53 protein-coding genes and 4 tRNA genes (2 of these 57 cut by a window edge) are annotated in these 57671 nt (G+C 46.6%); 20 read left to right on the top strand and 37 right to left on the bottom strand.

Features of this window, described 5'->3' with window-relative positions:
• Together rplQ and F905_RS09855 are read left to right on the top strand one after the other, a co-directional pair.
• Positions 1–186: the 3' portion of a 50S ribosomal protein L17 gene (rplQ, locus tag F905_RS09860; RefSeq protein WP_004754212.1), read on the top strand. It extends 180 nt beyond the left edge of the window; only the last 186 of its 366 coding nucleotides appear in the window; its start codon lies off the left edge, out of view; the stop codon is at positions 184–186.
• Between the two features lie 198 nt (positions 187–384).
• Positions 385–1875, top strand: a complete 1491-nt coding sequence (locus F905_RS09855) for a flavin-containing monooxygenase (protein WP_005180241.1) — start codon at positions 385–387, stop codon at positions 1873–1875.
• 87 nt (positions 1876–1962) lie between these two features.
• Here F905_RS09855 and F905_RS09850 read toward each other — a convergent pair whose 3' ends face one another.
• Entirely contained in the window at positions 1963–3135 is a 1173-nt protein-coding gene (locus tag F905_RS09850) for an acyl-CoA dehydrogenase family protein (RefSeq protein WP_005180239.1), read from the bottom strand.
• A gap of 183 nt (positions 3136–3318) precedes the next feature.
• Here F905_RS09850 and F905_RS09845 point away from each other — a divergent pair, with 183 nt between their 5' ends.
• Together F905_RS09845 and F905_RS09840 are read left to right on the top strand one after the other, a co-directional pair.
• Positions 3319–3576: an FAD assembly factor SdhE gene (locus tag F905_RS09845; RefSeq protein WP_005180238.1), complete on the top strand. Its 258-nt coding sequence runs from the start codon at positions 3319–3321 to the stop codon at positions 3574–3576.
• On the top strand, positions 3563–3955 hold the full coding sequence (locus F905_RS09840) for a hypothetical protein (protein WP_005180237.1): 393 nt from the start codon (positions 3563–3565) through the stop codon (positions 3953–3955). The genes F905_RS09845 and F905_RS09840 overlap by 14 nt, the downstream gene beginning before the upstream one ends.
• Before the next feature lie 147 nt (positions 3956–4102).
• Here F905_RS09840 and F905_RS15190 read toward each other — a convergent pair whose 3' ends face one another.
• Complete coding sequence (locus F905_RS15190; protein ID WP_081401166.1) at positions 4103–4348, bottom strand: hypothetical protein; 246 nt, start codon at positions 4346–4348, stop codon at positions 4103–4105.
• A gap of 124 nt (positions 4349–4472) precedes the next feature.
• Between F905_RS15190 and F905_RS09835 the strand changes: the two genes are divergently transcribed.
• From F905_RS09835 to F905_RS09825, 3 genes are all read left to right on the top strand, one after another.
• A complete protein-coding gene (locus tag F905_RS09835) occupies positions 4473–5546 on the top strand; it encodes a hypothetical protein (RefSeq protein WP_005180236.1) in 1074 nt (357 codons plus the stop codon).
• A gap of 55 nt (positions 5547–5601) precedes the next feature.
• Positions 5602–6174 (top strand): rhombosortase, encoded by a 573-nt coding sequence (gene rrtA / locus F905_RS09830; protein WP_005180235.1) that lies wholly within the window; start codon positions 5602–5604, stop codon positions 6172–6174.
• 180 nt (positions 6175–6354) lie between these two features.
• Complete coding sequence (locus F905_RS09825) at positions 6355–8631, top strand: TRAP transporter large permease subunit (protein WP_005180233.1); 2277 nt, start codon at positions 6355–6357, stop codon at positions 8629–8631.
• Positions 8632–8692: 61 nt separating this feature from the next.
• Here the strand turns inward: F905_RS09825 and F905_RS09820 are convergent, their stop codons facing one another.
• From F905_RS09820 to rnr, 6 genes are all read right to left on the bottom strand, one after another.
• The gene (locus tag F905_RS09820) at positions 8693–9580 is read right to left on the bottom strand and encodes a DMT family transporter (protein ID WP_005180232.1); all 888 of its coding nucleotides are present in this window, start codon (positions 9578–9580) and stop codon (positions 8693–8695) included.
• Positions 9581–9640: 60 nt separating this feature from the next.
• On the bottom strand, positions 9641–10057 hold the full coding sequence (locus tag F905_RS09815) for a hypothetical protein (protein WP_005180231.1): 417 nt from the start codon (positions 10055–10057) through the stop codon (positions 9641–9643).
• 22 nt (positions 10058–10079) lie between these two features.
• Positions 10080–10289, bottom strand: a complete 210-nt coding sequence (locus F905_RS09810; protein WP_171065117.1) for a YheV family putative zinc ribbon protein — start codon at positions 10287–10289, stop codon at positions 10080–10082.
• A 40-nt stretch (positions 10290–10329) separates the two neighbouring features.
• Positions 10330–12369, bottom strand: coding sequence for a M3 family metallopeptidase (locus F905_RS09805; RefSeq protein WP_005180226.1), 2040 nt, complete (start codon positions 12367–12369; stop codon positions 10330–10332).
• Between the two features lie 74 nt (positions 12370–12443).
• Positions 12444–13031 (bottom strand): hypothetical protein, encoded by a 588-nt coding sequence (locus F905_RS09800; RefSeq protein ID WP_005180225.1) that lies wholly within the window; start codon positions 13029–13031, stop codon positions 12444–12446.
• A 78-nt stretch (positions 13032–13109) separates the two neighbouring features.
• Positions 13110–15542: a ribonuclease R gene (gene rnr / locus F905_RS09795; RefSeq protein ID WP_005180224.1), complete on the bottom strand. Its 2433-nt coding sequence runs from the start codon at positions 15540–15542 to the stop codon at positions 13110–13112.
• Between the two features lie 265 nt (positions 15543–15807).
• Here rnr and F905_RS09790 point away from each other — a divergent pair.
• From F905_RS09790 to F905_RS09775, 4 genes are all read left to right on the top strand, one after another.
• A tRNA-Ser gene (locus F905_RS09790) sits at positions 15808–15897 on the top strand.
• 13 nt (positions 15898–15910) lie between these two features.
• Positions 15911–15987, top strand: a tRNA-Arg gene (locus tag F905_RS09785).
• Positions 15988–16036: 49 nt separating this feature from the next.
• Positions 16037–16113: transfer RNA gene (locus F905_RS09780), tRNA-Arg, on the top strand.
• A gap of 242 nt (positions 16114–16355) precedes the next feature.
• Positions 16356–16432 (top strand) — tRNA-Arg (locus tag F905_RS09775).
• A 66-nt stretch (positions 16433–16498) separates the two neighbouring features.
• On the opposite strand, the gene F905_RS09770 is transcribed toward F905_RS09775, so the two are convergent.
• Positions 16499–17797: an SRPBCC family protein gene (locus tag F905_RS09770; protein ID WP_005180222.1), complete on the bottom strand. Its 1299-nt coding sequence runs from the start codon at positions 17795–17797 to the stop codon at positions 16499–16501.
• 169 nt (positions 17798–17966) lie between these two features.
• On the opposite strand from F905_RS09770, the gene F905_RS09765 reads away from it, so the two are divergent.
• Both F905_RS09765 and F905_RS09760 read left to right on the top strand, forming a co-directional pair.
• Positions 17967–18464: a YcxB family protein gene (locus F905_RS09765; RefSeq protein ID WP_005180217.1), complete on the top strand. Its 498-nt coding sequence runs from the start codon at positions 17967–17969 to the stop codon at positions 18462–18464.
• A gap of 36 nt (positions 18465–18500) precedes the next feature.
• Positions 18501–19142 carry a fumarylacetoacetate hydrolase family protein gene (locus tag F905_RS09760; RefSeq protein ID WP_005180214.1) on the top strand — a complete coding sequence of 214 codons (642 nt, stop codon included), beginning with the start codon at positions 18501–18503 and terminating at the stop codon, positions 19140–19142.
• 69 nt (positions 19143–19211) lie between these two features.
• Here the strand turns inward: F905_RS09760 and msrA are convergent, their stop codons facing one another.
• The 9 genes from msrA to lgt form a co-directional block, all read right to left on the bottom strand.
• On the bottom strand, positions 19212–19733 hold the full coding sequence (msrA, locus tag F905_RS09755; RefSeq protein ID WP_005180210.1) for a peptide-methionine (S)-S-oxide reductase MsrA: 522 nt from the start codon (positions 19731–19733) through the stop codon (positions 19212–19214).
• A 65-nt stretch (positions 19734–19798) separates the two neighbouring features.
• Positions 19799–20260: an META domain-containing protein gene (locus tag F905_RS09750; RefSeq protein WP_005180208.1), complete on the bottom strand. Its 462-nt coding sequence runs from the start codon at positions 20258–20260 to the stop codon at positions 19799–19801.
• 75 nt (positions 20261–20335) lie between these two features.
• On the bottom strand, positions 20336–21406 hold the full coding sequence (locus F905_RS09745; RefSeq protein WP_005180207.1) for an Lnb N-terminal periplasmic domain-containing protein: 1071 nt from the start codon (positions 21404–21406) through the stop codon (positions 20336–20338).
• A gap of 29 nt (positions 21407–21435) precedes the next feature.
• A complete protein-coding gene (locus F905_RS09740; protein ID WP_005180205.1) occupies positions 21436–21948 on the bottom strand; it encodes a dihydrofolate reductase in 513 nt (170 codons plus the stop codon).
• A gap of 100 nt (positions 21949–22048) precedes the next feature.
• Entirely contained in the window at positions 22049–22891 is an 843-nt protein-coding gene (gene thyA, locus F905_RS09735; RefSeq protein WP_005180203.1) for a thymidylate synthase, read from the bottom strand.
• A 201-nt stretch (positions 22892–23092) separates the two neighbouring features.
• The gene (locus tag F905_RS09730; protein WP_005180198.1) at positions 23093–23584 is read right to left on the bottom strand and encodes a lipocalin family protein; all 492 of its coding nucleotides are present in this window, start codon (positions 23582–23584) and stop codon (positions 23093–23095) included.
• A 184-nt stretch (positions 23585–23768) separates the two neighbouring features.
• Entirely contained in the window at positions 23769–24143 is a 375-nt protein-coding gene (locus F905_RS09725) for a hypothetical protein (RefSeq protein ID WP_005180197.1), read from the bottom strand.
• On the bottom strand, positions 24144–24521 hold the full coding sequence (locus F905_RS09720; RefSeq protein ID WP_005180195.1) for a hypothetical protein: 378 nt from the start codon (positions 24519–24521) through the stop codon (positions 24144–24146). It lies immediately after the preceding gene.
• An 83-nt stretch (positions 24522–24604) separates the two neighbouring features.
• Positions 24605–25414 (bottom strand): prolipoprotein diacylglyceryl transferase, encoded by an 810-nt coding sequence (gene lgt / locus F905_RS09715; RefSeq protein ID WP_005180193.1) that lies wholly within the window; start codon positions 25412–25414, stop codon positions 24605–24607.
• 94 nt (positions 25415–25508) lie between these two features.
• Here lgt and F905_RS09710 point away from each other — a divergent pair, with 94 nt between their 5' ends.
• Positions 25509–26291 (top strand): NRDE family protein, encoded by a 783-nt coding sequence (locus F905_RS09710; RefSeq protein WP_034598231.1) that lies wholly within the window; start codon positions 25509–25511, stop codon positions 26289–26291.
• A gap of 57 nt (positions 26292–26348) precedes the next feature.
• Here F905_RS09710 and F905_RS09705 read toward each other — a convergent pair whose 3' ends face one another.
• The 4 genes from F905_RS09705 to tatA form a co-directional block, all read right to left on the bottom strand.
• A complete protein-coding gene (locus tag F905_RS09705) occupies positions 26349–28595 on the bottom strand; it encodes a PhoX family protein (protein WP_005180190.1) in 2247 nt (748 codons plus the stop codon).
• Positions 28596–28775: 180 nt separating this feature from the next.
• Positions 28776–29558 (bottom strand): twin-arginine translocase subunit TatC, encoded by a 783-nt coding sequence (gene tatC, locus F905_RS09700; RefSeq protein WP_005180188.1) that lies wholly within the window; start codon positions 29556–29558, stop codon positions 28776–28778.
• On the bottom strand, positions 29555–30001 hold the full coding sequence (tatB, locus tag F905_RS09695; RefSeq protein WP_005180187.1) for a Sec-independent protein translocase protein TatB: 447 nt from the start codon (positions 29999–30001) through the stop codon (positions 29555–29557). Before tatB ends, tatC begins: the two co-directional genes overlap by 4 nt.
• A 19-nt stretch (positions 30002–30020) precedes the next feature.
• Positions 30021–30245 carry a Sec-independent protein translocase subunit TatA gene (tatA, locus tag F905_RS09690; RefSeq protein ID WP_005180185.1) on the bottom strand — a complete coding sequence of 75 codons (225 nt, stop codon included), beginning with the start codon at positions 30243–30245 and terminating at the stop codon, positions 30021–30023.
• A 161-nt stretch (positions 30246–30406) separates the two neighbouring features.
• Between tatA and F905_RS09685 the strand changes: the two genes are divergently transcribed.
• Positions 30407–31288, top strand: coding sequence for an AEC family transporter (locus F905_RS09685; protein ID WP_005180183.1), 882 nt, complete (start codon positions 30407–30409; stop codon positions 31286–31288).
• Between the two features lie 195 nt (positions 31289–31483).
• On the opposite strand, the gene rdgB is transcribed toward F905_RS09685, so the two are convergent.
• The 9 genes from rdgB to F905_RS09640 form a co-directional block, all read right to left on the bottom strand.
• Positions 31484–32110 (bottom strand): RdgB/HAM1 family non-canonical purine NTP pyrophosphatase, encoded by a 627-nt coding sequence (gene rdgB / locus F905_RS09680; protein WP_005180181.1) that lies wholly within the window; start codon positions 32108–32110, stop codon positions 31484–31486.
• Between the two features lie 105 nt (positions 32111–32215).
• Entirely contained in the window at positions 32216–32806 is a 591-nt protein-coding gene (locus tag F905_RS09675; RefSeq protein ID WP_005180179.1) for a tetratricopeptide repeat protein, read from the bottom strand.
• Positions 32803–33396, bottom strand: coding sequence for a methionine biosynthesis protein MetW (gene metW, locus F905_RS09670; protein WP_005180178.1), 594 nt, complete (start codon positions 33394–33396; stop codon positions 32803–32805). The genes F905_RS09675 and metW overlap by 4 nt, the downstream gene beginning before the upstream one ends.
• Positions 33396–34556, bottom strand: a complete 1161-nt coding sequence (gene metX, locus F905_RS09665; RefSeq protein WP_005180176.1) for a homoserine O-succinyltransferase MetX — start codon at positions 34554–34556, stop codon at positions 33396–33398. The genes metW and metX overlap by 1 nt, the downstream gene beginning before the upstream one ends.
• An 84-nt stretch (positions 34557–34640) precedes the next feature.
• On the bottom strand, positions 34641–36338 hold the full coding sequence (leuA, locus tag F905_RS09660; protein ID WP_005180175.1) for a 2-isopropylmalate synthase: 1698 nt from the start codon (positions 36336–36338) through the stop codon (positions 34641–34643).
• A 255-nt stretch (positions 36339–36593) separates the two neighbouring features.
• Positions 36594–37706 carry an alpha-hydroxy acid oxidase gene (locus F905_RS09655; RefSeq protein WP_005180173.1) on the bottom strand — a complete coding sequence of 371 codons (1113 nt, stop codon included), beginning with the start codon at positions 37704–37706 and terminating at the stop codon, positions 36594–36596.
• Complete coding sequence (locus tag F905_RS09650; RefSeq protein WP_005180172.1) at positions 37703–38386, bottom strand: Fe2+-dependent dioxygenase; 684 nt, start codon at positions 38384–38386, stop codon at positions 37703–37705. The genes F905_RS09655 and F905_RS09650 overlap by 4 nt, the downstream gene beginning before the upstream one ends.
• Before the next feature lie 107 nt (positions 38387–38493).
• Positions 38494–40728, bottom strand: a complete 2235-nt coding sequence (locus F905_RS09645; RefSeq protein ID WP_005180169.1) for a catecholate siderophore receptor Fiu — start codon at positions 40726–40728, stop codon at positions 38494–38496.
• Positions 40729–41049: 321 nt separating this feature from the next.
• The gene (locus tag F905_RS09640; protein ID WP_005180166.1) at positions 41050–43302 is read right to left on the bottom strand and encodes a TonB-dependent receptor domain-containing protein; all 2253 of its coding nucleotides are present in this window, start codon (positions 43300–43302) and stop codon (positions 41050–41052) included.
• A gap of 245 nt (positions 43303–43547) precedes the next feature.
• On the opposite strand from F905_RS09640, the gene tig reads away from it, so the two are divergent.
• The 4 genes from tig to F905_RS09620 all read left to right on the top strand — a co-directional run bounded on the left by tig (position 43548) and on the right by F905_RS09620 (position 47897).
• Complete coding sequence (gene tig, locus F905_RS09635; RefSeq protein ID WP_005180164.1) at positions 43548–44879, top strand: trigger factor; 1332 nt, start codon at positions 43548–43550, stop codon at positions 44877–44879.
• Positions 44880–45070: 191 nt separating this feature from the next.
• The gene (gene clpP / locus F905_RS09630) at positions 45071–45676 is read left to right on the top strand and encodes an ATP-dependent Clp endopeptidase proteolytic subunit ClpP (protein ID WP_005180162.1); all 606 of its coding nucleotides are present in this window, start codon (positions 45071–45073) and stop codon (positions 45674–45676) included.
• A 27-nt stretch (positions 45677–45703) separates the two neighbouring features.
• A complete protein-coding gene (gene clpX, locus F905_RS09625; RefSeq protein ID WP_005180160.1) occupies positions 45704–47014 on the top strand; it encodes an ATP-dependent protease ATP-binding subunit ClpX in 1311 nt (436 codons plus the stop codon).
• A 169-nt stretch (positions 47015–47183) separates the two neighbouring features.
• The gene (locus tag F905_RS09620) at positions 47184–47897 is read left to right on the top strand and encodes a DUF2846 domain-containing protein (protein WP_005180158.1); all 714 of its coding nucleotides are present in this window, start codon (positions 47184–47186) and stop codon (positions 47895–47897) included.
• Between the two features lie 72 nt (positions 47898–47969).
• Here the strand turns inward: F905_RS09620 and F905_RS09615 are convergent, their stop codons facing one another.
• The 6 genes from F905_RS09615 to F905_RS09590 form a co-directional block, all read right to left on the bottom strand.
• A complete protein-coding gene (locus F905_RS09615; RefSeq protein WP_005180157.1) occupies positions 47970–49496 on the bottom strand; it encodes a fumarate hydratase in 1527 nt (508 codons plus the stop codon).
• A 573-nt stretch (positions 49497–50069) separates the two neighbouring features.
• The gene (locus F905_RS09610) at positions 50070–50651 is read right to left on the bottom strand and encodes a hypothetical protein (RefSeq protein ID WP_005180155.1); all 582 of its coding nucleotides are present in this window, start codon (positions 50649–50651) and stop codon (positions 50070–50072) included.
• 118 nt (positions 50652–50769) lie between these two features.
• Positions 50770–52908 (bottom strand): phosphate acetyltransferase, encoded by a 2139-nt coding sequence (pta, locus tag F905_RS09605; RefSeq protein WP_005180153.1) that lies wholly within the window; start codon positions 52906–52908, stop codon positions 50770–50772.
• A 50-nt stretch (positions 52909–52958) separates the two neighbouring features.
• Complete coding sequence (locus F905_RS09600; protein WP_005180151.1) at positions 52959–54179, bottom strand: acetate/propionate family kinase; 1221 nt, start codon at positions 54177–54179, stop codon at positions 52959–52961.
• A gap of 314 nt (positions 54180–54493) precedes the next feature.
• Positions 54494–54898: a hypothetical protein gene (locus tag F905_RS09595; RefSeq protein WP_005180148.1), complete on the bottom strand. Its 405-nt coding sequence runs from the start codon at positions 54896–54898 to the stop codon at positions 54494–54496.
• A gap of 115 nt (positions 54899–55013) precedes the next feature.
• Positions 55014–56279, bottom strand: coding sequence for a glutamate-5-semialdehyde dehydrogenase (locus F905_RS09590; protein WP_005180146.1), 1266 nt, complete (start codon positions 56277–56279; stop codon positions 55014–55016).
• Between the two features lie 307 nt (positions 56280–56586).
• Here F905_RS09590 and F905_RS09585 point away from each other — a divergent pair, with 307 nt between their 5' ends.
• Positions 56587–57671, top strand: the 5' portion of a protein-coding gene (locus F905_RS09585; RefSeq protein WP_005180145.1) for an alpha/beta fold hydrolase. It continues 238 nt past the right edge of the window; 1085 of the gene's 1323 nt are visible here — the first part of the coding sequence; the start codon lies at positions 56587–56589; its stop codon lies beyond the right edge, outside the window.

Genomic DNA, 57671 nt, shown 5'->3' with positions numbered 1-57671 from the left:
GCAAACCGTCGTTTGGCGTTTGCTCGTACTCGTAATGCAGCAACTGTTGGTAAATTATTTACCGTTCTTGGCCCTCGTTACAAAGAACGTAACGGCGGTTATCTACGTGTTCTTAAAGCGGGCTTCCGTGCAGGTGATGCTGCACCGATGGCTTACGTTGAACTTGTAGATCGCGAAGTTAAATAATTTCGCAAGAGCAGTTCAGTTGTTCTAAAAAAGGTCGGTTTTTTAAACCGGCCTTTTTTTTATGGCCAGTTGTCAGACAATTTTTCTGTTGTGTCCCGAATTGATATAAATTTTATCGCTTTTTATTAAACTTGACATTGAGTATTGTCAAATTTGTGCTTTAATAAAAATAGAACGTTGAACAGGTATAAAAACAAAATGGACAAGCATGTTGATATTCTGATTGTGGGTGCGGGCATCTCTGGTATTGGTCTGGCCGCGCATCTTTCCAAACACTGCCCGCAGCGCACCTTTGAAATTATCGAGCGTCGTGAGAGCTTTGGGGGCACTTGGGATTTATTTAAATATCCGGGTATTCGTTCCGATTCGGATATGTCGACCTTTGGCTTTAATTTTAAGCCCTGGACGCAAGACAGCATTCTGGCTGATGGCGCTTCAATTAAGAACTATCTGTCAGAAGTGATTGCAGAGTATCAACTGAAATCCAAAATTCATTTCCAGCATCGGGTGCTGTCTGCCAATTATGATAGCCAGACCCAGAAATGGTCTGTCGTGATTGAAAATGCACAGGGCAAAAAACAGACCTGGATCGCCAATTTTGTTCTGGGGTGTACCGGTTATTACAATTATGATCAGGGCTTCCAGCCGGATTTCCCGAATCAGTCGGCATTTAAAGGTACTTTTATTCATCCACAGCATTGGCCGGAAAACTTCGATTATTCTGGTAAAAAAGTGGTGATTATTGGTAGCGGCGCTACTGCTATTACTTTGGTGCCTGCAATGGTCAAAGGCGGTGCAGCGCATGTCACCATGCTGCAGCGCTCACCGACCTATATTGCTTCCATTCCATCGGTAGATTTTATCTATAACAACATGCGCAAGGTGTTGCCGGAGGAGCTGGCTTATAAGCTGACGCGGGCACGAAATATTGGTATGCAACGCGGTGTGTATGCGCTGGCACAGAAACAGCCGAAGCTGCTGCGTAAATTTTTATTAAAGTCAATTGAGATGCAGCTGAAAGGCAAAGTGGATATGAAACACTTTAGCCCGAGCTATAATCCATGGGATCAGCGTCTGTGTGTGGTGCCAGATGGAGATTTGTTTAAAGTGCTGCGTGAAGGGCAGGCCAGTGTTGAAACCGATCAGATTGAAGCCTTTACCGAACAGGGCATCCAGTTAAAATCTGGCAAACATCTCGACGCAGATGTGATTGTGTCGGCTACCGGTCTGCAAATTCAGATTTTAGGCGGGGTTAAAGCCACCATTGATCATCAGCCTTTGGATACCTCGAAACATATGCTGTATCAGGGTGTGATGGTCAGCGATGTGCCGAATATGGCCATGATTATTGGCTATATCAATGCCTCCTGGACTTTAAAAGTTGATATTGCTGCGGATTATATCTGCCGTCTGATTAATCATATGGATCAGCAAGGCTATACCGAAGTGATTGCGGAAGGTGATCCTTCAGAGTTGATGGAAGACACTGTGATGGGTAGTTTAACTTCGGGTTATATTGCCCGTGCCGCGAATGTGATGCCAAAGCAGGGTAAACATGCGCCTTGGCGGGTGAGCAATAATTACCTGAAAGACCGTAAGGATTTAAAACAGGCTTCATTTGCTGATCCGGTGCTGAAGTTCCGTAAAGCAGTCAGTGAGTCTGCACGTAAACCTAAACTGGTGTCTTAAGCACACATCATCATGATCGTGCAATGAACAAAGGAAGCTCAATTGAGCTTCCTTGTTGTTTATATCGGGTTCTACGCTTGTAATGCGTTATAGGGAGCGGGAAATCAGCTCTTTCATAATTTCATTGGTACCGGCATAAATCCGGTTGGCGCGATTGTCTAAATACGCACGGGCAATCGGATATTCCAGCATATAGCCATAGCCGCCATGCAATTGCAGACATTCATCCACCACTTTGGAAAACAGCTCCGAGATTTTGTATTTGGCCGCCGCTGCTGCATCAACACTTAGCTGATCTTCGAGCTGCAGTTCCATACACCGGTCCAGATAGGCGCGGCAGAAATCAATTTCAGTGCGCATTTCCGCCAGTTTAAAGCGGGTATTCTGAAAGGCGCCAATCGGTTTGCCAAAGGCTTTACGTTCTTTGGTGTATTGCAGGGTATGCGCAAAGGCTGCTTCGGCACCAGCCTGGCAGATAATCGCCACAATCATGCGTTCCCAGGCCAGCTCTTTCATCAGCATGATAAAGCCCATGCCTTCCATGCCGAGCAGGTTTTCTTTGGGCACTCGCACATTGTCAAAAAACAGCTCGCAGGTGTCCTGACCTTTCATGCCAATTTTATTCAGCGGTTTACCTTTGCTAAAACCGGCACGATCTGCCTCGACCATAATCAGCGACAGGTTGGCAGAACCTTTGTCACTATTGCCAGTTTTACACACCACAATCGCCATATCGCATAAATAGCCATTGGTAATAAAAATTTTAGAGCCGTTAATGACGTATTCATCGCCCTCTAAAACTGCCGTGGTGCGTACTGCCTGTAAATCTGAGCCTGTGCCCGGTTCGGTCATGGCAATCGCGGTGACCACTTCACCTGTCGCCATTTTCGGCAACCAGTGCTGTTTTTGCTGTTCGTTGCCAAAATTATGAATATAGTTGGCGACAATATCGGAATGCAGCGAGAAGCCGGTGGCCGAGTCGCCGGCATAGGCCTGTTCTTCAATCAGGATCATGCTGTAGAGGCGATCTACTCCAGAGCCACCATACTGCTCTGGCATGGTGGTACACAGCAGTCCCAGTTCACCGGCCTTGTTCCATAAATCGCGGTCTACATGCTGTTGCTGTTCATATTTTTCCGTATTCGGCAAAACTTCCTTTTCATAAAACTTGCGCACTGTATCACGGAATGCCTCATGCTCACTCTGAAATAATTTTCGTGGCAACATGTTGTTGAGTGGGCGAATTGCAGCAGATTGCATGGTTAGAGTTCCTTCACTTATTTTTATGCCTTGAAACTAAAGCAAACAGAGCCGGCAGTACAATGTGCAGAAACATCATTTCTGGCTTTTTGCTGGCGGTTTTGGTCAGTCCGATAAATTCATCGAAACTTTTTCTGGGCTGGGTTAAACTAATTGCGATATCAATATGATGTGGACCAAACCATGAGTGAAGACATTAGCTTAGAAGAGCGTAAAGTGATTTATCGTGCCCGTCGCGGTTTAAAGGAAATTGATGTCTACTTTGATCCTTATGTGAAAAACTATTATTTAACCGCTGATCCGGAAGAAAAAGCCACGTTTGCGGCGCTGGTTGAACAGGAAGATCCGGATTTACTGGACTGGTTTATGGAAGTGTCTGAACCGCCACGCCCGGAAATGCGCGAGCTGATCCGTAAATTAAAACACTATGTCCACGGCTAAGCGCGACTTTCAGCTGAAACCGAGCCGTCTGGCGCTGCTGTTTCAGCTGAGCCTGCTGATTCTATTTTCGGTTTTAAGTTTTCAATTATTACATCCGCTGCTTTGGCTGCTAGGTCTGCTCCTGGCGGCTGTCAGTTATTACGGGTTTCAGCGACGCTCCCAATTAACCGCCTTGGCGCATTTAGATGGGGCAGAGTGGAGTCTGCAGTTTAATTCTGGCTCCAAGATTCAACGCGGTCTGCTCGAGCATATTCTGGATCATCAGCTGTATCTGGTGCTGTATTTTCATCATGCACCGGTCAAATCTGCAGTCATCTGGCGTGACCAAGTTTCGTTTGCAGAGTGGAAAGCCTTAAAAACATTGGCAAAAACCATCTAATTGTCAGACAGTTGTATATTTTAATATAAAAATAAGATATTGATTTTAAATAAATTTATAAAGTCTATCATTTTGTTTGTCCTACACAGTCACGGTAAATTGGCAAAAAATACCGATTGTTGGACAAAAGCCTCTTGTGTTTGAAAATTATCCAGATATATTAAAGCCATCAACAGCAAACGGGGAAATCACCAAGGTGATCGCCACGTAGAGGTTTCTAGTCATCGCAATTGTTTTCAATTGTGGCTGGATGATGAGGAAGCTTGCTGAAGGAACGAATTGCACCAATAAAATGCCCGTAATTGGGTTCCAGTTAATAAGTAGCATGTGCTGAACCGTCGCAATGCTACTTTTTTTTTGCCTAAAATTTGGCTTTCCTGCAAATTCAGTCAATTTTCTTGCCCGCTTTTCATGTCAAAGTACAGCTCTCGGATTAGAGTAAATGCTCTTTTATTCAGATAATGCATCTGATATGTTTGTTGCCATGGACATAAACACAATTATAGAGGACAGGAAAATGTCGCAAGTCCAAAAAATCTGCCAGGGTGTGGCGGTTATTGCATTCACAACAACACTTCTTTCCGGCTGTTCACAAGTGGTGAAAACCGGTGCCAATGTGGCTTTAGGTTTTACAGAAAAACATATTGTTCCTCCCATTCTGGCCATGGATGATGCCGAAATGGTCTGTAGCAGTGGTAATTCCCTGACTCCTGCAATTATGGCCACCAAAGATATGGGTGCAGACCCGACCCGGGTTGCGGTGCTAATGTATTCAGCCGCCGGTATCTGTGCGGAAAACCGTGCCCTGGATGCCGAGCTGCGTTATTTGCGTGCTTCAAAAGCCGGACAGGTCAGTGAAGCGCAAGATGCCCGGATTGAACAGAAACGCTGGGCGGCTATTGCGGCACAGCGCCAATATACCGGTTATCAGTTATTCCAGAATCGCTGGGAAAAGAAATACAGAAAACCACTGGGTGAAGGCTGCCCGAAAATGAATAGCGATATTGATCAGACCGTATATTTGCTTGGCATGATCAGCGGTTTGCAGGCCATGACCAATGACATTAACTCGGGCGGTGCGGTGCATGTGCCCAAAGATATTGCTGCCGTGGTCGAGCGTGGCATGACCTGTCTGAACAACGAAAAGTTCTGGGGTGCACCACAAGCCACCCGTGCCGTGATCTGGACCTTGTTGCCAGGTGCGGGAGATGGCAAACCGGAGCCGTATCAGACCCTGAAACAGTCGATGCAAATTGGTGAGCAGAAAGGTGTGCGCCTGTCGCATGCCCTGTATGCAGTGGCCGCGCAGGCCAGCGGCGATGATGCCAAGATTCGTGATGCGCTAAAATCATTTGCGGCTGCACGCACCGAAGAAAAACCAATTAACCCGCAATTCAAGCTAATTGACAGCATGGCTGCCACCATGGTGCAGGGGATTTCAGACCGTTACTGGACTGAAAATACCGGGGTACGTACTGCCGATGATGGCATGAGCCGTTTCTGGGATGAGCAGGACAATGCGTCTGAACTGGATGATTTATTTGGTGAAGATACAAGCGCTGATCCAGATACGGAACTCAACAATCTGTAAATAGTCGCTACGAGGAGGACGCTTTATACTTAAAAGATTCAACAGGGACAACGACATGACACTTCATTTTTTCAGTAAGAAAATTATTTTTATTGCCGTGTTTATGTCGCTGGCGGCCTGTTTGCAGGTGTTTGCGGATCATTTTATTTATTGGCGTCCTGCTCTGTTACAAGAATTCTGGCGCTTGTGGACAGCGCATTGGGTGCATGTGGGCTGGGTGCATTATCTGCTGAATATTCTGGCCTTTGCCTGTTTGCCTTTTATTTTTCCGCGGGTCAAAACCTGGCATTTTGTCAGCCTGTTATTGCTGTTACCTCCGGCTATCAGTTTCAGTTTCTATTTCCTGTTTCCACATATTGAAGCCTATGCCGGCCTGTCTGGGGTGCTGCATGGAGCGTATATGGCAGTGGCGGTGGTGCATCTGCTTGATGCTCAAGAACGCCGGTTTGCCGCGCTGGTATTGCTGCTGATTCTGGCCAAACTGCTGTGGGAAAATACCTTTGGCAGTAAGGAAACGGCCGAGCTGATTGGCAGCCCGGTACTGGTCGAGGCGCATTTGCTGGGCGTGATCTGGGGTGCGGGATTGGCGATTGTCTATCTGATCTATACCTACAGCTTGAAAAAGTGATCCGGTTGACCATTTCTACCAAAAAGAAAATGAATATTGTCATTTTAAATGAATGTACTTTGATGCACATTCGAAAAGAATGACAACAAGATTTGAATAGCAGCAGGATGGCTGCTTGCTACAGGATGCGCGAAATACGGCCCTGTTGCCGTTTCCGAAAATAAAAAAACAGGAAAAAATATGTCAAATCAAGGACAACGCAGATCCGGACTGGATCTGCTCAGATATATATGGACAGAATGGATTTCTGCCTTTGTGATTCTGGTGTTGCTGCTGCTGACGCTGATCATTGGAACTGGTGAGATGATTCACGGCCAGCTGTTGCGTATGGGCGAACGTCTATACGGTGATCCTGCCACCGGTATGCAGTATTCATTCTTGCGCGCTGAACCAAGTGCCCCTGACTGTGACCGCAACCCGGATATTGACGGCCAGGTGCAGGCACAAATGAAAGCCAATGCGGCCGATGAATTTGCTGATATTTTTGGAACCCCGTCTGAATCGGATGTGCGTGCCTCAATTATGGCTGCGCAGCAGGTCTGTGAAGAAAAATATGTGTTTTATGATCAGGCTGTGCAGCATATGCAGGCGCATCCAAGTTTACGCACCTATCGCAGTGTAGAAACCACCTTCTTTGGCATCTTTAAATTTGGTACTGAAAACCGTGCCTTGCTGCTGGTGTTGATGGTGGTGTTTGCCGCGATTAGTGCCACTTTAAAAACCCATCATATTGGTTTGCGTGGGCCTGCCACACGAATTGATTATCGGATATATACCACCTGCATGACCGTGGCCAATGCCTTTCTGGCGTTCTCGGCCTATAGCCAGTATCGTTCGGTGCTAAATTCCGGGGTGCCGATGACCGGTGAAATGCAGATCATTTACTGGTTGTGGATGATCCTGTTCAGTGCGCTGACCCTCATCAGTTTATGGCAGTTTATTCGCCCGCCTGCACCAACGCGAGAAGGGGGCAGTCTAGGTCTGGCTTTCCTGAGTGTACCGCTGTATGCCTATATGGCCATTATTACCGGTATTGCCTTTACCTTCTTCATGGATTATCCAATGGGGCAGGGGATTTACCTGGGCCAGCTGGTGGAATTCTCCAGCATCTTCCTGAATCTGGCGCTGTTTATCTGGGCCGGTATGCTGCTGAAACAGACCCGTGTGGTGGATAAATTCCTGAACATCATGCGGCCATGGAATCTGGCACCAGAAACCCTGACCTGGTTAATCCTGATTGGTGCAGCATTACCGACAGCCTATACCGGTGCCTCGGGGATTTTCGTGATCGCGGCCGGTGCCATCATTTATAAAGAAGTCTGGAATGCTGGCGGTCGCCGTCAGTTTGCTCTGGCAGCAACGGCACTGTCCGGTTCGATGGGGGTGGTATTACGTCCATGTCTGCTGATTGTGGTCGTTGCCTCTTTAAACAAGGAAGTCACCACCGATGTGCTGTACCACTATGGCGTGTATGTATTCCTGCTGACTACAACAATTTTCCTGGTGGTATCGCTGTTCTTTGCTGAAAGTAAGTTCCGGATTGCTTCACCAGCTGTGGCTGCACCACGATCTTTACGTGCCATGGGTGCGGTGGTGCCGTATGTGATTATTTTCGTGCTGATCTGGATGTTCTACAAATATGCGCTGGACACCAACCTGAACGAATTTACCGCGCCGGTGATGATGCCTGTGATTCTGCTGTTAATTGTCCTGTTTGATAAATTGCGGCATGAACCGGCGCCAATTCCACCAGTAGGTCATTGGGATGAAAGCCTGACAGCAAAATATACCGATTCATCGCAACCGGCGCTGGCGACCGCCAGTGCAGTCAGTGGTGTGGAATACCGCGATGGCGTACATACTGCAACTGAGGATACTGGCATGTCGGCGGATCATAGCGTGGCGGTGTCCGAGCCGGAGCGTGAGGTTGGCTTCTGGAAGTCGATGCACATTTCCATTAGTGAAACCGTGGGGCATATTGGCGCGCTGGTGATTCTGATGGCCTTATCGGTCAGTGTCGGCGGCTTCCTGGAACGGATTGAAATCATGGAGTCTTTCCCGACCGATATCAGTAGTACCTTTATTGTGATTAGCCTGATTGTACTGGTGATGGTACTGGTCGGCATGATTATGGACCCGTTTGGTGCGGTCATCCTGATTTCTGCCACGGTGGCACCGGTGGCCTACCAGTATGGGATTGAACCGGTGCATTTCTGGATGATTACCCTGATTGGCTTTGAAATGGGCTATATCACCCCGCCGGTCGCGCTGAACCACTTGCTGGCGAGGCAGTCGATTGGCGATGAAGAAGTGGCGGCGGCAGATGCCGAAGTGCGCCACAAATCCTTCTACTATCGTTTTGAGCGCTGGATTCTGCCGATTCTGGTGATGCTGCCAGCGATGCTGATCATTGCCTATGTACCATACTTCTTTAAACTGTTTGGCTGGTATCAGTAAGCCAGCCGTTCAACCGTGATGATGACCATACCCTGATCTTTTGCGAAAGGTCAGGGTATTTTTATGGCACCTGTGTAGGTTCGGCTTTTTTAAACAGCGGGCTGCACAGTAAAATCGCGATGAAAATCAGACCAAAGCCGAGCAGGCTGGACAGATCGGGCAATTCCTGCCAGAACAAAAAGCCCCAGATGCCGGCAAAAATAATCGCAATATAATTCACCGGCCCAATTTGACCAGCGGGCGCCAGACTATAGGCCCGCGACATAAAAATCTGGCTGATATTGGCCAGCACCCCCGCACTGATCAGTAGGCCCAGTTCACTCCATTGATAGCTTCGCCATAGCCAGAACATCGGGATCACTGAAATCAGGGTGCCAATCAGGCAGAAATAAAACACAATCCGTTCTGGTGGTTCGGTTTGCGTCAGGGCGCGCACAGTGACAAAGGCCATTGCGGCCAGAAAACTGGCGCCCAGACCAATGATCGACAGATGATTGAACAGGCCGGCATCCGGTTTAGCCACACAGAGTACGCCCATTAGACCAAACAGGGCGGCGATCAGCATGGCTGCACTGACTTTTTCTTTCAGGAATAACCAGGCAATGAGCGGAATAAAGATCGGGGAAGAATAGGTAAACACCATCGCATTGGACAGTTTAAGCTGGGCAATGGCATAGAAAAAGCCATACATCGCCAGCAGACCGACCACACTACGCCAGGTATGCATCCACAGACGCCGGGTTTTAAAAAAGCCGAGGCCTTTATTGAACAGCAGCGGCAGAAAAATAAACAGGCCAATAAAATTACGGAAGAACACAATAGTGGCATTGTCGACCGTATGCGAGGCGTAGCGGATACACACGCCCATGAGCGAAAACAGAAAAGCAGAGAGGGTGAGTAAGCCAATGGCTTTGATCAGATCATGCTGAGGCGTGGAGGCAGTCATCATCAACCCGGGCGAGGAATAAGGATGTATTCTAGCTGATTTAACGCAGACTGCCGGTCATAATTATTGCTGTTTGAGCTGGGCTTCGAGCAGCTGAATCTGTTCTTCTTTCAGGCGAATCAATTCGTCGGCATCGGCGTGCTGGGCATTGAGCAGTGCGGCCTGATCATCTAGCTGTGCCTGCAGGTCTTCCAGTTTGGCCATTTCTTCTTTGGCCAGGGTCGCGTTGGTAGCAACCGGCTGTTTCAGAATATCTTCACTCACCAGTTGCTGTGGTACTTTTTCCAGCTGCACCGCTGGTTCTGCTTTGGCTTTAGCCGCAGGTGCGGCCGGCTGACTTAGCAGCTCGGCTTCAGGTGTTACCTCTGCACTCTGGTTTTGGCTCATCCATTGATAAGACAGCATCACAAGTACGATTACGATCAGGCCCCCAATAATGGCCCATAATAGTTTTGAGCTATTTCTCTGATCAAGCGTCATGAATAAATGAACCTTAATTTTTTTACTTAGGATGACGTGGTTTAAATTGAATCACACCCACTTCATCAGGCGCTGCCGGTGGCTGAGGTTCATCGACATGGGTCGGGCGATTTTCGCTATAGCCACAGTCGATACATTCAATCCATTCATCATCACCTGAGGTCAGCATGACCACCCGATCCATAGCCTGGCATTTTGGACATTTTGCGCCTGCAATGAAACGACGTTTGATGGTCATCATACTGATCCTGTGTTCAAATTAAGGCCCTAGTTTAAGCGTTTTTAATTGGCTTCGTCCAACCTTGATGACGCAATAATGCATCTATTTTTGGCTCGCGTCCGCGGAAATTGATAAACGCGTCAAGTGCTGAATCTTTTCCGCCAACTGCTAGAATAAACTGCCTGAACTGCTTTCCGGTGTCGGTGTTAAATACCCCTTCATTTTCGAAGCGATCGAAGGCATCGCTGGCCAAAACTTCGGCCCATTTATAGGAGTAATAACCGGCCGCATAGCCCCCCGCGAAGATGTGACTGAAGCTATGCTGGAAGCGGTTATAATCGGTGGTCGGCACCACCGCATATTTATGCCGGATCTCATTCAGCACATCCTGAATCTGGCTGGCGGTCAAGGCTGGGGTCATGCGGTGAATATTCAGGTCAAACAGGGCAAATTCCAGCTGGCGTAAGGTCTGCATGCCGGACTGGAAGAAGCGCGCATTCAGCAGCGCCTGAAGTAAATCATCCGGCAGGGTGGCCTGTGTGTCGATATGCTGACTGAGTACATCCAGGCTTTCTTTGTCCCAAGCCCAGAATTCCATAAACTGGCTTGGCAGTTCCACCGCATCCCAGGCTACGCCGTGAGTGCCGGCCACCGCAATGTTGTCGACTTCCGTCAGCATATGATGCAGGCCATGCCCAAATTCATGGAATAAGGTCAGTACTTCATCATGGGTCAGTAAGGCCGGCTGATCCCCCACGGGCGGGGTGAAGTTACAGACCATATAGCAAATTGGCTGTTGCAGGCCCTGGCTTTGCTGCATGCGCGAACGGAAACCGCTCATCCAGGCGCCGCCGCGTTTGCCCTGACGGGCATACAGGTCAAAATAGAAACCGCCAATTACCTGACCCTGATCTTGCAGTTCAAAATAACGGGCGTCTGGATGCCAGACTGGTGCTTCACGCTCGATAATATCGACATCGTATAGACGTTTAACGATGCTAAATAAACCCTCAACCACTTTCGGCGCCGGGAAATACGGTTTCAGTGCTTCCTGAGACAGATTGAACTGGGCCAGTTTCAGCTTTTCTGAATAGAAACTGGTATCCCACGGTTGCAGCTGCTGAATGTCATCTGCTGCGGCAATGGCTTTCAGTTCGGCAATCTCCTGTTCAGCCGGCTGACGGGCATGTTCGGCCAGCTCAACCAGGAACTGCTCAACTGCTTCGACACTTGGTGCCATTTTGCTGGCTAATGACAGTTCGGCATAGTTGTTAAAGCCGAGCAGCTGGGCCATTTCCTGACGCAGGCTTAAAATTTCTTCCATCACCGCGGTATTGTCAAAGGCCTGATCGGCAGACTGGTCGGAAGCACGGGTGGTGTAGGCTTTATATAATTCTTCACGCAGGCTGCGATCTTCAGCATAGGTCATAATGGCCAGATAGGACGGGAAATCCAGCGTCGCAACCGGCTGCTCCAGCTCACGTTGCTGGCCATACTGCTTGAGCAATTCCAAACTGCTGGCAGGTAGGCCGGCCAGTTGCGCTTCGGTGAGCGGTTTAGAGTAAGCCTGTGTCGCATCCAGCACATGGTTAGAAAAGTCAGAAGATAACTGTGACAGGCGTGCTGAAATTTCTGCATAGCGTTTTTTCGCTTCGCCTTCCAAGGCCACACCTGACAATTTAAAGTCACGCAGCGCCAGTTTAATTGCGCTTTGTTGCGCTGCAGGCAAGTCATTAAACATCGCTGCATCATGAACCTGCTGATAGGTCTGATACAGCACCGTGTGCTGACCGAGCTGGGTATAGTATTCGCTCAGGCCGGGTAACAGCGCTTGATAGACTTCACGGGTTTCGGCATTGTTCATCACCGCATTCAGGTGCGAGAGTACGCCCCAGCTTTCGCTCATCTGGTTTTCCAGATGATCGACCTGCGCCAGAACCTGCAACTGTGCATCGCTACTGGCCGGAATGTCTTGGAGTTGCTGTAAAAAGGCCTGCCCTTGGGTGATGGTCTGTTCAACCTGTTGTTTTAATTGGGGCAGCGTAATCTGGTCAAACTGGGGTACTGGCAGGGTTGCCTGTTCTAATGTCATGTCGGTCTGCCGATTTATTTCCTGTGTTATTTGTAGAAGTAAGGCTTCTAGAAGGATAAATCAAGCCTTGGGTGCTATTTATTCTGTGTTGCTTTGACAATTTGGATGGATTCGATCTTTTTGATGTAAGTCCCAAATTGCCCTTGGATGACGGACAGCTTTATCTGTAAAACCTGATTTTTATAGTGTTCATATTCATTTGAACTGAGTCGAAAAATACCAGATCCATCATACGCTGTATCCAAAAAATAGCTGACGCCATGTTTATATGTCTGCTCTTTCACTGCACTTGTCTCAACGGTCACGACACTAGGTGTACCAAAAACAAGGGTATGCAGTAGAGGGGGATAAAACACCAGATTCAAATAACAAATCAAAATTGCAAAAAGAGGCAGTAGCAGTAAGAAATAGAATTTCGGTTTTTTCTTTGCATTTTTCCATGTGCGGGGAATGACCCATTCACCCTGTCGATGGAGCATATAAAAGTAGATCAAAATCACCAAATACATAACGATTGCTAAAATGAAAGCACATATTTTGACGTGATCCGTTGGGGTGAAATCTAAGCTAAAGATGGCAAAAAGCGCTGAGATCGTCAGCAAGAAAAATGCGAACAAGACATAGTTGTGATAATAATATTTCGAGATCTTTTGCGGATTCATTGTTTTTAAGTAGCTTATTTTTATATGGATATATTAAAACAAAAAGAGCGCCGTAGCGCTCTTTTTATTTAGCAAAAATCATTCACCCTTTGCTTTGGCATTGGATTTTTTCTTTTTCGCTTTGGCTTTTTTCTTGACCTTGTCTTTGCTTTCAGCCTTGGCGGTGACTTTTTTCGCCGGCTTTTTGCCATAAGAACTCGGCTTGGATTTGGCCTTTTTCTTCTTCAACGGCTGTTCGCCATCTTCACTCACGGCAAGCTTGACTGGACGATCATGAAAGATTTCTTCGGTGGCTTCAGCACGCGGCGCGGTTTTGGCCACGCGTGGTGCACGGCTGCGGATCGCACGACCGGCATGGGTCAATTGTTTGACCAGCTCGAAATCAATCTTGCGTTCTTCCAGGTTGACTCCGGCCACCTTGACTTTGACTTCATCGCCCAGACTAAAGGTCTGACCGCGTGACTGACCGACCAGTGACTGGCTGGCCTGATCAAACATAAAGAAGTCATCGCCCAGCTGGCTGACGTGAATCATGCCATCGACATACAGATCTTTCAGCGTGACAAACAGACCAAATTCGGTCACGGCAGAAATCACCCCGACAAATTCTTCGCCTAAATGCTGCTGCATATAATGACATTTCAGCCACATGGTCACAGAGCGGGAAGCTTCATCGGCACGACGTTCGGTTTGCGAGAAATGCTCACCGGCATCATCCAGCGCGGCACCCGAAATCGGATACGGTTTCTGGGCCAGATGCGCCTTAATGGCACGGTGCAAGAGCAGATCTGGATAACGACGAATTGGTGAGGTGAAGTGGGTATAGGCTTCATAGGCCAGACCATAGTGGCCGGCATTGGCCGCGCCGTAATAGGCCTGCATCATCGAGCGTAACAGCACCGCATGAATACTTGGCGCATCAATGCGGTCTTTGGTGGCATCAATCACGGCCTGATAATCGGCCTGGGTTGGCTGTTCCGGGAAATTCAGTCCCAGCAGTTTTACAAATTCACGAACTTTCTGAATCCGTGAAAACTCAGGTGGCTCATGCACACGGTACAGCATTGGAATATCATTTTTGAGCGCAAACTCTGCTGCTGCCACGTTGGCCAGTAACATGCACTCTTCAATCAGTTTATGCGCATCATTACGGGTTCGTGGCAGGATTTCCTGAATCCCGCCGAGTTCGTCGAAGGTCATATAGGTTTCGACGGTTTCAAATTCCATGGCATGACGCTGGGCACGTAAACCTTTGAGTACCTGATACAGTTGGAACAGGGTATTCAGTGATTTGCGTACATCCCGGTCTTCCGGAATGGCAGCGCTGTCGCCGTCAAAATATTGCGCCACCTGGGTATAGGTCAGACGGGCTTTGGAATGCATTACCGCGGGATAGAATTCGAATTTGGTCACCCGGCCGGCACGGGACAGGTTCAGGTCACAGACCATACACAGACGATCTACCTGCGGATTCAGCGAACATAAGCCATTCGATAAGGCTTCAGGCAACATCGGTAAGACAAAATGCGGGAAATAGACCGAAGTGCCGCGTTCCTGGGCTTCATCATCCAGCGGTTTGCCCGTGCGGACATAGTGGCTGACATCGGCAATCGCAACCACTACGCGGTAGCCGCCCCCTGGACGTTTTTCTGCATACACCGCATCATCAAAGTCGCGGGCATCTTCACCGTCAATGGTGACCAGAGCTAAATCACGTAAATCGACCCGGCCTTCACGGTCTTTGGCTGACGGTTCTTTAAAACTGTCGGCATCTTTTAAGACATTGTCCGGAAATTCATACGGCAAACCAAACTCTAAAATGGTTTGGGGAATGATGATTTCGGTGTCGGCTTTATCGGCCATCGACTGCACCACATGGCCGGTGGCAAATTCTTCACGGCTTGGATAGTCATCAATGGCAACGCGAACTGAATCGCCCAGATTCAGTTTGGCGTGTTCAACCAGCTCTTTTTCTAAAGTCACCGGCTGATGGCTGTTCGGATTGCCCGGCTGAATAAAATATTCACCGTCATACATCGACAGTTTGCCAATGATCTGTTTCACACGGCGCTGCTGGACTTCGGTAATAAAGCCCCAGGCTTTGCCTTTGCGATCGACCGAGGTCTGGCGTACTTTAACGCGGTCGCCATTAAACACCAGACGTAATTCACGCTCGGGTAGCAGGATGTCATTTTGTCCGTCAATATGGGCAGAACCGAGACCCTTGCTATTAATGTAGACCGTGGCTTCATGGGTAGGCTGCTCGGCGGCAAGCTGGAACTTGAATCCGTCTTTCATGAGCTGGCCATCACGTACCATGGCAATTAAGCGGTGGCTCAGGGCATCAATACTTTTCTGATCGGCAATTTCAAAATATTCAACCAAGTCGGCATGCGACTGGGCCTGTTGCAGTTTTTCAATACTTTCAAGAATCAGTGTGCGACTTGGAATCGGATTATCGTAACGTTCGGCTTCAGCTTTTGCTTCAGGATCGACCCAGTTTTTCATCATGTCTTTGGCTTCAAGTCAGAAGATAGGTTTAGCATAAGTCATGCAGCGTCAGACTGCACGTAAATGATTGCAATAATGTGTTTTAAGTCTTTATTTTAAGATGATTGCGAGTAGATAAAATCACATTCCCCATAAATTTGCAGAAAATGCCAGGCTAGAAGCAATAAATTGTTTAAAAAATATTTAATTGAGCAAAAAACTGCAAAAAATAGAGTGACTGCGCTTGCAGTGCTACAGTTAAATTTGTATTATGGCGGCACGTTACGGTGAGATGGGTGAGTGGCTGAAACCACGTCCCTGCTAAGGACGCATACGGGCAACTGTATCGAGGGTTCGAATCCCTCTCTCACCGCCACTTTACTTATGTCGCGCTCATAGCTCAGCTGGATAGAGCACTTGGCTACGAACTAAGGGGTCGGGAGTTCGAATCTCTCTGAGCGCACCAATAAGTAAACCGGGAAATAACGCAGTCTAATATAGACGACACAAGTGACGCGCTCATAGCTCAGCTGGATAGAGCACTTGGCTACGAACTAAGGGGTCGGGAGTTCGAATCTCTCTGAGCGCACCAATCTTGATAAAGAATTCTGAAAAAACCGCACATGTTGCGGTTTTTTTGTGCCTGCAATTTGGCTAATCAGCTGCATCCGCCGGCTTCCTTATTTGTTACAATTTCAACTGCAATTTAAAATTTGTATAAAATCAGCGCACAAATACATGATTTGTCCAATATCTATCCATTTGGTTGCATTTTTATGAAATAAGACTTAACAAATACCGAAAAGCCCGTATAATGCACCCCATCAAGACGTCGCGCTCATAGCTCAGCTGGATAGAGCACTTGGCTACGAACTAAGGGGTCGGGAGTTCGAATCTCTCTGAGCGCACCAACTTGAACAATTAACCGCACATGTTGCGGTTTTTTTGTGTCTATAATTTACTAAAACATTCCCGCATTATTTGATCTTCTGTTGAATCTTTAAGGTCAGCACAGTATTGCCACCCAATGCCGGCAGCAGCTCGTGATACGGCATACTGCGCATGGCGCGTAATAAAAACGGTGCCTGCGCATCAATGTTCATGGCGCTGGTCACATTCAGTAAACTGCCCTCGGCTTGCGGCAAAATCTGTATGCCGCCTTGCACATAGCGTAAATCTCCACCCACCGCCTGAAACTGCTGCTCCAGAGCGCCTTGTGCCTGAAAACGCAGTTTAAAATCAAACGGAATCTGAATCACGCCCAGTCCGACCGAAATTTTATAGTCGGCATCCAGCTGCCGGGCAGAGGGCTGCTGAATATGAACTTTTTTAATTTGCCGTGGAAACAGGTGCTGGTAAGCCTGCGGTTCAAGCCAGGGTTTTAGCTTGCTGGCCGGCTGGGCATAGTACTGATAGCTGCTGCTAAAACGCATGATTTCCTGCTTTGCACCATAGGACACCTGATAGGCCGGTAAAATAAAGGATACGGGTTCTTGTGATTTCTGGCTGATCTGCCGGATTTTGTTCATCTGGCTGACACTTAATTCAGGGGCTGGTACGTCGCCGGCGGGTAAGGCTCGGGGTGTTGTGCTTTTAAATTTACGTTGCAGTGCTTCCAGAATAAAGGCATTGGTGCCGGCCGGCAGGCCCAGTTTGGCATCGGGCAGGGCATTCAGGATGGTACGAAATAAAAAGCCTTTGGGCTGCGCCAAATCTCCCCAGTGCGTGACCGTGACCAGCGTCTGATGGGCCGACAAGGCAAACCATTCTATTTTTCCGGCGCCATACGAAATGGGTGCGTCAATCACCAGGGTTTCAATACTGTTGTCGGTGCGCTGATGTTGCAGGATCACATCCTCTTTAAAGTTCAGCACCGGAATGGGCGTGGGAATATGAATCCGGTATTTGACCTGACTGATGTGCTGGCGCTGCTCCAGCATCTTGGCGCTTTTGAAGGTCGGAAACAGCTGGGCATAGCCTGAATAGTCACTCAGCAGTGCCGCAACTTTGTGACTGGGCACTGGCAGCACCACCGCAGCACTATAAAATTTACCGCGTTTTGTGGATGCGAAAGTTGGCAGCTGAATCGGTTGCGCGGCATGCGCATAAATCAGAATTCCATCTCCGGTCAGCGCGGCCAGCTGCTCGGCACTGCTGCCATAGCCTTGTAAACTGCCTGGCATTTTTCCTGTCCAGCGAACTAAACTGGCCCAGGCAGACACTGGCAGCAGCAGAGTGCAAAGCAGGGCGATCAATCGGGTGTGCGTCTGTGGCATAAAACATCCTGTTTTTGCTGTGGAGATGAGCGAATCATCCCGTTTTGAATCGGGTTATTTTTTGAATGGTGTGTGCAGCATCATGACAGCACTGGCGAGAAAAAGAATAAGGAAATCACCTATTCTGGTGTAATATTTAGCGTAATTTAACTGATTTGATGATGAGCCGATGTCGGAACTCAAGCCTGCCTTGTCGCTACGTTATTTTTTAAATCTGGAAGAATCTCAGGATGGCTTTGCTCTGGCCACCTTTGGTAAAAAACAGTTTACCCGTTTTATTACCCCGTTAATTAGTGTCGGGATTATTGCCTGGGGCATTTATTTGGGCCTCGATGGTGTAGGTCGTTACTATCTGGCGCTGGGGGTATTTTTTCTGGTGCTACAGATGCTGATGCGCTACTGGTTCCTGCCGATGATGTTTAAGCGTCAGTTTGTCAAATACCAGTTTGGAAAAAGCGAACAGGGCATTGCGCTGTATCAGGATTATGCCGAGATTTCTGCCAATGGCCGTGACAAAGTGGTGCATTATAACGAAGTGCAGAATTTTGCTTCAGGCAAGCTGACCTATATGATTGAGCTGAAAAACCGCATGGTGATTATTGTGCCAAAACGCGTGTTTGAAAGCACAGCCGATCAGACCCTGTTTGAAAATACCTTTAAAAAATAAGCCTGTTAAAACCATCACATCATAAGAGGGAAGATCATGAATACACGTCCATCGAAAATTGTCTGTGTGGGTCGCAGTTATGCGGATCATGCCAAAGAACTGGGCAATGCGGTTCCTGATCGTCCGGTGCTGTTTATCAAACCGCCGAGCAGCCTGCGTCCGTTATCTGCCGGGATTGCCTGGAATCCGGCCTGGGGCAGCTGTCATTATGAATGTGAACTCAGCCTGCGTATTGACCAACCCTTAAAGGCAGAAACCGATCCGCAAAAAGCCTTGCAGGCCGTGGGGGCGGTGACTTTGGGGCTGGACCTCACCTTGCGTGACTTGCAGGATGAACTGAAACAGAAAGGCCATCCATGGGAACGAGCCAAAGCCTTTGATGGGGCTTGTGTATTGGCAGACTGGGTCGATGTTGCAGAAGTTAACGACTGGAAAGATGTGCACTATACGCTGCATATTAATGACGAACTGCGTCAGCAGGGGCATACCGCGCTGCTGATTTTTGAAATTGGTGCGCTACTGGCTGAAATTAGCCACAGTTTTAGTTTGGAGCCGGGCGATGTGGTCATGACCGGTACTCCGGCCGGGGTGGGTGCCTTAAAGGCCAATGACCAGTTAAGCATGCGTTTGCAGGGTAAAACCCGGGAATTTGTCTGGAGCACTTTTGTTCAAGCTTAACTGCTTCTCCAGACGACAAGGACTGCAATTGCAGTCCTTTTTTATTGAGCTTTTCGAGCCTTCCTGGTTTCAGTCTTTGAGTAAATCCTGAAACTTGCTATGCAGCTTCATCAGTTTGGGTGGAATTACAAAGTTGCAATAGCCCTGAGTCGGGTTATTGGCAAAGAAGTTCTGATGATAGGCCTCTGCCGGATAAAAACGCGGTGCAGCGGTCACTTCGGTGACCACAGGGATGCCTTCTGCCTTGAGCTGCTGGATCATCTGTTCGGCCTGTTGCTGCTGCTCCGGATTTAAATAATAAATCACCGAACGATACTGGCTGCCGACATCATTGCCCTGACGGTTAAGCGTGGTCGGGTCATGGGTGGCAAAGAACACATTTAACAGCTGGGTATAGCTGATTTGACTGTCATCGAAATCAATCAGAATGACTTCAGCATGGCCGGTATCACCATTGCACACCGCTTCATAATTCGGATTGTCCATCTGGCCGCCGGCATAGCCACTCACCACTTTGGCCACACCGCGCAGTTGGAGAAATACCGCTTCGGTACACCAGAAACATCCACCACCAAAAATTGCCTGTTGCATAAGGTTAGCCTTCTGTTGTCAATCGTTCATAAAAAAGGTCTGCAAAGGTGCAGGCCGGTGCAGTATTAACGCGGTTGTACGGCACTTTCCAGCTGAATCAGCAAATTACCATAACGATCCAGCAGTTTCAGGGTTTTACCAAAGACCTGATAATGGGTTACTTTGGCCAGTGCTTCATTGAATTTCTGATCAATGCCATTGCTGTTGAGGCAGGCCATACGGGTGCCAGCCATTTGGCTTAGCGTTAGCGTATCACGGCCGGCGCTGTAGCTGCCCATAATCCGGTTACAGCCATCGGCACCGCTAACGCGTTGGGTGGCGCTATCAAATTGCAGGCTTGGAATATTGTGGGCAGTCGGTTCGGTGCGAACCGCAGTATTGCCAATCTGGGTCACAATCCAGGTGCGGTTTTGTAGCTGGACAAGATTGGCAGTTTCAACGGTAGCACCCGGGGTTGGTAAAGTTTCACAGCCGCTAAAAACTAGGGCTGAACCTAAAAGGGCAACGGCAGCAAGATGTTTAAGCATATGGATTTCTCTTTATTTTAAAGCTGATGGATGTATCTAAACCAATTTTAAATTTGATCGCCAGTTAAAATTGTATCATTGATTTGACGGAGCGCCAGGAGCGGATGGCGCGGGCAAACCCTGCCGGATTAGTGCTGAAAATTGTGCACTATCCAGCTGGCCCGGCTGTTCCACACGCGGATTGATATAAGCGTGCTGATACCAGCTTTCAATGCTCAAGCTCTGATCAAGCGCCTGTAAATCATACAAATAATTGGGTAAATAACCCGAAGCTAGCAGGCGATAATCGGTGGGCAAGGTCTGGTTGGATACTGCCTGCACCATGTCAAAGACCAGGGTGGTGCAGTTACTGATCAGGGTGTTATACCATTTGGGCTGTTGTGCCAGTTCATCGGCTTTGGCCAGATATTCTAGAAACAGGGCTTTTTGCATGTCCCGTGGCATCTTCAGCGGGAAAAAATAGACCTGTTCGCCGCGAATATTACTGCGGGTATAGATAATATCTTTTTCATCCGCTGCCACCAGACTCAGTTCATATTTGCGGAAGAATCCGCCCAGCGAAGAAAATTCTTCATGGCGTTCTTTGCGGATTTCAATCGAAAAAGTCAGCGGTGCGGCATTGGCAAAATCGAAACTGACCAGGGTGTGGGCAATTTGTGGTCCCATCCAGTAGGAAGTGATGATGTTGACGCCCCGAATTTGGTTCAGGTCATAATGGCGACTTTCCCAGCGCTGCTCGTAGGAACCATCGCTGTGCCAGTTAAAGTTACGCACATTGTGCAGAATGACCTGATCGCCGTGACGCTCGGAATGTAACAGCTGCGCCACTTCGGGATTCCAGTCGCGGTCCTGGCGAGGTGGCAGGCCAAAATACCAGAGCTGGCTGCACAGAAACACCAGCAGATAAATCAGCACATCCAGTTTACGGCTAATCAGATGCCGGCTGATATAGATGCCCAGAATGCTCATGGCAAAGGAAATCCACAGGCCAATCAGGATCCGGCTAAACAGCAGTCCAAACGGCTGCTGAAACCACAGGATCAGCACCAGCCAGATCGAGCTGCCAATTACAAACAGGCTAAACAGGCCATGCAAACTGCCTTGAATCAAACGCTGTGCCAGTTCGGGCTGTTGGGGTGTCTGCATGCTGATGAATTCATTCAGAAAAATAAGCTTTATTTTCGGTAGCTGGCAAACTCAAATGCAATGCCAGTTTTGTCATCCAAATGTTGCTCGGCACTGACTTTCTGGAACGCTGCCGGAATTTCCGGATAATGTGCATCGCCCTGCACATCCAGCTCGACATGGGTCAGTTCCAGACGGTCGGCAATATCCATGGTCTGTTTAAAGATTTCACCACCGCCAATAATAAAAATACTGTCCGGCTTTTCTGAAGCCTGCACATCAGCCATGGCCTGAGTTAAAGCTTCTTCAATTGAATAGGCGACTTTGGTGCCCTCAAAGGCCCAATTTGGATCTCGGGTAATCACCCAATTGACACGTTTCGGTAAGGCACGACCCATTGATTCCAGGGTTTTACGGCCCATCACTACCACGCCGCCCTGGGTAATTTCCTTAAAATGTTTTAAGTCGGCAGAAATATGCCATGGCAAATCATTGGCTTTTCCAATACAGCGCTGCTGATCCATGGCCACCACGTGTACAACTTCTAAACCTTGAAATGCCATGCTGTTTCATCCATATCTCATGCGAAAAATTAACCCTATTAAAATGTAAAATCCCCCTCGATGAAAGGGGGATGGAGCATTTGTCCGGAATTAATTGGCTTTAAACCGCTACCGGGGCCTTAATTGCCGGATGTGACTCATAACCGACAATTTCAATATCTTCAAATTTAAACGCGAACAGATCTTTGACGTCCGGGTTCAGTTTCAGCTGGCACAGCCCCAGCGGTTCACGACTGAGTTGCAGTTGTGCTTGTTCAAAATGGTTGGCATATAAATGGGTATCGCCGCCGGTCCAGACAAAATCACCAACCTCTAGATCACATACCTGGGCAATCATATGGGTCAGCAGCGCATAGCTAGCAATATTGAATGGTACACCCAGGAAGACATCGGCACTACGCTGATACAGCTGGCAAGAGAGTTTGCCGTTATGAACAAAAAACTGGAACAGGGTATGACAAGGTGGTAATGCCACCTGACCGGCTTCCTGCGGATTCCAGCCCGATACAATTAAACGGCGTGAATTCGGGTTGGTTTTAATCTCATTGATTAGCCAGGAAATCTGGTCAAAACCATCCTGATTATAGCTGTTATCGGCATTTTTGCTGGCGCCAAAGTTACGCCACTGATGGCCATATACCGGACCAAGCTCGCCTTCAGGACGGCCGAAACGCGCCGTCTGTTCTGCCGTTGACCATTCATCCCAAATCGTAACTTTGTTGTCCTGCAGATACTGAACGTTGGTATCACCTTTCAGGAACCATAACAGTTCAATCACAATTGAACGGAAATGCACTTTTTTGGTGGTTAACAGCGGAAAACCCTGAGACAGATCAAAGCGCATCTGATGACCGAATACAGAACGGGTTCCCGTGCCGGTACGGTCGCCTTTGTCGCCGCCGTGGTCAAGGATATGTTGTAACAGGTCAAGATATTGGCGCATGAAATTCTCTCAATCAAATAGTGATGTGGCTCCTGTGTCGACCTTCATTGCAGCGCAAAAGGCTGGCTGTGTTGAAGATCTTGGCTTTAAATGAGCACATAAAAGTGCAGCCATCATAACATTGATGCCGGGCCGAGATGAATATTCATCATCATTAAAAAAGGCATCTTAAAAAAGATGCCTCAGCAAAATAGTGGCAGCTTATGCGGTTGGCCGGCCGGTGTGCGGGGTGTAAATCAGATCACTCAGGTCATAACCCAGACTTTTGGCCTGCGCCAGATATTCATTTTGTGTGGCTTCATCCAGCTGTGGATGACGATGCAGCAACCATAAGTATTTGCGGCTCGGGTCACCGACCAGTGCGGTCTGATACTCCGGATCAAGTTTTAAAATCCAGTAATCACCTTTGGTAAACGGAATCCAGCGCAGGCCTTCTGGCAAGAAGCTGACTTCCAGCTTGCCATGTTCAGCATCGACCGGGGTGGCTTCACCAATCGATTCATCTAGTTGACCCTGACCATCCAGACGGCGGTTTTGCACACGCACTTTGCTATCTTCATTCAGGCTGTAGGTGGCGGAAATATCGGTACTGTCTTCGGGTTCATGGCGCATTGGCAAACGGGCAATTTCGTACCAGGTGCCCAAATAACGTTGCAGGTTAAAACCGGAAATGGTGTTCAGTTCTGAATTCATAAACAACTTCCTGAATTATTTTCATAAAGACTGCAGTTATTCTAAGCAGGCTGAACGGGATTCGGGTTATTGTTGTTAGCGCTCCTGTTTCGGCATGTATGCAGTGTAAATTCAGCCCGGTTTTCTGTGCAGCAACTGCTACACAGGTTATTAAAATGCAAAAAATTGGACAGGAAAATAAAGCTTAGGAGTCAAACCGTTTGGCACGTTGCTGGTAGATCGACACCATAAACAGTCCTACCAAGATAAAGCCGAGTGCTTGCAAGGCCATGGCCCAAAGTTGCATTTTCGGTAGAAACAGCAGCAATACGGCCAGCAGGAGCAGCGGTGCCAGATTCAATCCCCCGTACATCAGTCTACGCTGATGTTCTGGCCAGGAACGACGATTGCTCCATTGATACAGCAGATGTAAGCCCATGCCCAGAATCAGACTGAGGATGACCCAAAACGGTGGCAGCTGTGCCTGCGTCGAGGCCAGATAAATCAGCAGACAGGTACCAATACAGATCATCAGTTTGAGCTGACGATGACAACGCGCGGAATACCAGAAACTGAGCATTTATGCCTGATCCTGATGTTGATGCAGCAATGACAGTGGCGAGAACAGACAAATTGCCAGAGCCATAAAGCCAAGTCCTTGTGCGCCCGGTAATAAAATTTCACTCTGTTGCATATTCATGAAAATTAGTGCCAACAGCAGGGCAATCGGAATCCAGGTCAGCAGGCGATACAGTAAACCGGTGGGACGTTGTGCCGCAAAATGAATTTTGCAGTAACGGCAAATCAGAAAAATAATTCCGGTGCCCATAAACATCAGGATGGCATCATAGGCCAGCGGTTGCATCCAGTATAAAACGCCGGTGACCACTGCAATCAGAATAAACAGCATGAGTTTTTGCAGTACGGATACGTTGGGATTAAACCAGAATTCGAGCATAGCCCACCAGATGAATTGTGCAAGGGTGCATGCACTTTAGCAAAAATGGCATAAAAAAAGCGAGGCCAATGCCTCGCTCCGGTTTAACTATTTTTCTGTGGGCCCCAGTCATAGATTTTTTTCTGGTAGGCGTACCACATCATCCAGAGACCGACCAGAATCATTGGCAGACTCAGGAATTGGCCTTTACTCATCCAGGCAATAAATAGCTGACCATTGTCCGGTTCGCGGAAGAATTCCACCACAAAACGCGCCAGACCATAACCAATCAGGAACAGTGCCGAAACTGCCATACGTGGACGCGGTTTGGAACTGAACCACCACAGCAGAATAAATAACAGCAGCCCTTCAAACAGCGCCTGATACAACTGTGATGGATGACGTACCAGCTGTAGTGGATCGGTCGGGAAAATCATGCCCAGTGCAAAGTTTGGATCACTGACCGGACGGCCATATAACTCGCCACCAATAAAGTTGCCGATGCGTCCAAACATCAGCCCGGTCGGGACACAAGGTGCAATAAAGTCCAGGGTTTGGAACCAGGTCATCTGGTATTTTTTGCACCAGAACAGCATGGCCAGCATGACCCCCAGGAAACCACCGTGGAAACTCATGCCCCCGGTCCAGACTTGAAACAGCCACACCGGGTTAGCCAGAAACTGCTCAAAGCCATAAAAGAACACATAACCGACACGGCCGCCAATGACTACACCCAGCGCGCCGTAAAAGATCAGGTCCGAAACCATGTCCGGCGTCCAGCCACGCTGCTTGGCGCGATAGGTGGCCAGACCCCAGGCAAATAAAAAGGCCAGTAAATACATCAGTCCATACCAGTGGACTTGTAAGGGACCCAGCGATATCGCCACCGGATCAATATTTGGATAGGTCAGCATTCCTGTTCCTTGTCATTCTGTTTTGCACAGATTTTAGCTGAATAAGATGAAAAATGTTGTACATTCAATGTGTAAAGATAGCGAGCAGGAAATTATGTGTATTGTGGCCTTTGCCTGGCAGGTTCTGGATGAGCTGCCTTTATGTTTAATTTCAAACCGTGATGAGTTTTATCAGCGTCCGACTGCGGCGTTGCATGCCTGGGAAAATAGCCCGATTTATGCCGGACAGGACTTGCAGTCGGGTGGCACCTGGATGGGCGTGACCGCCAGAGGCCGCTGGGCCATTGTTACCAATTTTCGTAATGGACAGGATCAGCACAATTATCCGACCTCACGCGGCCATCTGATTCAGGATTTTCTGGAATCTGAATTAAGTCCAATTCGCTTTGCACAAGCATTGGAGCCGCGCCAGTGCGATTATGCCGGCTTTAATTTATTTGTCGGCGACCGGGAACAGGCGGTGTATATGAGCAACCGAGGGGAGGCGCCGCAAGTGCTGGCCAAAGGGGTATATGTAGTGTCCAATGGCTTAATGGGCGAGCACTGGGAAAAAACTGGCCATTTGCGTAAACGCTTTACCCAGGAATTTTTACCGATGTTACAGCAAGCCCAGATGCCAGAAGCAGATCTGCAGCATGCTGCCTGGGATATTCTGGAAGATGAACGCAAGGTGATTACGGATTTATTGCCAGAAACCGGCATTCCTGTCGAGCTGGAAGAGTTATTGTCGTCGACCTTTATTCAGAGTCCGGCGTATGGTACACGCTGTTCCAATATTTTAAGATTAAATGCTCAGCAATGGCACTGGTTAGAGAAAAGCCAGCAGGGTGAAACCGCCGGGCAGATCGTGGAGCTGAATATTCCACTACAGAAATAAAAAATACCGGCATCAAGCCGGTATTTTTAAGTTTAAGGATGCTTAAGAGAAAGCGTTTTATGCTTGCTCTAGTGCCTCACCTGCAATCGGACCACCGTCTTTACGGGTGATGACCACAGTAGCTGAACGAGGAACTTTACCTAACGCGCTGTAGCGGGTACTTTGGTTCGCTGGCCAAGCACCACCTGGATGCTGAACATTGACAAAGATCGCTTTATAGTCAGGTGTAATGGTTACCCCGGTAATTTCACAGCCAGATGGACCAACCAGGAAGCGGCGGACACGGTCATTAGAAAGCTGTGCACCCACAATTGTTTCTTGACCACCTGCTTTAGTACTTGCTGCAATCGCGGTACCGCCATCACCGACTGAACCTGGAAGTGCTGCAAGCATCATACAGTTGGTTTCATCTGTATATTGACCATCATCGGTTTGAATCCAAAGGATACCACGTGGGTCAAACCACATACCATCCGGGCTAGAGAAGTCGTTCATATCGTCTAGACCAGACAGGTTGATGTTTGACTCAGCGCGTGCTTCAGCACCAAATAAGAAGATATCCCATTTAAATGCTGTAGCGGCTACCGTGTCGCCTTCTTCACGGAAGCGAATAATATGGCCATTCATGTTTCCGGAACTACTTGCGCTTGTGCCCTTGAAGTCAATATAGCTACGTGGGTTAGCGGCATCAGTTGGATACGAACGACCACGGCTGCTGTTATTGGTTAAGGTGACATAAACTTCGCCATTTTCAGGGTTCACTGCAACCCATTCTGGGCGGTCCATTTTGGTTGCACCAACGTGGTCTGCAGCAAGACGGGCATGAACAACGACATCATCCTGACCGGAGAAAGGATAGATTGCATTCGCAGAGGTGAGGCCATTCTGGTTATGCGACAGTTCTAACCATTCACCGGTACCATCATCATTGAACTTGGCAACATATAATGTACCGTTATTCATATATTTGTCGCCAGCAGCATAGCCGCCGTTTACATCTTTAGGGTCCCACACTGCATCTGATACGAACTTATAGATATATTCACCTGTCGCATCATCACCCATATAGAACGCTAATGGCTGACCAGGGATCGGGTTACTACAACGACAATCTTCATGTGCAAAACGGCCGAGTGCAGTACGTTTTACTGGACGTTCAGTTGCGCTAAACGGGTCAATTTCAACAATAAAGCCACAAGTGTTCATGACATTACGGTAGTCTGCTAGCGCGTTTTCACCTTTAACTGAAATATCCCAACGATCATAAAGATCTTTGTCACCAGTTAACTCGGCAACTGGAGTATTCCATAAATATTGCGAAGAACGGGCATTAGCACCACCACGACCATAACGTGATAAGGCAATTTCTTCTTTTGCAATGGCACGTGTGTCATTGGCTTGACGAGCGAAATAACCGCTCCAGTTTTCTTCTGCAGTCAGATATGTCCCCCAAGGTGTATAACCGTTACCGCAGTTTGCAAATGTACCACGTGTTAAAGTACCGTCTTGAGAGAATCGGGTTTTAACCAGATCAGAACCGCGCGCTGGACCACGGATTTCCATTTCAGTTGCGGCAGTAATACGACGGTTAAATTCAGAATTTAAATTAATTTTAACGTCTTGGGTATTTTCATCTTTGCTAATTTCAACAACAGATACACCGTGAGCATTTACTTCACGTAAAACCTGATCTTCAGGGCGGATGCCATCTACTGAAATCGTGCCCACAGGGGTATGTAACTGAGATTGCTGCAGATACTCATGGTTTAATACCAGCAAGCCTTGTTTTGATTCTTTGGCAGCATAGTTTTTGTTGGTTGGATGCATACCGAAGAAGCTCATACCATCATGGTTATCGCCGGCACGGAATTGATAAGATGCACCTGATGGTAGTTCAGCATCGGTTTTTTCTGGATAAGTAGGGTTAATTGGATCGCCTACTGCATATAACACTTTTAGCTGGTAGCCTGCAGGAACACTGAAGAAGTTCGCTGTATTTTTTCTCACAGGTTCAAAGGTTAATTTATTCGGGCGGGCGTTCAGATCGCTCCACTCATGCTGGTCAGGAGAGGTTGTGTCTGGAGGAGTAGTTGGATTTTCACCTGAATTAGCAGAATCATTATCATCATCTGAACAGCCGCTCACGCTTGCTGCAAATGCTAATGCCATTGCCCCACTTGTAGTTTTTGCAATAAAACCACGACGATTCATATGTTGATCAAGAATCGTTTGAAAATGCGTATTATTTGAAGTGTTACTATCTTCGGTCAGATCCTGACACGGAATCATTTCATCGTTGTTCATTTAAAAGTCCTAGCTTTTCTTTAATGGCTTGGTTGCTGCTTAAAAGCTAGAAATAAACTACCCGCTGAATATGACAGTACCTTGAAGAAAATATTTCAAAAAAGTTAAATAATAACAATGGTTTACTAAAACAAAAAAGAGCAGCCGGAGCTGCTCTTTTTTAATCGGGTTTGTAAAAACTTATTCTGCAGTCAGCCGACGCTTCTCAATCAGCTTGCCAGCAAATAAGCCCAATTCGAATAACATCCACATTGGAATGGCCAGCATAATCATCGACAGCGCATCCGGTGGGGTCACAAACATCGAAACAAAGAAACAGCCAACAATAATAAAGCGACGTTTTTCGACCAGCTGCTGGGTACTAACCACACCAATTAAAATCAGCAATAGGGTAATAATCGGAATTTCAAAGGTAAATCCGAACACCAAAAATAGCTTCAAACAAAAAGTCAGATAACTATTAATATCGGTCATCGGGGCAACTGTTTCCGGTGACACACTGATGAAAAAGTGCAGAATTGACGGCAGTGCAATAAAGTAAGCAAATGAAATCCCAATATAGAACAGGGCAATACTGCTTATGAGCAATGGCAGCGCCAGACTTTTCTCTTTTTCATATAATGCCGGTTTTACGAAAGCCCACAGCTGATAAATAATAAACGGCATCGCAATCATCAACGCCACAAAAAAGTTCAGCTTAAACGGTGCCATAAAGGTGGCCGTGACATCGGTAGCAATCATGGTCGATGAAGTCGGCAACTGCGCACGCAGCGGTTCAGATAAAATCTGATAGGTGCGATTGGCAAAAGGCAATAAGCAGAAAAACAGCGCAATAACCAGGCCCACAATTTTAAATAGATGCTTGCGCAGAATCACCAGATGTTTGGTGATCGGCATTTCTTCTAAAGCAGCTTGCTCGCCCACTGTCGCCGCTGGCAATTGAGAAGGAGAACTTTGACTCATACAGCCACCTTATAATCGGTAAATTGTGATGTGGTCGGAGGGATAGCTTCAGTCGCGGTTAGCGGTTGATGCTGAGGACGCAGCAACAGCGAAGGTTGCGGGGCAATAAAGGTATAGCGCATCGGCAAATTTTTATTATCCGTTGCAGCGGTCTGGTTCGGTTGTTCTTCCGCGAATATTTTTTGTTGTTTTAGCTCATGCATCTGAGACTGCATTTTTTGCTCAAGTTCCTGAATACGTGCCATTTCCTGTTGCATCTGTTCACGCAGTTCAGAAAGTCGAAGTTCCCGATCAATATCATTTTGCACATTGCTGATGGTACGTTTAATTTTGCCGTACCACTTTCCAACAAAACGTGCAGCTTCAGGCAGCTTTTCTGGACCCAGCACCAATAATGCAATGATGCCGAAAAACAGCAGCTCCGCCATTCCAATATTGAGCATAACAAAATTACCTGAAAAATTATTGTTTTACAGTCGTGTTAACGTCAGATGATGTTGCTTGATGTTCAATGGTACGTGGCTCGTTTAGGGCCGCAGTGGTCGTTTCATCATCTTTAATTGATTTTTTAAAGTCTTTAACCGCACCGCCCACATCTTTACCCAGGTTTTTCAGTTTAGATGTACCAAACAGAAGAATCACCACGATTGCAAAAATCAGAACGTGCCAGATCGATAAACCAGCCATAATATTTACCTCTTTTTAATTCAAGACATATCTCAACAGGTCTAGATGACAGCGAGGTGACAGGAATATTGCGATTCAAAGACAACAGATGGGCTAAAAGCATGTTGTGCCATCAATTATGTTAGGATAATCACCACTTTTCTGCCTTCCTGTGTACCCGCATGGCGCTGTTGCTTCCGCTAATTTCATTTCTGATTGGATACTTCGGGGTCGCGTATTTAAAGCCGTTGCGTCCGGTGCTAGCGATGTTACTGGCCCGGCTGTTTATTCCGTTACTGATTATCTACAACATGGTGTTTTATCAGGACGGCAGCTTGTGGCTGATTGGTTTTAGTCTGGTCAGTTCCATCATTTTCTTTGCGGTCTTTTATATCTTGCAAAAAGATAAACTGATCGCACTGTGCTTCAGTTATTTAAATGGAGCCTGGCTGGGTTTTCCCTTTGCCTTGGCCCTGTTTGGACCTGCGGCCAGCAGTATTATTGTGGCGCTGTATATTGGCGGATCCTTATTTGGCAATGTTTGTGCGGTGATGGCGGTGAGCCAGACCCAGCAAGAATTAAAGTTTATTGTTAAAAATGTGCTGCTTTCACCGCCGGTGATTGCCCTGAGTCTAGCGGGTATTCTGTCTTTTTGGGATGTGAGCCAGTTTGAACATCAGACCCGGGTGCAAGTGATTTACCAAAGCAATAAAGTACTGGTGACCTTTGCCGGCATGTGCGTGCTGGGAATGTGGCTGAGTAAAGTCCGGATTGGCTGGGCTGACTTAAAGCGCAGCCTGGCTTTACTGGTTGCACGTATTCCGCTGGCCTTGTTGCTATGTGCCATCGCATACTGGTGTTTACCCATTCCGCAGCAGACCTTGATTTATGCCGTCATGCTGATGTTTTTTCTACTGCCACCGGCTGCTAATATTGTGGCACTAGAAACCCATTATCAGGGCACAGGTGATTCTGCCAAATATATTGCCTCAGGAACGATTGCCAGTGCGATTTTGATTGGCGTATATGGCGTGGTGGTGCATGCGGTGGTGCCGGGTTTATAAATCAAAAAGTTCTCTCTCCCTTTGGGAGAGAGTTAGAGAGAGGGTATAAAAGTTTTTGAAAGTCCCTCTTTATTAAAGAGGGGGATTTACGGAAACCCTTTGTAGAAATGAGCAATATTTTAGCGTCAGAAGAAAGATGTATAGAAGAATCTCTCCCAGCCTCCCTTTTTCAAAGGGAGGAGTTTTAAAATGATGTTACTTCTCCAAACTTGCTTTAAACAGCTGCATCGCCTGACCTCGATGGCTGATCTTATTTTTTTCTTCTTTGCTCATCTCTGCGCTGGAAATCCCCAGTTCCGGTAACCAGAACAGTGGATCATAACCAAAACCATTTTCACCACGTGGTGCATCCAGAATTTCACCTTGCCAGATGCCTTGGAAAATTTGTGGTAAAGGATCTTCGGCATGCTGCACCAGGGCCAGCACACAAACAAACATCCCTTCAATCGCTGTTCCATCTTTGCGTAAAGGCTGTAAGTCTGCCAGCAGTTTTTCATTATTGGCGGCATCATTGCCATGTGCGCCAGCATAACGGGCAGAGTAAATTCCCGGTGCGCCGCCCAGTGCCGGTACGCAAATCCCGGAATCATCAGCAATTGCAGGCTTGCCAGAAATTTTAGAGGCATGACGCGCTTTAATAATCGCATTTTCAGTAAAGCTCAGGCCATCTTCAATGGCATCTTCAATATTGAGCTGGCCTTGCGGGATGACATCAACCGGTAAATTCAGTTCTGCAAACAGTTTTTCAAATTCCGCAATTTTGCCTTTATTATTGCTGGCCAGAACCAGGGTGCCTTGAGAGAGCCAAGCAGGTGCAGTCATCTCGAATTACTCATGATTGAAAACATGCCGGCTAGTTTAACCGAAAACCACCAGACTACAGGCATGAAAAAAGCACCCGAAGGTGCTAGTGTTTTTGAACCTGGCTTATTGTGCCTGAATCCATTTGTCGGCACGGTCACGTGCCTGACGAATCTGTTCTTGGGTCAGGTTGGCGGCCAAGGCCGTTTTTTTACCTTCAGATAAAGAAATCACTTTATTGTCGAGCATGCCATCACGGGTAGACAGCTCATACCACTGATAAGCGCCCATATAGTTTTTCTTTTTCTCTTCCATCATCGCCAGGTTAAAGCTGGCACGGTTATCACCGCGGCTGGCCGCTTTTTCAAAATACTGACGGGCCAGGACTTCATCTTTTTTGGTGCCAATGCCATCAGCCAGCATACGACCCACGTTCAATTGGGCTGAAGACAGTCCCTGATCGGCAGCGGCTTTATACCAGGCAAAAGCCTGACGTTCATCTTTAGCGACATCTTGGCCATGCAGATATTTGGTTGCTAGATAGAACTGCGCACCGGCCTGACCGGCTTTGGCGGCTTTAATCAGACCCTGAATGTCCATCACCGAATACTGGGCGGCCTGGCTCGACACCGAGCTGCCTGGCGCCACGTAATCTGCATGCGCCTGCAGGCTAAAAAGTCCAACCAGTAGCGTCGTGCTTAATAATAATTTTTTCATAGAGCGCTCACTCGATAAATTGCGACTTCACCAAACAGATTCGGGATATGTTTACTGAGTAAACTAACTTGTTGATCCCCATTCACAGCGAGTCGATTAATAATACGGATATTGTTTTCAGCACAGAGTGCTTCGAAATCACGGAAAGTACAGAGGTGGATGTTTGGGGTGTTGTACCACATATACGGCAAAGCTTCTGAAACCGGCATTTTTCCTTTCAGTGCCAGGAAAGAACGGGTCCTCCAGTGGGCAAAGTTCGGAAAGGTAATAATCGCCTGTTTTCCGACACGCACCATATCACGCAATAATACGTCAGGTGCATCTACAGCTTGCAAGGCTTGTGCCATGACCACATAGTCAAAAGACTGGTCGGCAAAGCGGCTTAAACCGAGGTTTAAGTCTTGTTGGATGATATTTAACCCCCGACTGACGGCAATTGCAATCTTTTCTTGGTCAATTTCCAGGCCGTAAGCACGAATATTGTGCTTTTTACTCATGTGGGCCAGCAGTTCACCATCACCACAACCAAGGTCTAAAACGCGGGAACCGGGTTTAATCCACTTTTCGGCAAGTTGCTGATCAATACGCATTACACAGCCTCCTGCGGGGTGGCCTTGAGGTGTTCAGCACCTCCCAAAAATGCTCTTAAAGATTTGACATATAACGGAATCGGGAACAGGAAGGAGTCATGGCCCTGTTCCGCATCAATGTCTAAATAGCTGACTGGTTTATGGTTGCTAATCAGCGCATCGACAATTTCCTGCGAACGCGAAGGCGAGAAACGCCAGTCAGTGGTAAACGAAATCACCAGGAACTGACATTGGGTATGGGCCATAGCCTGTACCAGCGACTGTTCGTATTCACGCGACGGATCAAAATAATCTAGCGCCTTGGTCATAATTAAATAGGTGTTGGCATCAAAGTTACGGCTGAACTGTTCACCTTGATAGCGCAAATAGCTTTCCACCTGAAACTCGACATCGAAACCGTACATGAATTTGCCCAGTTTCAGGTCACGGCCAAATTTCTGCTTCATGGCTTCTTCAGACAGATAGGTGATGTGTCCGACCATCCGCGCCAGAATCAGGCCACGTTTTGGATAGCTGTCATGTTCCAGATAACGGCCATGATGAAAATCAGGATCAGAAAGAATCGACTGACGCGCGACTTCGTTAAAGGCAATATTCTGTGCCGAGAGTTTTGGCGCACTGGCAATAATCACACATTTTTCCAAACGGTCCGGATAATCAACCGACCATTGCAAGGCCTGCATGCCCCCCAAAGAACCGCCAATTACTGCATACCATTTTTGAATGCCTAAGCGGTCTGACAGCATGGCCTGGGTTTTGACCCAGTCACGCACCGTTACCAGCGGGAAATCCGGACCATAAGGGCGGTTTTCATTTTCCGGGTTGGGTGAGGTTGGACCGGTCGAACCATGACAGCCACCAATATTGTTCAGTGCCACCACAAAGAATTTAGAGGTATCAATGGCTTTGCCCGGACCAATACAGCTGTCCCACCAGCCAGACTTTTTATCATCTTCATGATGATAGCCCGCCGCATGATGATGCCCGGACAGGGCATGGCAGATTAAAATGGCATTGGATTTGTCGGCATTCAAGCTTCCGTAAGTTTCAACCATCAGTTCAAAACGTGGCAGAATGCGTCCACATTCCAGCTCTAACGGCTCTTCAAATTGAAACTGTTGTGGCGTTACGACACCCACAGAGTTAGCAGGGAAAGACACAGGAATAATTCGCCTTAGAATCTTTAGAATGAATAAATAAAAAGGATACCACTTGGGGTATCCTTTCTAAAGTACTTTATGTGCTTAAACGGCAGCAGCAACCAATTGTTCTTTGCTTAATACGCCCTGATCAATCAGACGGTTAGTGCTGGCAATAATGGCTTCAATGGATGAAGTCACAATGTTGTCATGCACCCCGGCACCAAAGGCAGATTTACCGGTACCTTTCACCTGCAACTCAACCAAGGCCAAGGCTTTGGCATTGGCACCCGAGCTGATGCCGCGTTCTTCATAGTTCAAGACATCAATTGGTAACTGCAAGGCATCCAAAATGGCCGAGATCGGACCGTTACCTTCACCGCGCAACTGCTGTGTCGAGCCATTCACCACCACTTCAAGTTCAATTACCTGTTTGCCATTGTCATCAGACAATTTATAGCTCTTGGCAGAATAATGTGAATCTTTGGCATCGACATAGGTTTGCTGGAACAATGACCAGATTTGCTGTGCTGAAATTTCAGTGCCTTCTTCATCGGTCACTTGCTGCACCACTTGCGAGAACTCGATTTGTACACGACGCGGCAACACCACGTTGTAGTTCGATTCTAACAAGTAAGCAATCCCGCCTTTACCTGACTGCGAGTTCACCCGAATCACGGCATCATAGTCACGGCCCAAGTCTTTCGGATCGATTGGCAAGTAAGGCATATCCCAGATTTCTTCGTTTTTCTGGTATTCAAAGCCTTTTTTAATCGCATCCTGGTGTGAACCCGAGAACGCCGTGAAGACCAAATCACCGGCATATGGATGACGTGGATGCACAGGTAAACCGGTACATTCTTCTACGGTCGCAATAATTTCGTTGATGTTAGAGAAATCCAATTCTGGTGCCACGCCCTGGGTGTACATGTTCAAGGCAATTGCTGCCACGTCAACGTTACCGGTACGCTCGCCGTTACCAAACACACAACCTTCAACACGGTCAGCACCGGCCATAATCGCCAATTCAGAGGCAGCAATACCACAGCCACGGTCGTTATGACAGTGAACAGAGATGATTACCCCGTCACGACGTTTGATGTTGCGGTGCATCCACTCGACCTGGTCGGCATATACGTTTGGAGTCGAAACTTCTACAGTCGCAGGCAAGTTTAAGATGACTTTGTTTTCAGGAGAAGCTTCCCAGATTTCAGTCACGGCGTCACAGACATCTTTAGCCACTTCCAATTCGGTTGCGGTGAAACATTCCGGGCTGTACTGGAAAATCCAGTCCGTTTCTGGATATTGCGCTGCGTATTCTTTCACTTTTTCAGCAGCGTTAATGGCCAACTGTTTGGCACCCGCGACATCAACATTCAAGACTTTTTGACGGAAGGTTGGCGAGTTGGAGTTATAGATATGTACAATCGCGCGTTTTGCACCTTCCAATGCTTCAAAGGTACGCTGAATCAAATGGTCACGTGCCTGAACCAAAACCTCGATATACACATCATCTGGAATGTGGTTTTCTTCAATCAATTTACGGGTGAAATCGAAGTCAATTTGTGAAGCAGACGGGAAGCCAATTTCAATATGCTTAAAGCCAATTTTCACCAACATCTGGAACATTTTGAACTTCTGTTCAATGCTCATTGGTTCGAAAATTGCCTGGTTACCATCACGCAGGTCGGTGCTCATCCAGATAGGCGCTTTTGTAATTTCGTTGTTCGGCCATTGACGGTCTGGCAAGTCAACACGTTGATACATGCGACGATATTTTTTACTTGGATCAGCCAACATCATGAGGTAACTCCTTGTGAAGCATGGGTTGCTTAAGATTATAAAAAAGCAACGTACTACTTATATAGATGGTATCTATGGTATCAATTTACAAGCGTATTTCCGGAAAATATTAGGATCAGTCCACATTCTCAGAAAGAGTTGCTACCTGGCTGGTACCGTTCGCGGTCTTGCAAATTCCTAAGATAAATATAAGCCAACTGAAGTGGAAATTATTCTCTTAATTTGCATCATTAAAGGTTGTGGAGATAAAAAATTTCACTGGATCTGGTTTTTGTGAAAAATATAGCGACTATTGATCTCTTGCAGGCGCGCCGTTCCCATTAAAGCCATGGTCACTTCCAGTTCTTCCCGCAAAATTTTAATCACATGCGCCACACCTAACGCACCGGCTACTGCCAGACCATAAATATACGGCCGGCCAATCAGCACGGCGGATGCGCCCAAGGCCAGCGCCTTAAAAATATCGGAGCCGCGGCGGATGCCACCATCCAGCACTAAGGGAAAATTTGCCGGCAGTTGTGCGCGTATCATCTGTAGAGCTGTCAGTGGGCTAATGCAGTCATCTAGCACCCGGCCACCATGATTGGAAATGACCAGTCCCTGTACACCGTATTGCAATGCCAGTTGAGCATCTTCAGGATGCACAATGCCTTTGAGCAGCACCGGTAAAGACGTTTGCTGTACCAGCCAGGCGATATCTTCCCAGGTCGGTGCCTGTTGCATCAGACCATCAAACAGGGGATGTTGCTCTGGCCTGAGGATGGGGGATGTAAAGGAAGATAGATGCGGATGAGGCAGATGCGCCGGCACTTGAAAACCGGCCCGACGTTCACGGTCACGAACGCCGCTATGCGGTGAATCGACGGTCACCACAATGGCTTTAAACTGTTGTTGCTCTGCCAGTTGCACCAGTGCCAGCGATTGTTCGCGATTGCCTTGCCAATACAGCTGAAACCATTTAAGAGAGGTTGTTGGCGCAACTTCACGCAGATCGGTAGTACTTAAATGACTCAGGACCAGATTACTGCCCACTGCTTCTGCTGCGAGGGCAGTGGCTAGTTCACCCTGTGGATGAAACAGTTGCTGATGGCCAACCGGGGCGAGAAAAATTGGATGGGGAAATTCCTGCCCGAACAGTTCGCAGCGGGTATGGCCTTGGCTTAGGTCACGCAGCATTCTGGGCAGCAGTTGCAGCTGCTGAAACTGGTCCAGATTCTGTTGCAGGCTGCGCTCATCCATCGCGCCGCCTTGTAAATAGTGCCAGGTGGCCGGCGTTAAATGTTTGCTGGCCTGAGCTTCATAGTCAGCAATGGTTTGCAGATAGGCTGGAATCTGAGTAAGTGGCGGCAGTGGCTGGGCAGATGTCATAGTTCGCCCCATTGACGCAGCAGATTATGATAATGCGCGGTCAGTTGCAGCACTTGTTCATTATCGCCAAGTTGCTGACGCAGTTGGCCAATGGTCATATCCAGATTAAACAGCATGCTGCGCTGCCAGTCATCGCGAATCATGCTTTGTGCCCAGGTAAAGGCGGCAATGCGCCGCCCGGCAGTGACCGGTTCTACCCGGTGCAGGCTGGTGGCGGGATAGAGAATCACATCACCGGCATCCAGCTTGACTTCATGAGCCCCGTAAGTGTCTTCAATCACCAGTTCACCGCCCTGATATTCTTCCGGTTCAGACAAAAATAAGGTCATGGAAACATCAGTACGAATCAGCTGCTGATGTGCAGCCGAATAATGCACGGCGCTGTCGACATGATTGCCATACGTCCCTTGCTGCTGATAGCAGTTAAACATCGGCCGTAGAATATGTTTGGCTAAGGTCGCAGATTGTACCAGCGGATGCTGTCTCAGTGCCTGTTCAATCTGTTCAGCCAGCGCTGGATACACCAGATGCTGTGGGTCAAATTGCAGATTGTGTTTGCTTTTTTTTGCCTGTGGCCCGGCACTGTGCTGGCCATCAATCCAGGCGGTATGCTGGTTAAGCTGCTGACGAATGTCAGCCACGGCCGCTTTACTGAGAACTTGAGGAACATGCAGCATCATGAGACTTGAATCATCCTTCAGACAGAGCGCTGTCTGTCATCATAAAGCCAAATAAAAAATGAAGCAGCATTTCAGATAAATGCTGCTTCAACAGAACAAAATAAAACTTAGAACTTATAGTTAAAGGTCAGGCTGGCACTGCGCTCCTGACCAAGCGTCATACGCGAACCGCCGTTGTTCAAGGTGCTGATGTATTCTTCATCTGCCAGGTTATAGACATTCAGGTTCAGTGAGGCATTTTCATTGAATTGATAACCGGCCATGGCATCAAACACCACATAGCTTGGAATGCTTGGCATATTGGCTGGAGCAGTGCTGTCGGTGACGACACGTTTTTGCTCATCGACATAGCGCGCGCCCAGACCCAGTTTAAAGCCGGCAATGTCATAGGTGGTCCATAACGAGGCAGTCCATTCCGGTGACCAGCGTACGCTATCGGTACGGGTCATGACATTGTCACGGAAACTTTGCTGATCTTCCTGTTTGGTTTTCATATGCGCCACACCGGCAGAAATATTCCAGGCATCGGTAATTTGGCCGACTGCACTCAGCTCAACCCCATCGACAATAGTTTTACCTTCCTGGATGGATTCCTGGGTAATCGCATCCTGGGTAAACTGGTTTTCATTTTCCGTGCGATAGACTGCGGCATTGAGGGCTAGACGACCATCAAGCAGATCCCATTTGCTACCCAGTTCATAATGATGGGTTTCTTGCGGTTCTGCCGCTGCACTGTTAATGCCCGACTCAGACATCACAAAGTTGGTGCTGCCCGGTGGGGTTAAGGATTTGCCATAAGAAGCATAAACGCTGCTGTAAGCAGTTGGTTTGTACAGACCGCCAAGTTTCCAGCTCAGCAGGGTGTCATGTGCACTGATATCTGAAGCTACAAGGGCATTTGTGCCGCGAGGTAAGGACAGGCCTTGATAGTCAGTTTCGTAATAATCTACCCGTACTCCACCGTTTAACTGGAAGCGTTTGCCAAACTTTAAGGTATCAAACAGATAAGCCGCAGCCGTCTGGGTTTCACCATCGCTATAAGCACCGTTATAGATCAGGTCGGCCATTGGATCATTGGGGTTTGGGTTATACAGGTTGGCTTCAGTGGTGGATGCTGTTGGTTCATCCGGCATTTGGGTGGCCAGATTGCGGGTGTATTGCTGCTCTTTTAAAAATTCCAGGCCAGCTACCACATCATGTTCAATAGCACCGGTTTTCAGGTTCAAATTTAAAGTGGTCTGGTTGGCCAGAATTTTATTTTCCTGATCAACCCCCTGACGTGAACGGCTGATGGTCCAGTCGGCTGGATTGGTCGAATCATGTGCAGAAATGGTGTTAATCCCGGTCAGGACTCGGTTCATCTGGGTTTGACCCAAACGGGTGATATTAGTCAGTTTTAGATTATCTGCCAGATCACTTTCAATTTTCGCGGTGAACATGTCGGCATCGACATCTTCGTAATCATCTACATGGCCATAATAGTTTTCACGATTAACCTTGCCAGCTTGGGCAATATCCGGATTGGCATTCCAGAAGCCTTCCATACCAATGGTTGGAATACCGCCATCAGGGATATTACGTTGACGGACGTGCTGTGAATATAAATACAGGCGGGTCGGAGTATTCAGGCCAAAGGCAACAGATGGGGCAATGGCATAGCTATTGTTTTCGAGCACATCACGGCCTTGCACGCCCCCTTCTTGTCCCATGACATTGAGACGAAAAGCGGTATTGTCATTGATGGCTTGGTTGATATCGGCTGAGAGGCGGGCATTTTCTGCGGTGTTGTAACTGGCAGAGACTTCGCTGCTGTTTTGCAGATGCGGCAGTTTGCTGACCAGGTTGATATAACCGGATGCTGAACCACGACCGGCTTCTGCACCGGCTGGGCCTTTCACGACTTCGACCTGTTCCAGGTTAAATACATCGCGGCTGACTGCGCCCAAATCACGGATACCATCGACATAGGTAGAGGTTTGGGTTGAGAAACCACGCATCTGGAAGGTATCGCCGGCGCTGGTATTGCCGTTTTCACCCATTTGTAAGGTAATGCCCGGGGTGTTGCGTAGCGCTTCAACCAGTGATGTCGCGCCTTGTTCTTTTAATAAGGTTTGATTAATAACAGAAACTGTTTGTGGGGTATCGACCAGTGGCTGGGTCTGTTTCGCGGAGCTGAGCTGATTGGTTTTATATTTATTTTCATCCTGAGATTTCACCGTGATTTCAGGAAGCTGGGTGACTTCTTCGGTTGCTGTGGTTGCATGTGCCATGAGCGGCAGGGTGGCTGCAAGGGCAACGAATGATGCAGTGCGTTGATGTTTACGGCTCTTAATCTGTGCCATGGTGGTGTATTTCCTGATATGAATGACAAAATTCCCTTACCACAATGATTTGAGTGCGCAGTTCAAATGCAGAGTAATGATGGACTTATTGTATGTGCTCAATAAGTAATGCGAATTTTATTGATAATAATTCTCAGTAACAATATGAAAATTGGTTAAAACAAGCTAAACAATTAAGAAAATATTTATGGATTGGCTGCATTTAATGAAATAAATCAATAAGAATATTTGAATAATCGTATTTTTGATTTAATTTGATCGGTTTTAAGAATTAAAAAACCCTGCCGGGGCAGGGTTTTGGGTTCTTATGTGAAATCAGGATTAGAAGTCATAAGAAACAGACAACCAGTAGTTGCGGTCAGGAATATAAGTACCTGCTAAACCACTGGTTGTTTTCGTGTACAAGAAAGCATTTTCAACTTCGTTATCACTATTAATAAATGATTTGTAATCACCAAAATCTTTATCTAATAAGTTGTTTACACGACCCGAAATAGTCACTTGGTTATTTACTTTATAAGAAGCGCCTAAATTAAATAGCTCATATGCTTTTAACTTATTGCCAACCGCATCAATTTCACGGCTAACATCTAGGTCATCTAGATCAGGATTCGTGAAACGTACACGATTAGATTTATATTCAGCTTCTAACCATGTTGTAAACTTATCATTGACATACCAAGTTCCTGTAAGGTTCAACGCATGACGAGGTGTATTTTCAATAGGATTACCTTTGTTTTCACCTTCAGTAATTTCAGACTCTAACCAGGTATAGTTTGCTTTTACATCAAAGCTTGGAGAGATGTCATATTTTGCACTGAGCTCAACACCATAGCTTTCAGCTTTGTCTGCATTACCTTTAAAGCCGAAGTTTTGTTGGTTATCGAAACTACCGACAGTCATACAGTCAGCTGCAGGTGCTTGTCCTGCTGGGCGATTGGCCCATAAACAGTTTTCAACTACGCGTGCATCGCTAATGATGATGTCTTTAAATTGAGTAAAGAAAGCAGTTGTGGTTAAAGAGAAATTAGATAAGTTGTCGTAAACAAAGCCAAGCTCATAGTTTGTGGTTTCTTCAGGCTTAAGACCCGGGTTACCCAAAGTTACGTTTCGACCTTGCGAGCTAAAACCATTAATACCATCATGCAAATCATTGGCTGTAGGAACTTTATAGCCAGTACTTACACCACCTTTTAATGTCCACTGATCATTGGTATTCCAAACCAAGTAAGCACGTGGTGTGAAGTGGCCACCAAAAGCACTATGATCTTCGTAACGACCACCCAAAGTGAATGCAAGAGAATCAGTTAGGTTCCACTCGTCTTCAGCGAATACTGACCAAGAATCTTGTTCAAAAGCAACGCCGCTACCGGCTGTGTTGTCGATGGTTTCGCCATCTTTATATTCCACGCCCGCAGTCAATTTATGATTGCCAAGTGTTGAAATAATACGAGAATCAACTGTTAAATCTTTATTTTCTAAGACACGACTCTGAGTACCATCAGAGTAGTAGTTGTATTCAGGTACATTTCCTTTCGGAAGACGACGACCTTCTTGTTCAGAAGTGACATAGCTCGCAAAAGTTTTCCACTGACCGAAACTTAATTCAGTATCAACACCCGCAGAAATACGATCTCTTAAGAATTTAATCTCATCCGTATATGAACCCGGACCAGATGGTAGACCCGTTGTGCGGTTAAATTCGTAAAGTTCACCTAAGCGAGCATCACTATTATCAAAACGCTGTTCAGCGTGATCAAAGTCAACCCAAGTTGAGACATTGTCTGTAACATTTAAAGTAAGCTTTGTACCGACTGCATAGTTGTTGGCTTCTACAGTACGCGGATCACGACCTTGGCTACCTTCATCTAATGTATTTGCAGGTGTCACAAGACGATCAGATTCATCACGGTGGAAAAACTCACCACGTACTTGAATACCAAGCTTATCTTGAATTAATGGACCATTTACGACAGCACTAGTTTTCCAGTGATTACCAATATCAGAATTTTCTTGAATATTGTGTTCAACAGAAACGTTACCATTCCATTCTGAGGCAACTTTTTTAGTAATAATATTGATGATCCCGCCCATTGCATCCGAGCCGTAAAGCGTTGACATTGGGCCACGAATCACCTCAATACGCTCAATAGATGCTAGTGGTGGCATAAAGCTTGTAGAAAATTCACCAAAACCATTTGGGCCAATTGAACCTGATGTATTTTGACGTTGTCCGTCAATCAAAATAAGAGTATAGGCTTGATTTAACCCTCGCATTTGAATATTTAAGCCACCGGTTTTACCTTGACCATTACGAATGTCAACGCCTGGAACTTCGCTTAACGCATCAGCAATGTTAGTAATACCCTTTTTCTTTAGGTCGTCTGCAGTCACCACGCTAATAGAAGCAGGTGCATTTTTAATATCTTGTTCAAAACCTGCCGCAGAAACCACAATCGTGGATAATTGATGTGTCGGGTCAGCTGTTGTTTCAGTGGTTGTATTTGCAAATGCGGAACTAGCAGAAATTCCAAGAATCGCGAGCGAAAGCGGGCGAAGGTTAAAGGTGCGCATAACCGAATTCCAGTATTGGGATATAAGAAGAATAGTTAAAAATATGAGTTAAAAACCATTGAATATTAATGATAGTACTTATCATTTGCAACAAATATTAGACAATAGATAAAAATAGCGAAGGGAATATGAAGAATTTAAGCCGAAAAATTGTTCTGATCGCTTGTTATTTTGTATATCTTTAAATGTTGTCATATAATATGGCACTTTTTTAAAAACTGTTATTACTAAATATCGAGGAAGCCATGCAAGTAACTTCTGAAGCGGTTTCGGGCGTTGCCCGTCGTTTAAATGTATCTGTACCGACGAGCCGTATTAACGAGCAGTTCGAAGCTCGCTTAAAACGCACAGCTAAAACTGCGAAGATTAACGGCTTCCGTCCAGGTAAAGTGCCTGTAAACGTTGTACGTCGTGAATATGGCGCGGGTATCTATCAAGAAGTTGTAAACGACATCATTCGTGACACCGTATTTGAAGCAATCCAACAAGAAAAAATCAATGCTGTTGGTATGCCAAATATTGAAAAAACTGAAATGAAAGACGACGCTTTAGTATATGAAGCGACTGTTGAAGTTTATCCAGAAGTTGAAGTGAAATTCGAAGGTCTGGAAGTTGAGCGTAAAGCATCTGAAGTTAGCGACAAAGATGTAGATCAAATGATCGAAAACCTGCAAAAGCAGCGCGCAACTTGGGCTGAAACCAAAGGCATGGCGAAAAAAGACATGCAAGTAACTTTTGATTTCGAAGGCACAGTAGATGGCGAGAAATTTGAAGGCGGTTCTGCTGAAGACTTCAAACTGGTATTAGGTTCTGGCCGTATGATCCCGGGCTTTGAAGATGGCATCGTGGGCATGAAAAAAGGCGAAGAGAAAGTTATTGATGTAACTTTCCCGGAAGACTACCAAGCTGAACAGCTGGCAGGTAAAGCAGCTCAGTTCAAAATCAATGTAAAACTGGTTGAAAAACAAAAGCTTCCAGAAGTTGATGCTGAATTCTTAAAAATCTTCGGTTTAACTGAAGAAGAAGGCGTTGAAAAGTTAAAAGCTGACGTTCGTAAAAACATGGAACGTGAAGTGAAAAACGGTCTTCGTAACCAGGTGAAAGGTGCAACGTTTGATGCGCTGGTTGCTGCGAACGAAATCGAAGTTCCAGAATCTATGGTTAAGCAAGAAATTGACCGTCAACGTCAACAAATGATCCAACAGTTCACGCAGCAGTTTGGTGCGCAAGGTGCGAAAGCATTTGACTCAAGCATGCTTCCAGACGAACTGTTCAAAGAACAAGCTGAAAAATCTGTAAAACTTGGCGTATTGGTGAGCAAAGTTTTAGCAGACGCGAAACTTGAAGTGGATGCTGCACGTGTTGATGCTTACATCGAAGACATGGCATCTTCTTATGAAGATCCAAACGAAGTAATTGAATACTTCAAAAATGACCAACAGCAACGTGCTCAAATTGAAGCAGTTGTGTTAGAAGACCAGGTGGTTGATCACATTCTTGCAGCTGCAAAAGTGACTGACAAACAAGTCAGCTACGAAGACTTATTGAAAGAGCAACAAGCTCGTCAACAAGGCTAATTTCAGCTGAAGTAAAAAAGGCGCCTAAGGCGCCTTTTTTATATAATATAAAAACTTGGATGGTTTTAAAGTTTACAAAGCTTATGCAAAAAATATCCATGAATTGTGGGTGAATATTTTGCAATTTAGATGATTATCCCTCATATTGTGATCATGGGTGAACTCACAAGAATTTAGGAATAAATAAACGTATGTATGTTCCATCAATTGATAACGCATTGGTTCCAGTAGTCGTTGAGCAATCATCTCGTGGTGAGCGTTCTTTTGATATTTATTCACGTCTTTTGCGTGAACGGGTGATTTTTTTAACGGGTGAGGTTGAAGACAACATGGCCAACTTGATTGTGGCGCAAATGTTGTTTTTAGAGGCAGAGAACCCAGATAAGGATATTCATTTATACATTAACTCGCCAGGCGGCTCAGTTACTGCCGGTATGGCGATTTATGACACCATGCAGTTTATCAAGCCAGATGTGGTGACTTACTGTATGGGTCAGGCAGCGTCAATGGGTGCATTCCTGCTGAATGCCGGTGCCAAAGGTAAACGTTACTGCCTGGAAAATGCCCGGGTCATGATTCATCAGCCTTTAGGCGGTTTCCGTGGTCAGGCCTCTGATATTGAAATTCATGCGCGTGAAATCCTGTTCATTAAAGAGCGCTTGAACCGTTTAATGGCAGAGCACAGTGGCCAGGACTATGAAAAAGTGGCCAAAGATACCGACCGTGATAACTTTATGACTGCACAGCAGGCCAAAGAATACGGTTTAGTGGACGAAGTGTTATCTAAGCGTCCATAAGTTTTAAAGATTTAAATTGGAGAGAATATGTCCGAACATCCTCAAGGACAAAAACATTGTTCATTTTGCGGTAAAACGCAGTCTGAAGTCGGGAAGCTGATTGCAGGCGAGGACGCATATATCTGTAATGAATGTGTGGACGTATGCCTGGATCTGGTGCAGACCAGTCAACAAGTTGAGTCGAGTGACTGGGCCGCCCGTCCGTTGCCAAAACCGCATGAAATTCGCGCTGCACTGGATCAATATGTGATTGGTCAGGACCTGGCGAAAAAGACCTTATCGGTGGCAGTTTACAACCACTATAAACGTCTGAAAGTGACGCATAACGGTCAAAAAACCAATGATGCAGTCGAAATTGCCAAAAGTAATATCCTGCTGGTGGGTCCAACCGGTTCGGGTAAAACCTTATTGGCACAGACTTTAGCGCGTTTGCTGGATGTTCCGTTTGCCATGGCCGATGCCACCACCTTAACCGAAGCTGGTTATGTGGGTGAAGATGTTGAAAACATCGTGCAAAAGCTACTGCAAAAAGCCGATTACGATGTCGAAAAGGCGCAAAAAGGCATTATCTATATCGATGAAATCGACAAGATTACCCGTAAGTCTGAAAACCCGTCGATTACCCGTGATGTATCGGGCGAGGGTGTGCAGCAGGCCTTGCTGAAAATGATTGAAGGCACAGTGGCGTCTATTCCGCCGCAGGGTGGCCGCAAGCATCCGCAGCAGGAATTTATCCAGATTGATACTTCCAACATCCTGTTTATCTGTGGTGGTGCATTCTCGGGTCTAGAGAAAATTGTGCAGCAACGTCAGGAAAAAGGTGGTATTGGCTTTACCGCTGAAGTACGTAACAAGGATGAAAGCAAAAAACTGTCTGAACTGTTCCGTCAGGTTGAAGCAACAGATTTGGTGAAATTCGGTTTAATTCCGGAATTTATTGGCCGTTTGCCAGTTATTGCAACGCTGGATGAGCTGGATGAAGAAGCATTAATGCAGATTCTGACCGAGCCGAAGAATGCCTTGACGCGTCAATACGAATATCTGTTCGAGATGGAAAATGTCGACCTGATCTTTGATGACGCTGCATTACGTGCGGTGGCGAAAAAAGCCTTGGAACGTAATACAGGTGCGCGTGGTCTGCGTTCAATTCTGGAAAATGCCTTGCTTGAAATCATGTATGACTTGCCAAGTCGTAGTGATGTAGGCACGGTCATCATCACTGAGGCAGTGATTAATGGTCAGGCCAAGCCAGAATTAAAAGAGGAACGTCAAAGTAAAGAAGCTGCGGTAGAACAGCCGAAAGCCGATTTAAAAGTCGTGAATTCAAAAACGGCTTAAGACGCTATTCGTCAGAAACGTGCGGAAATCAACGGTTTTCGCACGTTTTTTTATTTGAAAAAATAAGACAGAGTGCTAATCTCTGCATCAGGGCCTGGATGCCCAACCCAATAAAAATATTGAAAAAGTGTTAAGTGTAAAAATAAAAACGAAGGAATGAGGGATGTTCATGCGTGCTATATCAATCGTATTTCTGGCTGTCGCATTGGCTGGCTGTCATGGGAAGTCGTCAACCGAGGCGCAACTGCCGCCCACCTCTACGTTAAAAGCTATTGATCAGAACGAAAAGCCAAGTTTGTTAGAACAGTACCGTTTTGGCATGTTTACCATTGGCGGTTGGGTCAATCAGAAATTGGGTCAGCGCTTTCAGGCCATTCAGCCGCAGCATGATCAGGCCGCCGTGGTGTATTTATATCGTCCGGATTCACGCTGGAACCGTCAGGAAATTGTAGCCTCCAGCCTATTTATCAATAGCGAACGCATTCCAAGCCTGCTGCATAATCATTATTACTGGATTGAATTGCCAGCCGGGGATTACCGTTTATCTACCAGTCGTCCTCTAGGTGTGCAACATTTTCAAAAGCCAAAGTATCTGGATTTTTCCGTTGAAGCAGGCAAGTCCTATTTTATTAAATATGATGAAGAAAATAGCAGTACCCGCCGCACGGTTTCTGGTCCCTTAATCATGATGCCGGAAACGGTAGGTCTCAATGAAATTGCTTTTACTCAATTGAAATCGCACAGTTATAATTTTGTGGCTGAAGACCAGAGCACCGGTAAAATTCGCTCTAAGGCACAAAAAATCAAACATGCCGATTATGACCCGGCCAGCGATGTGCAGTTGACTAAGCCATTTAAATTGTGGGACCCACGCACCTGGTAAAAATGCTTGAATCGAGAAATAAAAAAAAGCACCCAGATTTGGGTGCTTTTTTAATCGCTTCAACAGCATTCATTAGCCAGCAGCGGCATCAACCACTGGAATCTTGCCAATTTTAGCTTGCCAGATTTTTGGTGCAGTCGCGTGTACAGAAGTACCGTTTACGTCAACTGCGACAGATACAGGCATGTCTTTTACTACAAACTTGTAGATCGCTTCCATACCCAAGTCTTCAAAAGCAACTACTTCAGCTTCGCGGATTGCTTTAGATACCAGGTACGCAGCACCACCGACAGCCATCAGGTAAGTTGCTTTGTTGTCTTTAATCGCCTCAATGGCAGCAGGACCACGGTCTGCTTTACCAATCATGCCATAAAGACCAGTCGCTTCTAGTACTTGACGTGTGAATTTGTCCATACGAGTCGCTGTTGTTGGACCTGCAGGACCAACCACTTCATCACCGACTGGATCAACAGGGCCTACGTAATAGATGAACTTGCCTTTCAAATCAACCGGTAATTCTTCACCGTTGTTGAGCATGTCAACCATACGTTTGTGTGCAGCATCACGGCCGGTATAGATGGTCCCGTTCAGCAGCAGTGTGTCGCCTGGCTGCCAAGAGTTCATTTCTTCTTGGGTGATGTTGTCGAGGTCAACACGTTTAGACGAAGATGAGTCCCAAGTGACTTCAGGATAATCTTCAAGACGTGGTGCCTGAATATGGGCAACGCCTGAACCATCTAAAGTGAAGTGTGCGTGACGTGTTGCAGCACAGTTCGGAATCATACCGACTGGTTTGCCCGCAGCGTGACAAGGGTAATCTTTAATCTTGATGTCGAGTACAGTGGTTAAACCGCCCAGACCTTGTGCACCAATACCCAGCGCGTTTACTTTTTCGAAGATTTCAATACGAAGTTCTTCAAGTTTATTTTGTGGACCACGACGAAGCAGTTCGTCCATATTGATCTCTTCCATGAGTGCTTCTTTGGCAAGCATCATGGCTTTTTCAGCAGTACCACCGATCCCGATACCGAGCATACCTGGTGGACACCAGCCTGCACCCATGGTTGGAACAGTTTTCAGTACCCAGTCTACGATAGAGTCAGATGGGTTAAGCATTGCCAGTTTAGATTTGTTTTCTGAACCGCCACCTTTGGCTGCAACAGTAATGTCGACTTTGTTGCCTGGAACCAGTTTGTGGTAGATCACCGCAGGGGTGTTGTCTTTGGTGTTCTTACGACCAAATGCAGGGTCAGCAAGTACAGATGCACGCAGGACGTTCGAATTTTCTAAGTAACCTTGGCGTACACCTTCGTTAATTGCGTCGTCTAAGCTCATTGTTAAATCAAATTTAACATCCATGCCCACTTCAACGAATACGTTGACGATACCGGTATCTTGACAGATTGGGCGGTGACCCTCTGCACACATACGAGAGTTAATTAAGATTTGTGCAATCGCATCTTTTGCAGCTTTGTTTTCTTCACGGTCATACGCACGGCTCATCGCTTGGATGAAATCTTGTGGGTGATAGTAAGAAATGAACTGAAGCGCATCTTTAACCGATGTGATCAAGTCATCTTGCTTGATAATAGTTGTCATATCAAAATTCTCTTGAGCGGGCTGATAGCTAGCGGGCTAAATTATAAGACAAAATGACGGCATTGTGGGCGTTTTAGAAGCGGATTGGCCGAAAGTTTATAGTGGTGCTTTTACGCGGGATTTTGGGTGATTTTTACTGTATTTGGCAGGAGGTTTTGTCATATTTGAGCTGAAATTAATGTCATATTACAGCTTAAGTTTAGATAAAATTTTATTAAGTTGTTGAATTTTAATTATTTAATAAAATTTAAATATTTCAGCTTTGTCATATAACTGTCATAAAACTTTCGCATAATTGTCACATCCAAAAACGAGACCTTAAAGATGACAACAGGTATTTTGATGGTTGCGGGCTTTTGTGTATATATCGCTGCAACTTGGATGTATGGCCAAAAAGAAGATCAAGCTTAAGCTTTATCTTCTTTTTTCATTTTAGGCTGATAAAAATAATATTTTTCTCAATTCTCAATTCTCAATTCTCAATTCTCAATTCTCAATTCTCAATTCTCAATTCTCAATTCTCAATTCTCAATTCTCAATTCTCAATTCTCAAAATTTGTTTATAGCTTTGCTTTATCCTCCTTTAAAGAAGGCAAGTTCTAAAGCTCGATATGCTGAAATCTGATACCCCACTTTGTCTTGCATTAAACGATAAAAACTTTCAAAAACCGCCTCATTTTTTAATTCGTCCAGAAGCGTTAGATATTCCAGATAAGTTTCAGGACGTTTAAATGCGAAGTTATGGGGTTCGTTGCCGCTTAAGAATCTAAATACACGGCTATCCCAAATCGCATAGTGTTCAGGATGAATAAAGTGCAACAATTTAGATACACCGACAAGAGAGTTATTGAATGCACTTTTGAGTGTTTGAAGTTCTGGTACTGTTAATTGATGACCTTGTTTTGCTTTGTTAAATATTTTGATCAGATCATCTGCTGCAGTTAAATCAATTTTTTTCAAAATAGTCGGCATCCACGAATAGGTAAAGCTGATGCCGATAACAATGTCATCTAGGGTGAGTACATCTGTTTTTTTGAAATAATTTAAAAAATGGGAATACGCAATGAGATAATTTTCTTGCTCTTTGTCAAATTGATTGGCGATTTCAAAGATCTGTTTAAAAACTTCGTTGTTATTTTTTAATGTTAAAGGCATGTGATTACCACCTAACCTATACAGAAAATGAGATGTATTTGATACGTCTGGTCTAAATTAAAAAACCACCCTATCTTTCGACAGGGTGGGTGAAGCGGAGCTTGTTAAAAACAGTTGTTTAAGCAGACTGCTGTTCAGCCTGAATTGCAGTTAGAGCAATGGTAAACACAATATCATCGACCAATGCACCGCGTGACAGGTCATTTACCGGCTTGTTCAAACCTTGCAACATTGGGCCAACACTCACCACATTGGCAGAGCGTTGTACTGCTTTATAAGTGGTATTACCCGTGTTCAGATCAGGGAAAATAAACACATTGGCACGACCAGCCACCTGAGAGTTTGGCGCTTTAGAACGACCAACGCTTTCAACCGATGCAGCATCGTATTGCAGCGGGCCATCAATCAGCAGGTCTGGACGGCGCTGTCTGGCAATTTCAGTCGCTTGCGCTACTTTTTCTACATCGGCACCGGCACCTGAAGTTCCGGTTGAGTAAGAGATCATGGCAATACGCGGGTCAATACCAAAGGCTTTGGCCGAGTCAGCAGATTGAATGGCAATTTCAGCCAGTTGTTCTGCATCCGGGTCCGGGTTAATCGCACAGTCACCATACACATAAACTTCATCTGGCAGCAGCATAAAGAATACTGAAGATACCAGTGAATATTCAGGTGCAGTTTTAATCAGCTGGAAGGCCGGACGTACGGTATTGGCCGTGGTATGTACTGCACCTGAAACTAAGCCATCAACCTGATCCAGTGCCAGCATCATGGTACCTAAAACTACCGTATCCTGAAGCTGTTCGCGTGCCTGTAATTCGTTAAGTTTGCCTTTACGCAGCTCAACCATTTTCTCGACATAGTTTTCGCGAATCAGATCCGGATCAATAATTTCTAAGTCATGCGGCAATTCAATACCACGGGCTTTGGCCACTTCAACTACGGCTTCAGGTTTGGCCAGCAAGATACAGTGCGCAATACCACGCGATTGGCAGATGGCCGCAGCCTGAACTGTACGTGGCTCATCACCTTCAGGTAAAACAATGCGTTTTTTCGCTGCAATTGATTTTTGTACAAGCTCATGACGGAAGGCAGAAGGCGATAAACGTGGGCTATGCGCACCGCTAATCAGCGAGTTTAACCATTCCGGATCAATATGGCTGGACACAAAACGGGTTACCTGTTCAGCGCGTTCAATATCATCGACCGGAATTTCATTACCGAAAGTCGAGAGCTGTTGCGCCGTTTCAAAGGTGGTTAAAGGGGTATGTAATACTGGTAAACCTTGCTTGATGGCAGTTTGACAGAAATTTAAGGCCTGTTCATTCGGTTGATGCTGCTCGGTTAAGACTAAGCCTGCTAAAGGAATGCCATTGCTGTTTGCCAGACTGCTGGCCAGTAGTACATCGGTACGGTCAGCTGCGGTAATAATCAGTTCACCGGCCACAAACTTGTGCAGTTCATGCTCGATATTCGAAGTAATCAGGCTGCTGTGTAAGACACGGCGTGTATTGGCTTCGCCTTCATGAATCCACTGGGCAGAAATATGCGCCGCCAGATCAGACAGGCGCGGCACGCTCAGGGTATTACTAAATGGTACCAAACCAATCACTGGCAGTTTTTCTGTGCCAATGTAGCTATAAGTTTGCTGAATGCTGGCCACAAACTTGCTGGTATCTGACAGTAAACGCAGGTTTGGATCAATCGTCACAGGAATTTGCGCAGAATCTTCTGGCAAACCTTTGGTACGCATAAACAGCACACCACGTAAACGGTTCGATTCTGCACCACCGAAGTTACGAATCTGGTGTTCAATTCGTTCAGCAGAACGAAGCGGATTGTTGATGTCGGCACCGCTAACAATCACTACCTGTGCATCTAGGGCTTGAGCCAGCAGGGCATTCAGGTCATCTGCGAAGCTGTCACGGAAATTCGGTAACAGGCCTTCGACAATAATCAGGTCATGCCGTTTGGCCACTTGGCGGTGTAAGCGAACCGCTTCTTCCAGCAATTCATCTTGCTGGTCATGGCTTAGTTGATGCACCACTTGCGCATAAGGAATGGGTTGAACCGTTTTGGTTTTAGAGACATGCTCAAACAGCGCTGTCGTCCGTTCGTTTTCAGGCTGTAATTCTTGAGAGAAAGGTTTGACGAAACCGGGTTTAATGCCCTGACATTCCAAAGCATACACCAGACCTAAACATGCAGATGTTAGACCAACACCTTCTCCAGTTGGGACAAGTAGAATTGTTTTCATAAGGTATTATTCAAATCAGCCAAAAGTAAACAGGGTAAAACAACGATTGCTTAAGCAATCGCAGTTTCTAATTCAGACTTTTTTGCCGGAGTTGCTCCCAACTCAGACTCCACCACCGCGCTGGTTTCTTTGGCGATACGGCCTTCTTCATCGGTTGGAACTACCCAGATTTGTGGACCGGTACCGTTATCGATACGACCTTCGGTGCCACGTTTCAGGCTGTCATTCTTCTCTTTGCTAAAGTTAAAGCCGAAGTGTGGTAAGTAAGACAGGGTTTTTTCACGGATATAAGCCGAGTTTTCACCAATACCACCTGTGAAGAACAGGCCATCTAGACGCGGTAAGCCACAGCTTAAGGCTGCTAAAGATTTCGCTAAACGGTAGCAGAATACTTCAATGGCCAGAGCTGCATCTTCATTGCCTTGTTCAGAAGCTTCAATCAGGGTACGCATATCGTTAGAGAGGCCAGATAAACCGAGTAGACCGCTTTGGCTGTTCAGCATCTTGTCAATTTTGTAGATATCCCAACCCAGGTTGCTGGCCAGGAAAGTGTGTAAAGATGGATCTACATCACCACTACGGGTACCCATCACCAGACCTTCAAGTGGGGTAAGGCCCATAGAGGTATCTACACTTTCACCGTTCCAGATGGCACAGGTCGAGCTACCATTGCCCAGGTGCGCTGTTAACCAGCCGCCTTGTTTCAGGCTGCCGGCAAGTTCTGAACCACGTTCAGAAACATAGGCATGGCTGGTGCCGTGGAAGCCGTAACGACGTACGTTATGATCGGTGTACAGGAATTTTGGCACAGCATAACGATAAGCATGTGCTGGCATGGTCTGGTGGAATGCGGTATCAAATACAGCAACCTGAGGTAATTCAGGGAATAAACGCATGGTCGCTTCAATGCCTACCAGGTGCGCCGGGTTATGTAACGGTGCCAGTGGGGTTGCTTCACGAATGCGTTGAATAATTTCTGGGGTTAAGCGCTCGGCTTTGGTCAAGCTGCCGCCATGTACCACACGGTGGCCAATCGCTTGAGGATTGTATTGTGACAAGCGCGATAAAATAGTTTCTAAGGCTTTTTCATGATCTGCATGCGGAATAGAAAGTTCGAGCGGTTCACCTCCGACAGTGATCCCTTTAATACGTGCCTCGGCAGATCCTAAATTTTCAGCCAAACCAAAAATACGGTCTTCGCGACGTTCAGAAACAAGCGCGTATTTAATTGAAGAAGATCCGCAGTTAATTACTAATACAGTTGTAGACACGTTGTTTTACCCGAATTCTAATTGAAATATTTGTATCCCGTATTGATCTGCACCTGTTCCAACACGGTGCAATCTTGATCAATAACTAATTTTTATCATGGGATGGGTATCGCTTCTAGATAGACTTTAGGAGATTAGACTTAAGCACTATCGACCCTTTTGGGAATAATAACTAAAATTTATCGGTTGATAGATTTCATTTATTAATAAAATAGTAGTCATGTCCAGTCGCGTTGTTCTTCTGTTTACCATAACACGCCTTGAATCAAAGCATGTGACAGAACTGTTTGAAAATATTTCTTATTCCTTCATATTTAAGGTTTCTGATACTTCATTTCCGACCAGCGCACAATCACATAGGCAAATAGCGCCACCATAAAAAATACCAGCATCATCCAGGCCAAGCCTTGCAGGGTTTCAATTAAGGTGCGGTAAATTTCCAGAAACCAGCGTTCCTGCGTCAGTTCAATAATAATTTTCTGGTCGTTTTCGCTATAGGTGAGCGGGGTAATGTATTTTTCCATGTCATAAATCCGGATTCCGGAGGATGTTCCAACCACCATACCGGCAAATTTGGTATATCTGGCCCAAGCTTCATGAATCGGATCATGAATAATACGTGCCAGAATACGGTTAATGGAACTGGAAAAAATACGCATCACCACAAATGACACCAGCAGTGCCAGAACAAATGTGGTCACAATTAAATAATAGAACATTGTCCACCTCTTATTCTCATTCTTAAGACAGTGTACGGTGGAATAGACAGGGAAAACAGCAGAAAAATGTTCAGCCTCCGCAAAGGCTGAACATTCATATCTTTAGAAAAGTGAGTTATTGGCGAATCTGGCCATCTCCAAACACCACCCATTTTTGCGAGGTCAGACCTTCCAGACCGACTGGGCCGCGGGTGTGGATTTTATCGGTAGAAATACCAATTTCCGCCCCTAAACCATATTCAAAGCCATCGGCAAAGCGGGTAGAGGCGTTAATCATCACTGAACTGGAATCAACACGGGCCATGAACTGACGTGCCAGACTGAAGTTTTCAGTAATAATGGCATCGGTATGATGCGAGCCATATTTATTGATATGGGTAATCGCTTCATCCAGACCCGACACCACTTTAATGGCCAGAACCGGACCAAGATATTCGGTATACCAGTCGCCTTCGGTAGCCGTTTTAACGCTATCGCCTAAAATGCGCTGGGTTTCGGCGCAGCCACGGAGCTCGACCTGTTTTTCTGCATACAGCTCGGCAATACGCGGTAAAAACTCATCTGCAATGGCTTCATCCACCAACAGAGTTTCCATGGCATTACAGACGCCATAACGATGGGTTTTGGCATTCAGGGCAATCGGCAGGGCTTTTTGCAAGTCGGCCTGTGCTTCGACAAAGACATGACAGTTACCATCCAGATGTTTAATTACCGGAATACGGGCTTCATTGGTGATGCGCTCGATTAAGCCTTTACCGCCACGTGGCACAATCACATCCACATATTCCGACATGGTAATTAACTGGCCTACAGCAGCACGATCTGGGGTATTGATGACCTGTACCGCCGTTTCTGGCAAGCCTGCAGTTTTCAGACCGTGCTGAATGGCTTCGGCAATGGCTTTATTCGATTCCAGCGCTTCTGAACCGCCACGTAAAATAATGGCATTGCCTGATTTTAGCGCCAGCGAAGCTGCTTCTAAGGTCACGTTCGGACGTGATTCATAAATCATGCCGACTACACCCAAAGGCACACGCATTTTACCAATCTGGATGCCCGACGGACGATAGGCCATATCGGTAATTTCACCAATCGGGTCAAGCAGGCCAATTACATCTTTCAGGCCCTGTAACATGCCTTTAAAGCGCGGGGGAGTCAGTTCTAAGCGATCAAGCAGGGCGCTATCCAGATTGTTGTTGCGACCTTTGGTCATATCAACCTGGTTGGCAGCTAAAATTGCTGTTTCACTGTTTTCAAGCGCAGTGTAAATAGCAGATAAAGCATGGTTTTTTGTTTGGGTAGAAGCACTTGCCAGAACTGCGGAAGCTTGGCGCGCTTGTTGTCCTACCGTTTGCATATATTGTTCAATAGACTCGTGCATAGCGGTTTGATCACTTAGAAATTTCTCCTCGATATTAACAGTCTAGGTCGGGACAATGAAGCAGTTTGATGGAATTTTCCGCAGGAAAGCCGGAAAAGCGCTAAACATTTTGAAATTGTTTCCTGTTTAAAAGCAGACAAGTGGTTGCAGAAGAGGTTGCGTGTCAAAACGACACCTGTATAGAATGAAACACGATGGACATTGAAGTCATACAAATAACAATGAAAGAGCAGGATGCGATTTTTGCTCAATTTTAGAAATCATCTCTTGCACAATAAAAATAAGCGCGAGAATGGAGGAAAGGAATATGAATTCCATTATCCAAATGGACTCGGAAGTCGGGCAGTCAAGTGCTCACTTTGGTTTTTTTGATCTTTACGATAAGCACAGTTTCAAACAGCCAGCGCGTACAACCTGGATTGACGGTTGGAAGATTGAATACATGGCGATTGCTCGCCCAGACACCTTGCACATGACGCCGATGGTGATTATCGGGGGCGCTTTTCAGAATTTTAACTCCTATAAATACTGTGTTGAACAACTGTTTGATGCCGGCCCGATTATCCTGATTGATTTACCTTCCATGGGCGCCAACCAGCAAATCAGCAATGTCGATACTGGCATATCTGCCGGTACGCTGGAGCTGGAAGATCTGGCAGCCATGCTCGGTCGCTGGCTGGATATTGTTGGCTTGAGTCAGGTCGCGGTATTGGGCATGTCCCTCGGTTCGGTGGTGGCCTCTTGCCTGGCGCATCAGCGTCCGGAACTGATAGACCGCATGATTCTGATGGGTGTCATGCAAAAGACCCGGAAAAGCTGGCGTATGCTGCTGGAAGAATCGCTGCATTTAATGAAAGAGCAGCGCATGGATGAGTTTGGTCAGGCGGTAATTTTATATCTGGTCAATCATGCCAAGCTGGAAGCGACCCGCATGTCGCCAACCGCCAAGCGGCTGTTCTTCCGGCAAATGGCCGAATTCACCGCCACCGAACAGGAACGCTATGATATCAATTGTAATCGTCTGCTGCGCCTGACTCACGTTCCTATTCCGCAGTGCAAGGTGCTGGTGGCCTGTGGTCAGTATGACAGTTTTACCTTGCCACATGAAAATGCCAATTTTGCCTTGCAATGTCCGGACATGGAATTTGCCATGATTGCCAATGCCGACCATGTGCCGCAGTTGCAGCGCCGTAAAGAAACCATGCGCCTGTTTGCCACCTTCTTAAGAGATGAACCAATTCAGTCGCTAGAAGGGATTATCCCCATGACCCGTGCCCAGCTCTTGACCATGGAGCGCCGTGGAGAAGAACGCATTGCCGTGCAGCAGCCATTTAGTCAGTTAACACACCGTCATTCCGATTTAAGTTTTGCCACGGAAATTGTCGATCTGAA

The sequence above is a fragment of the Acinetobacter sp. CIP 53.82 genome, from assembly GCF_000369465.1.
GTDB classification, from domain to species: domain Bacteria; phylum Pseudomonadota; class Gammaproteobacteria; order Pseudomonadales; family Moraxellaceae; genus Acinetobacter; species Acinetobacter indicus.
This window is presented reverse-complemented; position numbering and strand designations above follow the sequence as displayed.

What these genes read in the sequence shown, in the direction of transcription:
- F905_RS09855 (WP_005180241.1), top strand. Translation starts at nt 385, where the DNA reads ATGGACAAGCATGTTGATATTCTGATTGTGGGTGCGGGCATCTCTGGT.
- F905_RS09850 (WP_005180239.1), bottom strand. Translation starts at nt 3,135, where the DNA reads ATGCAATCTGCTGCAATTCGCCCACTCAACAACATGTTGCCACGAAAA.
- F905_RS09845 (WP_005180238.1), top strand. Translation starts at nt 3,319, where the DNA reads ATGAGTGAAGACATTAGCTTAGAAGAGCGTAAAGTGATTTATCGTGCC.
- F905_RS09840 (WP_005180237.1), top strand. Translation starts at nt 3,563, where the DNA reads ATGTCCACGGCTAAGCGCGACTTTCAGCTGAAACCGAGCCGTCTGGCG.
- F905_RS09835 (WP_005180236.1), top strand. Translation starts at nt 4,473, where the DNA reads ATGTCGCAAGTCCAAAAAATCTGCCAGGGTGTGGCGGTTATTGCATTC.
- rrtA (WP_005180235.1), top strand. Translation starts at nt 5,602, where the DNA reads ATGACACTTCATTTTTTCAGTAAGAAAATTATTTTTATTGCCGTGTTT.
- F905_RS09825 (WP_005180233.1), top strand. Translation starts at nt 6,355, where the DNA reads ATGTCAAATCAAGGACAACGCAGATCCGGACTGGATCTGCTCAGATAT.
- F905_RS09820 (WP_005180232.1), bottom strand. Translation starts at nt 9,580, where the DNA reads ATGATGACTGCCTCCACGCCTCAGCATGATCTGATCAAAGCCATTGGC.
- F905_RS09815 (WP_005180231.1), bottom strand. Translation starts at nt 10,057, where the DNA reads ATGACGCTTGATCAGAGAAATAGCTCAAAACTATTATGGGCCATTATT.
- F905_RS09805 (WP_005180226.1), bottom strand. Translation starts at nt 12,369, where the DNA reads ATGACATTAGAACAGGCAACCCTGCCAGTACCCCAGTTTGACCAGATT.
- F905_RS09800 (WP_005180225.1), bottom strand. Translation starts at nt 13,031, where the DNA reads ATGAATCCGCAAAAGATCTCGAAATATTATTATCACAACTATGTCTTG.
- rnr (WP_005180224.1), bottom strand. Translation starts at nt 15,542, where the DNA reads ATGATGAAAAACTGGGTCGATCCTGAAGCAAAAGCTGAAGCCGAACGT.
- F905_RS09770 (WP_005180222.1), bottom strand. Translation starts at nt 17,797, where the DNA reads ATGCCACAGACGCACACCCGATTGATCGCCCTGCTTTGCACTCTGCTG.
- F905_RS09765 (WP_005180217.1), top strand. Translation starts at nt 17,967, where the DNA reads ATGTCGGAACTCAAGCCTGCCTTGTCGCTACGTTATTTTTTAAATCTG.
- F905_RS09760 (WP_005180214.1), top strand. Translation starts at nt 18,501, where the DNA reads ATGAATACACGTCCATCGAAAATTGTCTGTGTGGGTCGCAGTTATGCG.
- msrA (WP_005180210.1), bottom strand. Translation starts at nt 19,733, where the DNA reads ATGCAACAGGCAATTTTTGGTGGTGGATGTTTCTGGTGTACCGAAGCG.
- F905_RS09750 (WP_005180208.1), bottom strand. Translation starts at nt 20,260, where the DNA reads ATGCTTAAACATCTTGCTGCCGTTGCCCTTTTAGGTTCAGCCCTAGTT.
- F905_RS09745 (WP_005180207.1), bottom strand. Translation starts at nt 21,406, where the DNA reads ATGCAGACACCCCAACAGCCCGAACTGGCACAGCGTTTGATTCAAGGC.
- F905_RS09740 (WP_005180205.1), bottom strand. Translation starts at nt 21,948, where the DNA reads ATGGCATTTCAAGGTTTAGAAGTTGTACACGTGGTGGCCATGGATCAG.
- thyA (WP_005180203.1), bottom strand. Translation starts at nt 22,891, where the DNA reads ATGCGCCAATATCTTGACCTGTTACAACATATCCTTGACCACGGCGGC.
- F905_RS09730 (WP_005180198.1), bottom strand. Translation starts at nt 23,584, where the DNA reads ATGAATTCAGAACTGAACACCATTTCCGGTTTTAACCTGCAACGTTAT.
- F905_RS09725 (WP_005180197.1), bottom strand. Translation starts at nt 24,143, where the DNA reads ATGCTCAGTTTCTGGTATTCCGCGCGTTGTCATCGTCAGCTCAAACTG.
- F905_RS09720 (WP_005180195.1), bottom strand. Translation starts at nt 24,521, where the DNA reads ATGCTCGAATTCTGGTTTAATCCCAACGTATCCGTACTGCAAAAACTC.
- lgt (WP_005180193.1), bottom strand. Translation starts at nt 25,414, where the DNA reads ATGCTGACCTATCCAAATATTGATCCGGTGGCGATATCGCTGGGTCCC.
- F905_RS09710 (WP_034598231.1), top strand. Translation starts at nt 25,509, where the DNA reads ATGTGTATTGTGGCCTTTGCCTGGCAGGTTCTGGATGAGCTGCCTTTA.
- F905_RS09705 (WP_005180190.1), bottom strand. Translation starts at nt 28,595, where the DNA reads ATGAACAACGATGAAATGATTCCGTGTCAGGATCTGACCGAAGATAGT.
- tatC (WP_005180188.1), bottom strand. Translation starts at nt 29,558, where the DNA reads ATGAGTCAAAGTTCTCCTTCTCAATTGCCAGCGGCGACAGTGGGCGAG.
- tatB (WP_005180187.1), bottom strand. Translation starts at nt 30,001, where the DNA reads ATGCTCAATATTGGAATGGCGGAGCTGCTGTTTTTCGGCATCATTGCA.
- tatA (WP_005180185.1), bottom strand. Translation starts at nt 30,245, where the DNA reads ATGGCTGGTTTATCGATCTGGCACGTTCTGATTTTTGCAATCGTGGTG.
- F905_RS09685 (WP_005180183.1), top strand. Translation starts at nt 30,407, where the DNA reads ATGGCGCTGTTGCTTCCGCTAATTTCATTTCTGATTGGATACTTCGGG.
- rdgB (WP_005180181.1), bottom strand. Translation starts at nt 32,110, where the DNA reads ATGACTGCACCTGCTTGGCTCTCTCAAGGCACCCTGGTTCTGGCCAGC.
- F905_RS09675 (WP_005180179.1), bottom strand. Translation starts at nt 32,806, where the DNA reads ATGAAAAAATTATTATTAAGCACGACGCTACTGGTTGGACTTTTTAGC.
- metW (WP_005180178.1), bottom strand. Translation starts at nt 33,396, where the DNA reads ATGCGTATTGATCAGCAACTTGCCGAAAAGTGGATTAAACCCGGTTCC.
- leuA (WP_005180175.1), bottom strand. Translation starts at nt 36,338, where the DNA reads ATGATGTTGGCTGATCCAAGTAAAAAATATCGTCGCATGTATCAACGT.
- F905_RS09655 (WP_005180173.1), bottom strand. Translation starts at nt 37,706, where the DNA reads ATGACATCTGCCCAGCCACTGCCGCCACTTACTCAGATTCCAGCCTAT.
- F905_RS09650 (WP_005180172.1), bottom strand. Translation starts at nt 38,386, where the DNA reads ATGATGCTGCATGTTCCTCAAGTTCTCAGTAAAGCGGCCGTGGCTGAC.
- F905_RS09645 (WP_005180169.1), bottom strand. Translation starts at nt 40,728, where the DNA reads ATGGCACAGATTAAGAGCCGTAAACATCAACGCACTGCATCATTCGTT.
- F905_RS09640 (WP_005180166.1), bottom strand. Translation starts at nt 43,302, where the DNA reads ATGCGCACCTTTAACCTTCGCCCGCTTTCGCTCGCGATTCTTGGAATT.
- tig (WP_005180164.1), top strand. Translation starts at nt 43,548, where the DNA reads ATGCAAGTAACTTCTGAAGCGGTTTCGGGCGTTGCCCGTCGTTTAAAT.
- clpP (WP_005180162.1), top strand. Translation starts at nt 45,071, where the DNA reads ATGTATGTTCCATCAATTGATAACGCATTGGTTCCAGTAGTCGTTGAG.
- clpX (WP_005180160.1), top strand. Translation starts at nt 45,704, where the DNA reads ATGTCCGAACATCCTCAAGGACAAAAACATTGTTCATTTTGCGGTAAA.
- F905_RS09620 (WP_005180158.1), top strand. Translation starts at nt 47,184, where the DNA reads ATGCGTGCTATATCAATCGTATTTCTGGCTGTCGCATTGGCTGGCTGT.
- F905_RS09615 (WP_005180157.1), bottom strand. Translation starts at nt 49,496, where the DNA reads ATGACAACTATTATCAAGCAAGATGACTTGATCACATCGGTTAAAGAT.
- F905_RS09610 (WP_005180155.1), bottom strand. Translation starts at nt 50,651, where the DNA reads ATGCCTTTAACATTAAAAAATAACAACGAAGTTTTTAAACAGATCTTT.
- pta (WP_005180153.1), bottom strand. Translation starts at nt 52,908, where the DNA reads ATGAAAACAATTCTACTTGTCCCAACTGGAGAAGGTGTTGGTCTAACA.
- F905_RS09595 (WP_005180148.1), bottom strand. Translation starts at nt 54,898, where the DNA reads ATGTTCTATTATTTAATTGTGACCACATTTGTTCTGGCACTGCTGGTG.
- F905_RS09590 (WP_005180146.1), bottom strand. Translation starts at nt 56,279, where the DNA reads ATGCACGAGTCTATTGAACAATATATGCAAACGGTAGGACAACAAGCG.